Annotated in this window: 51 protein-coding genes and 3 pseudogenes; 34 read left to right on the top strand and 20 right to left on the bottom strand. The window is 69.6% G+C overall.

Annotated features, from left to right (window positions below; all coding sequences use genetic code 11):
- Positions 1 to 235 precede the first annotated feature (235 nt).
- Positions 236 to 688, bottom strand: coding sequence for an Lrp/AsnC family transcriptional regulator (locus ACFV0T_RS35840; protein WP_385788725.1), 453 nt, complete (start codon positions 686 to 688; stop codon positions 236 to 238).
- Between the two features lie 114 nt (positions 689 to 802).
- On the opposite strand from ACFV0T_RS35840, the gene ACFV0T_RS35835 reads away from it, so the two are divergent.
- The 4 genes from ACFV0T_RS35835 (at position 803) to ACFV0T_RS35820 (ending at position 2,943) form a co-directional block, all read left to right on the top strand.
- Complete coding sequence (locus ACFV0T_RS35835) at positions 803 to 967, top strand: hypothetical protein (protein WP_385788723.1); 165 nt, start codon at positions 803 to 805, stop codon at positions 965 to 967.
- A 125-nt stretch (positions 968 to 1,092) separates the two neighbouring features.
- On the top strand, positions 1,093 to 1,446 hold the full coding sequence (locus tag ACFV0T_RS35830) for a LysE family translocator (RefSeq protein WP_385788721.1): 354 nt from the start codon (positions 1,093 to 1,095) through the stop codon (positions 1,444 to 1,446).
- Positions 1,447 to 1,498: 52 nt separating this feature from the next.
- Positions 1,499 to 1,954, top strand: coding sequence for a PaaI family thioesterase (locus ACFV0T_RS35825; protein WP_385788719.1), 456 nt, complete (start codon positions 1,499 to 1,501; stop codon positions 1,952 to 1,954).
- Entirely contained in the window at positions 1,951 to 2,943 is a 993-nt protein-coding gene (locus tag ACFV0T_RS35820; RefSeq protein ID WP_385788717.1) for an MBL fold metallo-hydrolase, read from the top strand. Before ACFV0T_RS35825 ends, ACFV0T_RS35820 begins: the two co-directional genes overlap by 4 nt.
- 243 nt (positions 2,944 to 3,186) lie before the next feature.
- Here ACFV0T_RS35820 and ACFV0T_RS35815 read toward each other — a convergent pair whose 3' ends face one another.
- Positions 3,187 to 4,032, bottom strand: a complete 846-nt coding sequence (locus ACFV0T_RS35815) for an MIP/aquaporin family protein (protein WP_385788715.1) — start codon at positions 4,030 to 4,032, stop codon at positions 3,187 to 3,189.
- Between the two features lie 472 nt (positions 4,033 to 4,504).
- On the opposite strand from ACFV0T_RS35815, the gene ACFV0T_RS35810 reads away from it, so the two are divergent.
- A complete protein-coding gene (locus tag ACFV0T_RS35810; protein WP_385788714.1) occupies positions 4,505 to 5,638 on the top strand; it encodes a hypothetical protein in 1,134 nt (377 codons plus the stop codon).
- 816 nt (positions 5,639 to 6,454) lie between these two features.
- Here ACFV0T_RS35810 and ACFV0T_RS35805 read toward each other — a convergent pair.
- Positions 6,455 to 7,078 (bottom strand): ArsR/SmtB family transcription factor, encoded by a 624-nt coding sequence (locus ACFV0T_RS35805; protein WP_385788712.1) that lies wholly within the window; start codon positions 7,076 to 7,078, stop codon positions 6,455 to 6,457.
- 89 nt (positions 7,079 to 7,167) lie between these two features.
- On the opposite strand from ACFV0T_RS35805, the gene ACFV0T_RS35800 reads away from it, so the two are divergent.
- Together ACFV0T_RS35800 and ACFV0T_RS35795 are read left to right on the top strand one after the other, a co-directional pair.
- Positions 7,168 to 9,426 (top strand): FUSC family protein, encoded by a 2,259-nt coding sequence (locus ACFV0T_RS35800; protein WP_385788710.1) that lies wholly within the window; start codon positions 7,168 to 7,170, stop codon positions 9,424 to 9,426.
- 351 nt (positions 9,427 to 9,777) lie between these two features.
- A complete protein-coding gene (locus ACFV0T_RS35795; protein WP_385788708.1) occupies positions 9,778 to 10,806 on the top strand; it encodes a GlxA family transcriptional regulator in 1,029 nt (342 codons plus the stop codon).
- A 179-nt stretch (positions 10,807 to 10,985) separates the two neighbouring features.
- Here the strand turns inward: ACFV0T_RS35795 and ACFV0T_RS35790 are convergent.
- Positions 10,986 to 13,625, bottom strand: a pseudogene (locus tag ACFV0T_RS35790) (multifunctional oxoglutarate decarboxylase/oxoglutarate dehydrogenase thiamine pyrophosphate-binding subunit/dihydrolipoyllysine-residue succinyltransferase subunit); the annotation flags it as partial.
- Between the two features lie 9 nt (positions 13,626 to 13,634).
- Positions 13,635 to 13,700 (bottom strand): annotated as a pseudogene (locus tag ACFV0T_RS35785) (hypothetical protein); the annotation flags it as partial.
- A 549-nt stretch (positions 13,701 to 14,249) separates the two neighbouring features.
- On the opposite strand from ACFV0T_RS35785, the gene ACFV0T_RS35780 reads away from it, so the two are divergent.
- Complete coding sequence (locus ACFV0T_RS35780) at positions 14,250 to 14,705, top strand: DUF6884 domain-containing protein (protein WP_385788706.1); 456 nt, start codon at positions 14,250 to 14,252, stop codon at positions 14,703 to 14,705.
- A gap of 91 nt (positions 14,706 to 14,796) precedes the next feature.
- On the opposite strand, the gene ACFV0T_RS35775 is transcribed toward ACFV0T_RS35780, so the two are convergent.
- Positions 14,797 to 15,933 carry a TDT family transporter gene (locus ACFV0T_RS35775; RefSeq protein ID WP_385788704.1) on the bottom strand — a complete coding sequence of 379 codons (1,137 nt, stop codon included), beginning with the start codon at positions 15,931 to 15,933 and terminating at the stop codon, positions 14,797 to 14,799.
- A 406-nt stretch (positions 15,934 to 16,339) separates the two neighbouring features.
- On the opposite strand from ACFV0T_RS35775, the gene ACFV0T_RS35770 reads away from it, so the two are divergent.
- Positions 16,340 to 16,726, top strand: a complete 387-nt coding sequence (locus ACFV0T_RS35770; protein ID WP_385788702.1) for a nuclear transport factor 2 family protein — start codon at positions 16,340 to 16,342, stop codon at positions 16,724 to 16,726.
- A gap of 99 nt (positions 16,727 to 16,825) precedes the next feature.
- Entirely contained in the window at positions 16,826 to 17,368 is a 543-nt protein-coding gene (locus ACFV0T_RS35765; protein ID WP_385788700.1) for a GNAT family N-acetyltransferase, read from the top strand.
- Positions 17,369 to 17,420: 52 nt separating this feature from the next.
- Here ACFV0T_RS35765 and ACFV0T_RS35760 read toward each other — a convergent pair whose 3' ends face one another.
- The 3 genes from ACFV0T_RS35760 to ACFV0T_RS35750 form a co-directional block, all read right to left on the bottom strand.
- Entirely contained in the window at positions 17,421 to 17,870 is a 450-nt protein-coding gene (locus tag ACFV0T_RS35760) for a DoxX family protein (RefSeq protein ID WP_385788698.1), read from the bottom strand.
- Positions 17,871 to 18,130: 260 nt separating this feature from the next.
- A complete protein-coding gene (locus tag ACFV0T_RS35755; protein ID WP_385788696.1) occupies positions 18,131 to 20,437 on the bottom strand; it encodes a discoidin domain-containing protein in 2,307 nt (768 codons plus the stop codon).
- A 454-nt stretch (positions 20,438 to 20,891) separates the two neighbouring features.
- Entirely contained in the window at positions 20,892 to 21,341 is a 450-nt protein-coding gene (locus ACFV0T_RS35750) for a MarR family transcriptional regulator (protein WP_385788694.1), read from the bottom strand.
- A gap of 78 nt (positions 21,342 to 21,419) precedes the next feature.
- Here ACFV0T_RS35750 and ACFV0T_RS35745 point away from each other — a divergent pair, with 78 nt between their 5' ends.
- The gene (locus ACFV0T_RS35745; protein ID WP_385788693.1) at positions 21,420 to 22,478 is read left to right on the top strand and encodes an ABC transporter permease; all 1,059 of its coding nucleotides are present in this window, start codon (positions 21,420 to 21,422) and stop codon (positions 22,476 to 22,478) included.
- A gap of 160 nt (positions 22,479 to 22,638) precedes the next feature.
- Here the strand turns inward: ACFV0T_RS35745 and ACFV0T_RS35740 are convergent, their stop codons facing one another.
- Together ACFV0T_RS35740 and ACFV0T_RS35735 are read right to left on the bottom strand one after the other, a co-directional pair.
- Entirely contained in the window at positions 22,639 to 24,501 is a 1,863-nt protein-coding gene (locus tag ACFV0T_RS35740) for a glycoside hydrolase family 76 protein (RefSeq protein ID WP_385788691.1), read from the bottom strand.
- Positions 24,502 to 24,883: 382 nt separating this feature from the next.
- Positions 24,884 to 26,266 (bottom strand): HEAT repeat domain-containing protein, encoded by a 1,383-nt coding sequence (locus ACFV0T_RS35735; protein WP_385788689.1) that lies wholly within the window; start codon positions 26,264 to 26,266, stop codon positions 24,884 to 24,886.
- A 517-nt stretch (positions 26,267 to 26,783) separates the two neighbouring features.
- Here ACFV0T_RS35735 and ACFV0T_RS35730 point away from each other — a divergent pair.
- A complete protein-coding gene (locus ACFV0T_RS35730; RefSeq protein ID WP_385788687.1) occupies positions 26,784 to 30,212 on the top strand; it encodes a phosphodiester glycosidase family protein in 3,429 nt (1,142 codons plus the stop codon).
- Positions 30,213 to 30,394: 182 nt separating this feature from the next.
- Here ACFV0T_RS35730 and ACFV0T_RS35725 read toward each other — a convergent pair whose 3' ends face one another.
- A complete protein-coding gene (locus ACFV0T_RS35725; protein WP_385788685.1) occupies positions 30,395 to 30,820 on the bottom strand; it encodes a pyridoxamine 5'-phosphate oxidase family protein in 426 nt (141 codons plus the stop codon).
- Between the two features lie 532 nt (positions 30,821 to 31,352).
- On the opposite strand from ACFV0T_RS35725, the gene ACFV0T_RS35720 reads away from it, so the two are divergent.
- The 4 genes from ACFV0T_RS35720 (at position 31,353) to ACFV0T_RS35705 (ending at position 35,347) form a co-directional block, all read left to right on the top strand.
- Complete coding sequence (locus ACFV0T_RS35720) at positions 31,353 to 32,363, top strand: aldo/keto reductase (RefSeq protein ID WP_385788683.1); 1,011 nt, start codon at positions 31,353 to 31,355, stop codon at positions 32,361 to 32,363.
- Between the two features lie 64 nt (positions 32,364 to 32,427).
- Positions 32,428 to 32,844, top strand: coding sequence for an SRPBCC family protein (locus ACFV0T_RS35715; protein WP_385788681.1), 417 nt, complete (start codon positions 32,428 to 32,430; stop codon positions 32,842 to 32,844).
- A gap of 161 nt (positions 32,845 to 33,005) precedes the next feature.
- Positions 33,006 to 33,920 (top strand): DMT family transporter, encoded by a 915-nt coding sequence (locus ACFV0T_RS35710; protein WP_385788679.1) that lies wholly within the window; start codon positions 33,006 to 33,008, stop codon positions 33,918 to 33,920.
- A gap of 329 nt (positions 33,921 to 34,249) precedes the next feature.
- Entirely contained in the window at positions 34,250 to 35,347 is a 1,098-nt protein-coding gene (locus ACFV0T_RS35705; protein WP_385788678.1) for an NADH:flavin oxidoreductase/NADH oxidase, read from the top strand.
- Positions 35,348 to 35,434: 87 nt separating this feature from the next.
- Here the strand turns inward: ACFV0T_RS35705 and ACFV0T_RS35700 are convergent, their stop codons facing one another.
- Positions 35,435 to 35,797 (bottom strand): PRC-barrel domain-containing protein, encoded by a 363-nt coding sequence (locus ACFV0T_RS35700; RefSeq protein ID WP_385788676.1) that lies wholly within the window; start codon positions 35,795 to 35,797, stop codon positions 35,435 to 35,437.
- Between the two features lie 685 nt (positions 35,798 to 36,482).
- On the opposite strand from ACFV0T_RS35700, the gene ACFV0T_RS35695 reads away from it, so the two are divergent.
- Positions 36,483 to 36,926, top strand: a complete 444-nt coding sequence (locus ACFV0T_RS35695) for a hypothetical protein (protein WP_385788728.1) — start codon at positions 36,483 to 36,485, stop codon at positions 36,924 to 36,926.
- A gap of 249 nt (positions 36,927 to 37,175) precedes the next feature.
- Here ACFV0T_RS35695 and ACFV0T_RS35690 read toward each other — a convergent pair whose 3' ends face one another.
- On the bottom strand, positions 37,176 to 37,751 hold the full coding sequence (locus ACFV0T_RS35690; protein ID WP_385788675.1) for a DUF2231 domain-containing protein: 576 nt from the start codon (positions 37,749 to 37,751) through the stop codon (positions 37,176 to 37,178).
- A gap of 257 nt (positions 37,752 to 38,008) precedes the next feature.
- Here ACFV0T_RS35690 and ACFV0T_RS35685 point away from each other — a divergent pair, with 257 nt between their 5' ends.
- The 7 genes from ACFV0T_RS35685 (at position 38,009) to ACFV0T_RS35655 (ending at position 42,861) form a co-directional block, all read left to right on the top strand.
- A complete protein-coding gene (locus ACFV0T_RS35685; protein WP_385788673.1) occupies positions 38,009 to 39,055 on the top strand; it encodes a YihY/virulence factor BrkB family protein in 1,047 nt (348 codons plus the stop codon).
- A 393-nt stretch (positions 39,056 to 39,448) separates the two neighbouring features.
- A complete protein-coding gene (locus ACFV0T_RS35680; protein WP_385788672.1) occupies positions 39,449 to 39,862 on the top strand; it encodes a phage holin family protein in 414 nt (137 codons plus the stop codon).
- Complete coding sequence (locus ACFV0T_RS35675) at positions 39,859 to 40,326, top strand: DUF3618 domain-containing protein (RefSeq protein WP_385788670.1); 468 nt, start codon at positions 39,859 to 39,861, stop codon at positions 40,324 to 40,326. Before ACFV0T_RS35680 ends, ACFV0T_RS35675 begins: the two co-directional genes overlap by 4 nt.
- 122 nt (positions 40,327 to 40,448) lie before the next feature.
- On the top strand, positions 40,449 to 40,679 hold the full coding sequence (locus tag ACFV0T_RS35670) for a DUF6479 family protein (protein ID WP_385788668.1): 231 nt from the start codon (positions 40,449 to 40,451) through the stop codon (positions 40,677 to 40,679).
- A 244-nt stretch (positions 40,680 to 40,923) separates the two neighbouring features.
- Positions 40,924 to 41,565: a HemK2/MTQ2 family protein methyltransferase gene (locus tag ACFV0T_RS35665; RefSeq protein ID WP_385788727.1), complete on the top strand. Its 642-nt coding sequence runs from the start codon at positions 40,924 to 40,926 to the stop codon at positions 41,563 to 41,565.
- A complete protein-coding gene (locus ACFV0T_RS35660; RefSeq protein ID WP_385788666.1) occupies positions 41,549 to 41,821 on the top strand; it encodes a CDGSH iron-sulfur domain-containing protein in 273 nt (90 codons plus the stop codon). The genes ACFV0T_RS35665 and ACFV0T_RS35660 overlap by 17 nt, the downstream gene beginning before the upstream one ends.
- On the top strand, positions 41,818 to 42,861 hold the full coding sequence (locus ACFV0T_RS35655; RefSeq protein WP_385788665.1) for an iron-containing redox enzyme family protein: 1,044 nt from the start codon (positions 41,818 to 41,820) through the stop codon (positions 42,859 to 42,861). The genes ACFV0T_RS35660 and ACFV0T_RS35655 overlap by 4 nt, the downstream gene beginning before the upstream one ends.
- 79 nt (positions 42,862 to 42,940) lie before the next feature.
- Here the strand turns inward: ACFV0T_RS35655 and ACFV0T_RS35650 are convergent, their stop codons facing one another.
- Entirely contained in the window at positions 42,941 to 43,369 is a 429-nt protein-coding gene (locus tag ACFV0T_RS35650; protein ID WP_385788663.1) for a hypothetical protein, read from the bottom strand.
- Between the two features lie 92 nt (positions 43,370 to 43,461).
- Here ACFV0T_RS35650 and ACFV0T_RS35645 point away from each other — a divergent pair, with 92 nt between their 5' ends.
- The 3 genes from ACFV0T_RS35645 to ACFV0T_RS35635 all read left to right on the top strand — a co-directional run bounded on the left by ACFV0T_RS35645 (position 43,462) and on the right by ACFV0T_RS35635 (position 45,093).
- Positions 43,462 to 43,617: a DUF6131 family protein gene (locus tag ACFV0T_RS35645; RefSeq protein ID WP_385788662.1), complete on the top strand. Its 156-nt coding sequence runs from the start codon at positions 43,462 to 43,464 to the stop codon at positions 43,615 to 43,617.
- A 559-nt stretch (positions 43,618 to 44,176) separates the two neighbouring features.
- Entirely contained in the window at positions 44,177 to 44,593 is a 417-nt protein-coding gene (locus ACFV0T_RS35640) for an ATP-binding protein (protein ID WP_385788661.1), read from the top strand.
- Positions 44,594 to 44,727: 134 nt separating this feature from the next.
- Positions 44,728 to 45,093: a hypothetical protein gene (locus ACFV0T_RS35635; protein ID WP_385788660.1), complete on the top strand. Its 366-nt coding sequence runs from the start codon at positions 44,728 to 44,730 to the stop codon at positions 45,091 to 45,093.
- A gap of 147 nt (positions 45,094 to 45,240) precedes the next feature.
- Here ACFV0T_RS35635 and ACFV0T_RS35630 read toward each other — a convergent pair whose 3' ends face one another.
- Positions 45,241 to 45,732 (bottom strand): FBP domain-containing protein, encoded by a 492-nt coding sequence (locus ACFV0T_RS35630; protein ID WP_385788658.1) that lies wholly within the window; start codon positions 45,730 to 45,732, stop codon positions 45,241 to 45,243.
- 76 nt (positions 45,733 to 45,808) lie between these two features.
- Here ACFV0T_RS35630 and ACFV0T_RS35625 point away from each other — a divergent pair, with 76 nt between their 5' ends.
- The 3 genes and pseudogenes from ACFV0T_RS35625 to ACFV0T_RS35615 all read left to right on the top strand — a co-directional run bounded on the left by ACFV0T_RS35625 (position 45,809) and on the right by ACFV0T_RS35615 (position 48,097).
- A complete protein-coding gene (locus ACFV0T_RS35625; protein WP_385788656.1) occupies positions 45,809 to 46,378 on the top strand; it encodes a TetR/AcrR family transcriptional regulator in 570 nt (189 codons plus the stop codon).
- 92 nt (positions 46,379 to 46,470) lie between these two features.
- Positions 46,471 to 47,647: pseudogene (locus ACFV0T_RS35620) on the top strand (GDSL-type esterase/lipase family protein).
- A 96-nt stretch (positions 47,648 to 47,743) separates the two neighbouring features.
- The gene (locus tag ACFV0T_RS35615; protein WP_385788654.1) at positions 47,744 to 48,097 is read left to right on the top strand and encodes a VOC family protein; all 354 of its coding nucleotides are present in this window, start codon (positions 47,744 to 47,746) and stop codon (positions 48,095 to 48,097) included.
- A gap of 8 nt (positions 48,098 to 48,105) precedes the next feature.
- Here ACFV0T_RS35615 and ACFV0T_RS35610 read toward each other — a convergent pair whose 3' ends face one another.
- Both ACFV0T_RS35610 and ACFV0T_RS35605 read right to left on the bottom strand, forming a co-directional pair.
- A complete protein-coding gene (locus ACFV0T_RS35610; protein WP_385788652.1) occupies positions 48,106 to 48,297 on the bottom strand; it encodes a transposase in 192 nt (63 codons plus the stop codon).
- 111 nt (positions 48,298 to 48,408) lie between these two features.
- Positions 48,409 to 49,470 (bottom strand): alpha/beta fold hydrolase, encoded by a 1,062-nt coding sequence (locus tag ACFV0T_RS35605; protein ID WP_385788650.1) that lies wholly within the window; start codon positions 49,468 to 49,470, stop codon positions 48,409 to 48,411.
- 397 nt (positions 49,471 to 49,867) lie between these two features.
- Between ACFV0T_RS35605 and ACFV0T_RS35600 the strand changes: the two genes are divergently transcribed.
- From ACFV0T_RS35600 to ACFV0T_RS35585, 4 genes are all read left to right on the top strand, one after another.
- Positions 49,868 to 50,719, top strand: a complete 852-nt coding sequence (locus ACFV0T_RS35600) for an alpha/beta fold hydrolase (protein WP_385788649.1) — start codon at positions 49,868 to 49,870, stop codon at positions 50,717 to 50,719.
- A gap of 104 nt (positions 50,720 to 50,823) precedes the next feature.
- Positions 50,824 to 51,270: a VOC family protein gene (locus ACFV0T_RS35595; RefSeq protein WP_385788647.1), complete on the top strand. Its 447-nt coding sequence runs from the start codon at positions 50,824 to 50,826 to the stop codon at positions 51,268 to 51,270.
- A 196-nt stretch (positions 51,271 to 51,466) separates the two neighbouring features.
- On the top strand, positions 51,467 to 51,661 hold the full coding sequence (locus ACFV0T_RS35590) for a hypothetical protein (protein WP_385788645.1): 195 nt from the start codon (positions 51,467 to 51,469) through the stop codon (positions 51,659 to 51,661).
- Between the two features lie 162 nt (positions 51,662 to 51,823).
- Positions 51,824 to 52,372, top strand: a complete 549-nt coding sequence (locus ACFV0T_RS35585) for a CGNR zinc finger domain-containing protein (protein WP_385788643.1) — start codon at positions 51,824 to 51,826, stop codon at positions 52,370 to 52,372.
- An 18-nt stretch (positions 52,373 to 52,390) separates the two neighbouring features.
- On the opposite strand, the gene ACFV0T_RS35580 is transcribed toward ACFV0T_RS35585, so the two are convergent.
- Both ACFV0T_RS35580 and ACFV0T_RS35575 read right to left on the bottom strand, forming a co-directional pair.
- Positions 52,391 to 53,236, bottom strand: coding sequence for a prephenate dehydratase (locus ACFV0T_RS35580; protein WP_385788642.1), 846 nt, complete (start codon positions 53,234 to 53,236; stop codon positions 52,391 to 52,393).
- 537 nt (positions 53,237 to 53,773) lie between these two features.
- Complete coding sequence (locus ACFV0T_RS35575) at positions 53,774 to 54,181, bottom strand: hypothetical protein (RefSeq protein WP_385788640.1); 408 nt, start codon at positions 54,179 to 54,181, stop codon at positions 53,774 to 53,776.
- Positions 54,182 to 54,317 lie beyond the last annotated feature (136 nt).

Genomic DNA, 54,317 nt, shown 5'->3' with positions numbered 1-54,317 from the left:
CTGCGGGGAAATGCAGGTGCAAGGCCGGCCCGGCGCTCCATCACAGGGCCCGTTCCGCACGGTGTGCGGAACGGGCCCTGTCCGCTGTCGCATTCCATCAGGATCCGGACGGCGGCCGACCATGTCGGCACGGCGCGCAGGACCGAACTCTCCTCGCGCGACGAGGACTTCCGCCGCCGGTGGGCTTGGCAGGCCATGTCGGCGTCCGGTCGTGCGGTGGAGCCGCTGGCGGTGACTACTCGGGCAGTGGGCGGTCCTGGACGACGTTCTTCATGACGAGAGTCGACGTCAGACGCTGGACGCCGGGGAGCTTGGCCAACTGCTCGTCGTAGAGGCGCTGGTAGGCCGTGAGGTCGGCGGTGGCGACCCGTAGGAGATAGTCGGGCTCGCCGAACAGGCGCTGGGCCTGGATGACGTGGGGGATGGCGGTCACGGCCTTCTCGAAGGCGTCGACGGTGTCGCAGTCCTCCCAGCGCAGGGTGGCGAAGACGAGGGCCTCGAAGTCCAGGCCGACGGCGCTGGGGTCGACGATCGCGCGGTAGCCGCGGATCGCCTTCTCTCGTTCGAGGTCACGCACGCGGCGGTGGCAGGGCGAGACACTCAGCCCCACGCGGGCGGCGAGTTCGGTCACCGTGAGACGGCCGTCCATCTGTAGCTCGGTGAGAATCTTCCGGTCCATGGCATCCATGGAGGAGATTCTCCCCCGCTAGGCGTGATCATGGGGTAAGAACGCAAACACTTTCGAGCATATCGCACCTAATCTTCCCTCCAGGGTAGGAATACTGGGAAGAGGGGTCGGTCCATGGATTCCACGACGGTGGCGGCGTTCCTGGCAGTGGACCTGCTGCTGGTGCTCACCCCCGGCGCGGACTGGGCCTACGCGATCGCTGCGGGCCTGCGGGCCTGCGGGCCTGCGAGCCTGCGAGCCTGCGGGACCGGTCGGTCCTCCCCGCGGTCGCCGGGCTGATCGCCGGTTATGCCGGATACGCGCTGCTCGCCGCGGCGGGTCTCGTGGTGATCGTGCGAGCTCGACGGGCCTGCTGACCGCGCTGACCGTCGCCGGGGCCGCGTACCTGGTGTGGCTCGGCTGGGGTGTGCTCGTGCGGCCGACGGCCCTGGGGGCGACACCGCAGTGCATGGCCTCACCGGCGGATCCTGCTCGAGGGAGCCGGGATCAGCGGCCTGAACCCGAAAGCGCTGCTGCTGTACTTCGCGCTGTTCCCGCAGTTCATCGACCCGGCGGCCGGCTGGCCCACCGCCGCGCAGACCGGGCTGCTCGGCCTGCTCCACATGACGGCCTGCGCCGTCGTCCATCTCGCCGTGGGTGTCCTGGCCCGGACGGTGCTGAGGACCAGGCCCGCGGCGGCCAGAACGGCCACGCGCGTCTCCGGTGCCATGATGATCGCCATCGGCGGGTTCCTGCTCGTGCAGCGTCTGGCCGGCTGACGACTCGGCCCCGTCGATTGCGTACTCCGTGATGCCTGTCGAGGGAGAACACATGGAAGACCGGACGCAGCAGGAACAGGCGAGCCCCGAGGTGCTCCGACGCGTCCGCGCGAGCTTCGGCAGCCAGGGGCTGATGAGCCACCTCGGTGCGCGCCTCTCACACATCGCGCCCGGTCGCGTGCACATCGTGCTGCCCAGCAGGCCCGAAGTCACCCAGCAGCACGGCTACTTCCACGCGGGCGCCACCAGTGCCATCGCGGACAGCGCCGGTGGTTACGCTGCCTACACGCTGTTCCCCGAGGACGCCGAGGTCCTCACCGTCGAGTACAAGATCAACCTCCTCGCGCCCGCCGTCGGCGACCACATCGAGGCAGTCGGAACCGTCCTGAAGTACGGCCGCACCCTCACCGTTTGCCGACTCGAGGTGTTCGCCGTCCAGGACGGACGGCGACAACTCGTCGCCGCCGGGCAGCAGACCCTGATCCGCGTGAACAGGCCCGCACAGTGACCGCACAGCCGCTGCCGACCTGGGTGACCTGGCGGCAAAGGCCTTTTCCCGACGCCAACTTGCTCCTCCTGCACGGGCCGCAGCCGGCCCTGGTCGACAGCGGGTTCGTCGGCCACGCCGAACAGACCGCCGCCTGGGCACACGCACACGCCGGACACATCGACCTGGTCGTGAACACCCACTGGCACTCCGACCACGTCGGCGGCAACGCGCTGCTGCAGGCGAGCGGTTCGGGCATCGCGGCCCAGGCCCTGGAGGCCGATGCGATCACCCGCAGGGACCCGGGCTGCTGTGCGGCCGAGTATCTCGACCAGCCGGTTGCCCCGTACACGGTGGACATGCCGCTTGAGGACGGGCAGGTCCTCCGCCTCGGGGAAGCCGACTGGGAGGTCGTTCACACTCCCGGACACACCCCTGGACACCTGGCGCTGTGGCAGCCGGACGAGCGCCTGCTCGTAGTCGGTGACGCGCTGTCGGACTACGACGTCGGCTGGGTCAACCTCGCCCTCGACGGCCCCGAGGCGGCCACCACGGCACTCGACTCGCTGAAACGACTGGCCGGCCTCGCTCCGCGCGTGATCCTTCCTTCCCACGGTCCGATTCCCACCGACACCGCCGCGGCGTTCACCGCCGCTCTGCGCCGCGCCCAGCGCCTCGTCGACGACCCGGACGGCGCCGTCTGGTACGGCGCGCGGCGCGTCTTCGCCTTCGCTCTGATGATCCGTGACGGGATCGCGGTCACCGAGGCCGAACCGTACGTGCACGCGCGGGCCTGGCTGACGGACGCGGCAGGGCTTCTGGGCCGCACGCGGGAGGCGCTCGCCGCCGAACTGATCGACACGATGCTGCGCGGCGGCGCCGTCGTCCTGCGCGACGGCCGCCTCCACGCGGCAGCCGAACACGCGGCGCTCGCACCGGAATCCCTGGGCGTGCCCTTCCCACGGGCATGGCCGGGCGCGCATGGAACAGGTGCCCCCGCGGGACGTTGATCAAGCCTTGCTCCGAGATGCCGGCCCGTGCACCGCCTTCGGCGCGGTCGACATCCGCGTGCGCCTCGCGAACTACCGCTGGTTCCTTGACCAGGGTGGGGAAGACTTCTGCCGGGGGCTCGCCGACAACACCTGTTGGGCCGCTCATCGGGCCGAGAAATGGCCGACTCGGCCCGCTGTCCCAAGGCCCCTTGGTCCGCCGTGGCGGCGATACTCGCCATGAGTCCGCCATGTTCGTAGGTGTCAGCGCTCGGGAGCCGGGGTACGTCCGGGGGGCTCGGGTTCCGCAGAGGGCAGGAACCGGCTGATCACAGTCTTGTACAGGGCCCCGCCGATGAGACCGCCGACCAGCGGGCCGAGGATCGGCACCCAGAAGTAGAGGTTCCCGTACTGATCCCGCCATGCCCCCCTGTAGCCGGTGATGAAGCTGGCGAGCCGGGGGCCGAAGTCACGCGCAGGGTTGATCGCGTAGCCCGCGTTCGTGCCCCAGGCCATGCCGATGCCCACCACGATCAGACCGGTGATGAACGGGCCCAGGTTGGCACCGGGCGGTGTGTTGAGCAGGTCCGTGATGGCCAGGATGAGGAGCAGCAGGAGGGCGGTGCCGATGACCTGGTCGCGGAACGCGCCCCACTCGTGGACCGGCAGGTTCGGGTTGCCGTTGGCGGGCAGCGTGGAGAACACGCTCTGCGTCTTGATGGTGTGGCCGGGGTCGGCCTTCGCCAGTGCCTCGGTGTAGTTCCAGCGCACGAGCAGCGCCGCCACGAACGCGCCGACCGTCTGGGCGACCACGTACGGCGCCACCTTGCGCCACGAGAATCCCTTGAACACGGCCAGCGTCACTGTCACCGCGGGGTTGAGGTGTGCGCCGCTGAGACGTGCCGCGACGTAGACACCCATGGTGACGCCGATTCCCCACGCCCAGGAGATGCTGTCGTGGTTTCCGAGACCGCCCGGTGGAGTGGTGAGCGCACCGCCTGCGGCCACCTGGGCCACCACGCCGGCACCGAACAGGATCAGCACCATGGTGCCGAGGAATTCGGCGGCCATCTCACCGACCAGTCCCAGCTGTTTGAACCGCTCCGTCATGGGAGCCCGCTTCCCGCCGGCTCAGGGCCGGCCGTCGACTGACCGAGTCTTCCCGACCTCAATATAGGTCGATCATGAGATACTCGCATTTACAGCCAGATAACGGGCGTCACAGCTGGTCACACCTCGCGGCGACGGGACCCCCCGAGAAGCGGGCAGGGCCCAGGAAGGGGGGAGGGCCGCACGTCGTGGCCCTTGGTGATGCCGCGCAGCGCCGCCGAGGTCATAGGCGGTGGTCCTGGTCGGGCCCGGGTCCCCCCCGCCAGGTGCTGTTCCGGGCCCGACGGGTCGCCACCGTGCTCCGAGGCGCCGTGAGGCACCGGCCCCAAGGACCCCATGCGGGGCCGATCGACAGCGGGCTGCACTCGGAACGGTCCGCCGTGCGGCCGGCACATGCGCAGGCGATCAGCACCTCCTACTCTTTGGCTGATCGAAACACGCACGAGTGCGGGACCAAGGCGGGGGAGAGCACATGACCTATCGGCGCGCCGTGATACCGGCGTTGGTCGGAGGCCTGACGATCACGTTGTTGCTGTGGTGGGCGGGGGCGAGTACCCAGGCACTGGAACTGCGCGGCACCACGAGCGTGTTCGACATCCAGTCCGTCAGCGAACTGCGGCGATGGCTCGCACCATGGTCGTACGACCCCCCGGTGGATCTGCTGTCCGACGGGTCCGCGGACGCTGGCACGGGTGGGGCCCTGAGCGGAGGCGGCGAGTACGCCGGTCTGTACAGCACCGCGATGCAGATCAGATTCGTGGCGGTCTTCGTGTTCTTCCTGGCGGGCGCTCTGCTCCTGATACGCAGGATTCCACCGACGCAGGGCCGCACGCCGGCCACCCTGCTCGCGCTGTGGGCTTGGGGCCCGGTAGCCGGAATGCTGGCGGTGACGGTCTCCGCGCCATGGCTCATCGCATCCCGGGGACGCGGCAGCTACCGGGTCCTGCCGCAGCTCGCGGGGGTGATCGCGTCGAGTGGGCCGGTCACGGTGTTCACGGCGCTGCTGACCGCTGTGATCACGCTGCTCGTGGCGCGTATCACCGCCAAGGGGGCGGAACCGGTGCCCCGGAAGAGTGTGTCGCCACGCGCCGCCCGCCTGGCGGCGAGCGCGGGAACCGCGGTGATCGCGCTGTCGCTGGTGGTCCTCTCGTACGAATCGGTGGCGGCCCGGATCCAGACGTCGTTCGGCGGCGGAGGGCTGCTGTCCGAGCCAGGCGACCTGCTGCGTCAGTGGCTGTTGCTCGGCGGTTGGTCGGGCCCGGCGACCACACCGCTCGGCGACTGGCTGCTGTACCGAGCCGCCGACGTGGTCATGCTGGCCGTGGTGTGGTGGGCACTGCGGTTGTTGCCCGGCCTGCTCACCCGGACCACGGTGCCGGCGATGGCGATCGGCGCGGTCTGCGCGACCGTGCTGGGACTGCTGGCGAGCCAAGTGCTGCACATGGCGCTCGACGACACCGTCAGCGTGTGGGGTCCTGTGTACCTGTTCTCGAAGCTCGGTCAGGGTGTGCCCGCCGCCCTCACCTTCGGCATCATCGCCGGGATGGCGGCCCTTGTGACGCTGTGGCTGGCCGGGGAGCGTGACACGGGCGAGGATCCCCGATGAGGGGACGGGCCGCACGACACGTGGCGTTCTCATGGGGCGCACCTGTCGTGGCGGCAGGCCCTCCAGGCGGCCGCGCCTTTGAGCCGGGCCCGGATGGGATGGGTGGTTCGTCAGCCGCCGGCAGCCGCATCGCCGCTCTCCGAACAGTGGCATGTCGCCAGGAGTGAGATCCAGTCGAACGCGCGCGGAGAGAAGTTCCGCCCGCGCCAAGGGGGTTACCTTCCTGCGGCGGTCAGCTGGCGACCGCTCCGCGGAAGCATTTTCCTGGGGATGAGTCGTCGCCATGACTGATGCAGGGTCGTCGACCACGCGGGGCAACTGCCGTCGATCAGCCAGGAGTTGGTTCATCCGCGGCGCGGGGCTTGCACTGCCTGGTGCTCTTCGACGGCTCGGTCGACGGGCTCGGCTCGTACGCGTCGAAGTCCGGCGGCACCGAGCAGGCAGGCGCGGTCGTCGTCGTTCAGCGGAGCGCCTGCCGGGCGCTGATGCGCATCGGTCCTGACATCCCAGCCAGTCCAGTGCCCGTTCGGACGCCTCGGACGTGTCGGGGCCGAGCAGGCCGCGCAGCACGAGCGGGACGTCTTTCGGGCAGCCGGGGATGGCCGACCAGGCCGCGTCCTCGCACCCTGCCGGCGCGGGGTGCGCGGAAGGCCCCTGCGCCAGGTGCGGGTTGCCCGGCGGTGCGGGCGGCGGTCCAGGACAGGGCGAGGTAGTACACGAGGTCGCCGGTGACCGAGGCGGTGTAAGCGGTGAGCCAGCGCGGGACGTTGACATCCCGGTACGCGGGCCGGGCGGACGAGGTGATGTCGTGTGCGGTCATGCGTCACCGGAGCGCAGCTCGACCGTGCCGGGCACCGGGAACGCCTGCACTTGCAGCGCTACCGGTGAGGAGCCTTCGGGCGCTTCGCCTTCTCCGTGCCGGTAGCGGGAGATCACCTCGAAGATCTCGGCTCTCATACGGTCGACATCACCGGGGGTCAGACAGAGGAGGAAGTCGCTGTAGGTGGTGACGTCGAGCCATTCCTGGGGGAGCAGTGGCACCTCCTGCGCGGCTCTGCGCAGCCGATCGACAGCGGTGAGGGCGACCGCGTGCGTGTACGCGCGTCCGGCCTCGCGCTGGTCCGGGGGTGCGGCCGCGGGGTCGTGGACCGACTGGCGATGGGCGGACTTCCACCACCGCTCACGCCCGGTGCCACGATCCGGCTCCTCCACGATGAGCCCGCCGGACGCGAGGCGACGCAGGTGGTAGCTCGCGGCGCCAGGGTTGATGCCGAGTTCGTCGGCGATCCGGGTGGCGGTGGACGGACCACGTTCGCGCAGCAGGTTGAGAACGCTCAGGCGCAACGGGTGAGCGAGTACGCGAAGGGCCGCGGTGTCGAGCTCGATGTCCCGTCCCGAGGACGCGGCGGACGCGCTGGATGCGGTGGACGAAGCGGCCATGCGCCGAGCGTAGACCTGCAACAGTTGTTTCGAAAGATATGTTGTGACAGCTCGCGGGCCGACTCGACGATCAATGTGCCGGGCGCCGGGTGCTGCGTGATCCTGTAGAGGTGTGGGGTGCCGCGGCCGGTCGGATCCGGGCGGCCTACGCGGCTTCGGGCCGCCGGGCCGTGCGCGTGACCCTGGTCGCCGCGACGGGCTTCTACTTCTTCCGTTACGGCCTCGACCGCCCCGTCGCGGCCACCTACGCCCTGTTCGCCGCTGTGGCGCTGGGCGGACTCGCCAAGCTCCCCGGCACCGGGCGTCAGTGCGCCGTGCTGACGTTGCGCCTGGTGCCGGTGTGCTGGGTGCTGGTGGTCGTCGGGACCTATCTGTCGGCACGGACCTGGAGCGCCGTCGTCGGCATGCTCGTCGTCGGCTTCACGCTGGCCTTCGCCGCTGTGGGCGGGCCACGCCCGGCGGGGGCGGCACCGGGCCTGCAGCTCCTCTACATCCTGCCGTCCTTTCCCCCGTACGATCCCGGCTCGCTCGGCGACCGGCTGGTCGGGACGACCACAGGGCTGGCCCTCTTCATCGCCGCCGAGGCGCTGATCCTTCCCGAGCCCACCCCGCCGCCCTACCGCGAGCGCGCCGCCCGGGCCGCACAGGCCGCCGCGCACTGCGCGACGCTGCTGGCCGCGCCTCCGTACGCCCTGAACGAGGCAGACCGCAGAGCGGCCCGTGACATCGGGCGGGCGCTGCGGTCCCTGACCGTGCCGGAGGCGGATCGTCCCGCGGGACCGGGAGTGCGCGACCGTGCTCTCGCCCACACGGGGCTGGCGACCCGCACCCTGCTCAGCAGACTGGCACAACTGTCCGGCGCGCCGGGCGGCGATCCGGGCCCCGACGTGACCGCCGTACTGCACGCGGTCACGTGCGTGTCCACAGCGACCGCGAGCTGTCTGAGGCAGGGACCGTCGCCCGTGACCGCGTACGAGGACCTGGTCGCGGCACGCGCGCACCTGTGGCGTCTGTCCGGTGGTGCCGCTCCCGCGCCCACGACGGCAGCCGCCATCCCGCTCGCGGACGGGACCGTTCCCGCGCAGGAGTTCCCGCCTGCCGTCCTGTGTCGGCATGCCGCCGTGCTGGAGATCGCCGACGCGGCGCTTGCCATGGGAACGGCGGCAGATCTTGCGATGCGCGGTCGGCGGGCGGCGGTGGAGGTCTCGCCGGGTCGCTTCTGGTACGCCAGGGCCTGGGCGCCGAGCCTGTGGTGGCACCGGCTGCGCGGCCACGCCGGGCGCCGGTCGGTGTTCTTCCAGAACGCCGCTCGTCTCGCTGTCGCCTTGACGGCGGCCAGGCTCGTGGCCGGGGTGGACACGCTGCCGCACGGGTTCTGGGCCATGCTGGCGACCCTCACCCTCACCCGGACCACCATGGACGAAACCTGGAGGACCATCCGGCTGGCGCTCGCGGGAACCCTGGCCGGGGCGTTGGTGAGCGCGGGGCTGCTGAATCTGGTGGGTGCCGACACCGCGGTGTACGCCGCCGTACTGCCGGTGTGGATGCTGTTCGCCTTCACGGTGGGGCCGGTCAGAGGGGTCGGCTGGGCGCAGGGCTTCTTCACCGTGCTCGTCGCCCTGGTCTTCGCCCAGTTGGCGCCGCCGACGTGGCGGCTGGCGGAGGTCCGGTTGCTGGACGTCCTGATCGGCAGCGCGATCGGCGCCGTCTTCGGCCTGCTGGCGTGGCCGCGCGGTGCTCACGACGAGCTGCGCAACGCGGCGGCGGAACTCCTTCGCAGGGCAGCCGAGATCGTGGTGGCGACCAGTGCCTCGGTGGCGGCCGGGGGGACGGCGGCCACGACGTTCGGGGTGCCCAGCCATCGTTCGCTGGGGCAGGCGGTGATCCTCGCGGAGTCCGCGTACGCCCAGTTCCAGAGCGAACCGGCACCTTTCGGAGGGTGGGGGAGGGGGCGCGGGGAGGCCCTGCCCGGAGTGGACTGGCAGGCGACGCTGATGGCCGGTCACCACACGCTGTGGGGGTCGCAACGTCTGTTGGAACCACCGCTCGCCCGGCTGGTCCCAGCGGCCGCCGAGTCCGTCGGCGGGCTGGGGGACCGGGTGTGCGGGCGTATGTTGCTCGTCTCGGCCGCGCTGGATCCCGGTGGCGACACCCCGACCGCGCCGGTGCCGCGGATCGCCCCTGCCGTCGAGGGGTTCGCCTCGGGACCGCCCGGCGCACCGCGGCTGTACTACGCGACCGTGTCGTGGCTGGACTCGTTGATGACCGATCTGGCGCGGATCGCACGCGGTGGGCCCGAACCGAACGGAACGACCCCTGGCCAACAGGGCGGCCACCGGCCGGAGTAGCCGGTCCGAGCCACGAAGGCCAAGGCGTCCGTCGCCTCGCAGACCCCTGTCCGGCCGGGATGCTCCGATTCCGACGCGGGACCTGGGAGGCGTCTCCTCCTAGCTGGGAGGCAGCCTGTCGTGGCGTCGGTGCCGGTCACGGGCGCATGATGGGCGTGCAGAGATGTGATGACGGCGGTTCGGCGCCGCCTGGGATCCGGTCCCTGAGCCGTCCCGGAGCACTCACCGACCGGCGCTTCGCCAGGTTGGACACGGTGCGACCGGCCGACAGACCCATGAGGACACTCCGTTCCGCGTCCCCCAGGGCACGTGCGACGGTGCGCACCACGACGCACGGCCCGGAGGCACCCGATGAACCGCAAGCACACTGGAGCGGGCCCGCTCACGGTGACGGTTTTCGTCTTCCCCGGGGTGCGACTGCTGGATGTGACCGGTCCCGTCGAGGTGTTCACCTCGGCGAACGATTTCGGCGGGCACTACCGGGTGCAGATCGCGTCCGAGGACGGGGCAGCGGTGATCACTTCCGCCGGCCTCCGTCTCAGCGCGGACCTTTCCGTAGCCGACGTACGTGAGCCGTACGACGTTCTGCTCGTCCCGGGCGGCCCGGAATGGGAAACGCTGATCAAGGACGACGCGCTCTTGGACGTCGTCCGGCAACTGAACGAGAAGGCCCACCGTACGGCGTCGGTCTGCACGGGGGCGTTCCTGCTGGCCGCGGCCGGACTTCTGGACGGCCGTCGCGCCGCGACCCACTGGCGGCACGCGCGGCAACTGGCCCTGCGTTTCCCGTCCGTGCGGGTCGAACCGGACGCCATTTTCGTGCGCGACGGACGGATGCTGACCTCGGCAGGTGTCAGCGCCGGTATCGACCTGTCCTTGGCACTCGTCGAGGATCACTACGGTGCGCAGGTCGCCCGGGCGGTTGCCAAGGACATGGTCGTCTTCATGCAGCGACCGGGTGGCCAGTCCCAGTTCAGCGTCCGCGCCCGGGCTCCGCACACCCGCCAGGAGACTCTCCGCCGGGTCCTGGACGAGGTGGCCGAGAACCCCGGGGCCAACCACACCCTGTCAGCCATGGCCCGCAGGGCAGGCGTCAGTGTCCGTCACGTGACCCGCCTCTTCCACGAAGAGGCGGGAACCACTCCCGCGCGGTATGTGGAGCAGGTCAGGCTGGAAGCTGCCCAGGTGATGCTGGAGACGGGCGACGAGCCCATGGCGGCGGTGGCGCGGCACACGGGGTTCGGCTCGCCCGAGTCGCTCCGCAGGGCGTTCGTGCGACATCTCGGGGTGACGCCTGGCGCCTTCCGGGCCGGCTTCCGAACGACCGGCGTGGGAACGCGGGATGCGGTGTCCGAGGCACAACACCCTGATGGTCGGTGACCTGACGGCTCCGCCGCCCGAGGGGTGGCCCCCTTGAGGCCCGTCGGACGCCCCGCACCGCGCTGAGGTGTCGGCCCGCTGCGAGCGGTACTCCTCGGATCTGGTCGAGGGGTACCGCTCCCGAAGGGCCCGCGCCGCGCTGCACGGTCCGTCCTGCGCGCCGTAGGAGGTGGCACCTGTCAGCGGAAGGCCGATTCCACGAGGTCCCTCTGCTCGCCGGCATGACGCCGGGCGGAGCCGACGGCGGGGGCCGAGGACCGCGCCCGGCTCACGCGTCCGACGGGCCGGCCCGTCAGCCGGTGCAGATGTGGCCCCATGAACGACCACGCTCCTTGGTTCTCCGGCTCCTCCTGCACCCATCGCACCTCGGCGTCGGCGGGGAAGCGGCCGAGTTCGCCGCTCAACTCCTCCTCCGGGAACGGGTACAGACGCTCCAGACGGACGATCGCGGTGTCCGACAGGCCGGAACTTCGCCGGTGGGCGTCCAGGTCGTAGAAGACCTTGCCCGCGCAGATCAACACCCGCTTGATCCGGGCCGCTTCGGCCGTCCGGTCCGGTAGCACCGTACGGAACGCGCCCGTGGTGAGTTCGGTCAGCGGAGAGGTCGCGGCCTTCGACCGCAGCATCGACTTCGGAGTGAAGACGACCAGTGGTCTTCTGCGGCTGCCGAGCGCTTGCTGCCGGAGCAGATGGAAGTAGTTGCCCGGCAGGGAGGGCATGGCGACGGTCATGTTCCCCTGCGCGCACAGTTGGAGGAAACGCTCGACCCTGCCGGAGGAGTGGTCGGGTCCCTGGCCCTCCAGACCGTGCGGCAGCAACAGCGTCACCCCGGAGCGCTGCCCCCACTTCTGTTCGGAGGAGGAGATGTACTCGTCGATGACGGCTTGGGCGCCGTTGGCGAAGTCGCCGAACTGGGCTTCCCACAGCACCAGAGCGTCGGGCCGGGCCAGTGAGTAGCCGTACTCGAAGGCCAGCGCCGCCAGTTCGGACAGCGTCGAGTCGTACGGTGCGAAGCCGGCGGCCTGTGAGCCGAGGGAGCCCAGTGGCGTGTGCTCCACGCCGGTGTGCCGGTCGATGAGGACGGCGTGGCGTTGTCCGAACGTGCCGCGGCGGGAGTCCTGTCCCGCCAGCCGCACCGGAACCCCGTCCAGCAGCAGGGAGCCGATGGCCAGTGTCTCCGCGGTGGCCCAGTCGATCGTTCCCTCGTCCAGCATCGTGCTACGCCTCTGGAGCTGCGGCAGTACGCGTGCGTGCACGGTGAAGTCCCGTGGCAGAGCCGTCTGGGAAGCGGTGATGTGCCGTGCGGTCGCCTCCGTGATCGCGGTCGCCGCCGTACGGCCGGCCCCGACCCCGGCGCGCAGGGAATCGACGGGCGCCGGGGAGTCGGGCACCGACGGTGCCCGGGTCTCGACGAAGGCCTGCTCGAGGTGCCCCCGGTAGTTCCGCAGCGCGCCTTCCACCTGCCGCTCGTCGAGGTCGCCGCGGCGGACCAGTGCCTCGGCGTACAGCTTGCGCACCGAAGCGCCGGCGCCGATACGGTCGTACATCGCCGGCTGCGTGATGGATGGATCGTCGACCTCGCTGTGCCCGTGGCGCCGGTAGCAGACCAGATCGACGACGACGTCCTTGTGGAACGTCTGGCGGTAGTCGAAGGCCAGCCGTGCGACCCGGGCGACGGCCTCGGGGTCGTCGGCGTTGACGTGGAAGATCGGGGCGTCGACCGTCCTGGCCACATCGGTGGCGTAGGTGCTCGAACGGGCGCCGGCGGGCGAGGTCGTGAAGCCGAGCTGGTTGTTGATGACGAGGTGAACCGTCCCGCCGGTGCGGTAGCCGGGCAGCTGTGACATGTTCAGCGTCTCGGAGACGACACCTTGACCCGCGAACGCGGCATCGCCGTGGACGACGATCGGCAATATGGGGAAGGTCTCGCCCGCGTCCGCGGCCCCGTCCTGCTTGGCGCGCACGACGCCCTGGGCCACCGGCCCCACGATCTCCAGATGCGAGGGTTTCGCCACGACGGACACGGCGATCGTGCCGCCGTCCAGGGCGCGGTACGTTCCTTCCGCACCGAGGTGGTACTTCACATCGCCGGATCCCTGGACCGACCGGATGTCCGCCGCGTCCTCGAACTCATCGAAGATCTCCGCGTAGGACTTGCCGATGATGTTGGCCAGCACGTTGAGCCGGCCTCGGTGGGCCATACCGATGACGGCTTCCTTCACTCCGTTCCTGATGGAGCGGAGCAGCAGGGCATCGAGCAGGACGATCGCCGACTCGCCGCCTTCGAGCGAGTACCTTTTCTGGCCCACGTACTTCGTCTGCAGGAACGTCTCGAAGGCCTCCGCCGCGCCCAACCGGTAGAGGATCTGCAGTTGTTCGCCGCGGTCCGGCCGGGGCTGAGGGGATTCGATCCGCTGCTGGATCCAGCGACGCTCCCGGGAGGCCTGGATGTGCATGTACTCGGTGCCGACGGTGCGGCAATAGGATTCCTGGAGGAGATTCAGCACGTTCCGCAGTGTCATGGTGACCTGCCCGGCGAACCCGTCCACGACGAACTCCTTCTCCAGTTCGTCGTTCCGGAGTCCGAATGCCGTGAGGCCGAGGTCCGGGTGTGCGGCCGCCGGCTTCATCTTGAGCGGGTCGGTGTCGGACATCAGGTGTCCGCGTACTCGGTACGCCTGGATGAGTGCCGCGACGCGGACCGCCTTGATCGCCGCCTCGTCCGTGCCGTCACGCGCCGTCGTCGTGCCGTTGCGCGCCCGCTGACCGGGTACGGACGCCGGAGAGGCGAAGAAGTCTCGCCATGTCTCGTCGACCGAGTCGGGGTCGTGCCGGTATCGCTCGTACTGTTCGTCGACGAGCCATTCGTTGAGGCCGAACTCCAGCCCACGCATCACCGGATCCCCGGCATGTGATTGCGACGCCACTGTGTGGATCGCCTTCTTTCCTCATTGAGGTCGAACTGTGCCGGACGCAGCCGAACTGCCTGGTCGTCCCCCGTGGTGTCCAGGCGAGTCGCTTCCCCTTCGTTCCTGTAGGAGGCGATATGCCCGTCTGTGTCGCATCGCCGACGTTATGGCATCGAGGGGTCCGAGAAGGACACGTGAAAAGGCCATGGCGGCATCACATCGGGACATCGCACCGGGCAGGCCGCCTGCGCGTGGCACGCCGCGATCGCACATCCGAGGTGTCCGGACCGGATACGGCACGTCCTGATCCGAGGGCTTGGCGTCCCTGCGGACGGGGGTCGCCGCAGTCCAGAACCTGGTTGTCGATGTCATGGAAACGAGCTCACTCCCGACGAGCGGTCCCAGCGCCGGGTCGACACGTCACCTACGTCGGCCTCGGACGTGACGCACACCAGGCGCGTACACCGTCACGACCACTGGCGTCTCACGCGAACGGGCAGGACGACCGATATGACGACAGGCAGGAACACAGACATGACCGCGAACGACCACCTCGACTGCAACAGACCCGAACTCGTCGTCATCCCGTGCGGTAGCCGCAAACTGGACCGGCCGGCACCGGCGGCCGACATGTACGTCGGCTCATACCACCGTGCGTGCCGCAAGGGGGCCGAAGCGCTGCGGCCCGACCGACTGCTCATCCTCTCCGCACGCCACGGCCTGCTCGACCTCGACGACGTGATCGAGCCGTACGACACACCCCATGGCGCGGTCGGCTCCGTGACGGCCCGACTTCTGCGGGAGCAGGCAACTCTGCGCGGAATCATGGGCCTTGATCCGGTCGTTGCCCTCGGCGGCGCCCGACACGTCGGGCTCGTCCGGGCCATCTGGCCGCACGCTCGCACTCCGTTGGCCGGAACACGCGGCATGGGGGAGCAAATGGCTCGGCTCGCCGCGATGCGCAAGGCGCTGGAGTCCCACCTGCCGTGAGGCCCCTGTGCGTGGCTCGGCCGGATGCCCGCGGCTCCGCCGGTCCTGCCACGTGCTTGACCCGTGAGGGTCTACCAGCGGCTACGACGGTCTAGCGGTCGCCTTCGAGAGGGGTCAAGGCGTACGAGCCGTCCTCCTCGACGGGCCGGCGGCGTGTGTGCCCGGCAGCGTGGCGCAGGGAGTGGCCGGACACCACCACCCAGGCGATGACGAGCAGCGCGTAGAACGCCACTGCCGTCCAGATGAACGGCTCCGAACCGGTCCGTGCCGCGAGGGCGCTGGTGGCCGTCACACAGGCGCCGACGGGGAAGATGAACGACCACCACGTAGGTGCGAAGGGCAGTCCGGTCCGGATCGTCCGTGCGGTCAACCCGGTCGCGAGCGCCAGCCACAGCATGGCGAAACCCCACACCACGATGCCTCCCAGCAGCGCGAAGACCGCGCAGCCCCGCGCGTAGGGCGCGGGCAGCGCGCTCGGCGCCACCGCGGCCAGCGCGCCGAGCGCCGTCACCGCCTGGCCCAACGCCCCCAGGCCGATCCACACCGTGGGCACCACCGTTCCGGTGGGGGCATCGTGGTGCACCAGGCGGGCGTAGACCATCGCCAGCACCAGCAGTGCCGCGACGAGGCCGAGTCCGAGCATCGCGTAGCAGCCCAGCAGCAGGGCGAGCCGCGGCTGACCGGCCGGTGCGTGGGGGACGAGCAGGGCGCCCGTCGCGGCGGAGACCATCGGCGGCACCACCGGCATCAGCCAGCCGCCGAACGCGGCGTCCGGCTCGAAGCGGTGCCGAGTGATCATCAGATAGGGCACCGCGCAGGCTGTGGCAAGGCCGAGCACGGTACCCAGCGACCAGAGCACCCAGTCGACGGCCAGCGCGGCCTCGGCCCCGATCAGCTGTCGGCCGAGCAGCAGCGACCCGGCACCCACGGTGAGCAACGCCATCGGCGGCGCACCGAAGAACTGGGCCGTCACCGGATCGGTGGCGTGCGACCGCAGAGTCCGCTGCCGCAGGTAACCGACGGCCAGCACGACCAGCAGCAGCGCGGCGCCCAGCCAGACCACCGTGGCGGCGGCGCGCAGCCCGTGGAAACTCCGCGGCAAGGTGGCCGCCGCATCGGCGACGATGCCGGTACCCATCACGGCCGCGAACCAACTGGGGCCGAGCAGTGGACGCGCGATCCTGCTTTCCGGAGGCGGCAAAGGACGGGCAGGCAAGGAGAAATTCATGACCCGAACCGTATGTGGGGGTTGAGGCACCGCAGTCGATCATGTCCTGATGCAAGCGGCTCATGGCACAGATCGAGGGGCGGTCATTGTGCCGAAGGGCAGTTGTTGTGCGGCCGACATATTCGTATGCGTTCGTATGCGCCGTGAGCGGCGCCGGGGCCGCCACTGCTCGCGCTCGAACGGCTCCCGAATGCCAGCGTCGCGGACCACTCCCCCCAGGCCGCATGCAACGGGTCGTTGCGGTGACCGCATGACGACGAGAGACGGGGCGCCCGTCCCGGACGGCCCCTGAGCAGGCACGACAGGGCACGCGCCGGCCGCCATCGCCAGGGTTACGCTGGTGGGCAGGAGGCTGGGACACCGGAAATGGATCTCGTCCGACATCCCTGTGATCGGAGGGAACGCGATGGGGGACCAGGAGACCCGCGCGGCGCTGGACCGGCACTGGGCCGCGTCCGCTGCCGGGGACCAGGACACCGAGCACGAGATCTATCACGATGACGTCATCACCGACTATCCCCAGTCGGGTGAGCGCATCCAGGGCCGAGGCAATCTACAGGCGCTGCGCTCCAGCCACCCGGCCAGGCTGGACTTCACCGTTCGCCGGATTCTCGGTGGCGGGGATCTCTGGATCACCGAATACGTGATCAACTACGACGGGAATCCCACACCCACCATCAGCATCATGGAATTCCGCGAGGGCAAGGTCGCCCACGAGACCCAGTACTTCGCGGAACCGTTCACCGCACCCGCCTGGCGCGCCCGATGGGTGGAGTCGATGCCCAGCTCCTGATCGCGTGGGCCCGCGCTGCGTCGCCTGCCTGCGCTGTGAGCCGATGACTGTCCCCGGATATCCTGTCTCGTCCTGAACAGGCCAGGGAGGTCCCTCACCATGAGCAGCGCCGCGTTGCCCTTTCCCGATCGGATCGAGCTCAAGGGGGCAGGTCTTGTCCTGCGCGACTGGACGGAAGCGGACCTCGTCGCGATGCCGGACCTGTTCGACCACACCGACATCGCGTACTGGACGCCGATCGTCTCGCCCTTCGACGAGGCGGCCGCTCGCGCACGGCTGGCCCGGGACCGGCAGCTGCGGGCGGAGGGTACGGCCATCCTGCTCGCCATCACCGTGGACGGCCGCGCGCCGCTCGGTGAGGTGATGCTGCGCCGTGCCCCGGAGGGCACGGAGCTCGGCTACGCGGTCGGGCCGGCGCACCGCGGTCAGGGGCTGGCGGCGCGGGCGGTGGGGGTGATGGCTGCGTATGCCTTCGAGCAGCTGGGCGCGGAGCAAGTGATTCTGGAGCTGGAGGCCGAGAACGCCGCCAGTGTCGCCGTAGCCACACGGACGGGCTTCAGCCTGCTCGATGTGCCGCTGATCAAGGGGGAGGAGAAGGGGCGGCCCTTTGCCCTGCAGACGTGGGGCCTGAATCGCCCCTGACCGGCGCGGGGCGGCGCCGGTCAGTCCCCCGATCGACCTCGACCGCCGCGCGTCACGAGGCTCGTTCGCGCGCGAGCCGGGTGGAGCCGGGAGTGGTGTCGGCGCGGCGGACGAGACCAGCTACGGACAGGTCGCCGGACCCGAAGAAGACCAACAGGAGAAAGCCCCAGCAGAACAGCGCCGGCGACAGGCCGCCGTTCTGGAGCGGGAAGAGCCCGTCCGGCTGGTGCTCGGTGAAATAGGCGAACGCCATGATCCCCGAGCTGAGGAATGCCGCGCTGCGCGTCGCGAGACCCAGGACGACGAGCGCACCGCAGACCAGCTCGATCACTCCGGCGTACCAGAACGGCCAGTCACCGACCGGGCTGGCCCGCCTGTCCAGCACTCCGAAGACCGTGGCGGCGCCTTCGCTGGCGAACAGCAAGCCCAGGACGATACGGAACAAGCCCAGAACGAGGGGCTGGTGGCTCGACAGACGGTCGCTCAGGCGCTCAGCGCTCATCGGTGCATACTCCTTGGGTCAGCAGCCGCGACGTCGGGTGACGGCCACGGCGGGGAAGTCCTCTGCTCTGTCAAACGTTCGCGCACCGCCGACGGTTCAACAGAGCTCCTCGGTGCGGTAATGAATCGCTAAAGCGGGCCCGGTCGAGGGTGGGGCGCTGTTTCCGCCGCGTGCTCACGTGACGGAGCCGCCGACTCCGTGGAGGCGGCGGCTCCTCAGCGCGGTACGGTCGACCGGTCGGTCCGGGCCCGGGGACATCACTAGCCGGTGTAGGCCTCCAGTTCTGAGAGCTGGCCGGCCGGCCAGCCGGTGTTCCCCGTGACGACGACGCGCAGGTACCGGGTGGAGGTGCCGGGCAGGGTGATGGTCGTGCTGTTTCCGCTCGACGGGTTGAACGTGTAGCCCGCCGACGCCTTGAGGGTGCTGTACGTGCCGTTGTCGGTGCTGCCCTGGATGCTCAGGGTCTGGGTACGGGTGGCCCAGGCGGCGGCGGGAGGAAGTTTGAGAACGACGCGCTTGACCGCCTTGGCGGCACCGAGGTCGACGGTGACCGACTGAGGGAAGGCGTTGTTCGCGCTTTCCCAGTAGGTGTCGGCGTTACCGTCCACGGCGTTGGCCGCACGGTAGACGTCGGTGTGGCTCGTCTCCGTCACCGGCCGGCTCTTGGCGAGATTCAGGGTCGCGGGGTCGGTGGGCGGGTCGGTCGGGGGATCGGTCGGCGGGTCGGTGGGCGGCGGGGTGCCGTCGCCGGGTACGCCGTTGTTGGTCCACTTCGGGTCGGGCCAGGTGCCGGTGCAGACCGGCGGGTCGGCGTACCAGCCGCTGTTGCCCGTCCCGCGGGTGATCTGGAACCCGGAACCGATGCAGTTGTGGATCGGGTTGGACTGGCCGATGTTGGTGGCCGTCACGTTGGTGAACGACGCGGTGCCGGGTGCCTGGATCTGGAGCGCGTAGGTGCCGGCGCCGTCGATCCGTACGTTGTCGAAGTGCAGACCTCGCGTCGCGCCCTCGATGTTCATGATCGCCGCGTATGAACTGTCGAGAATCTCGCTGTCGGAGATGTTGATGGTGGCGTCGAGCGGCTCGTTGAGGCCGCTGAACCAGACGGCACCGACCCCGAACTGCCAGTTGAAGTCGTTGTTCCCCGCCCGGATCAAGGTGTTGCGGCTGGCCGTGGTGGTACCGGAGACGGCCGTGCCCCTACCGGAGTTGACGCCGGGATACCGGTTGGCGATGTGCAGACCGCCGCCGTTGGTGATGGTGTCCGCCATGACGTTGTCGGAGAGGGTGATGTCCTTGCCGCCGTACGTCACGATGTTGTTCGCGAGGATCGGCAGGATCACCGTGTTGAAGGTGAACTTGTTCTTGACGTTCGGGACGTTCTCCGCCCACATCGCCAGACCGTCGTCCCCCGTGTTGCGCACGAAGGTGTTGGTGACGGTGGAGTTGGTCACGCCCATGTGGAAGTTCACGCCGTCGGCGGTCTGATCCAGAATGCGGCTGTTCTTGATGGTGAAGTTGTTCATGGGCCCGTCCATCCAGGCCCCGCACTTGGTGTGCTGCATCCACACGTTGTCGACCGTCGAGTCGGACAACGCGCCGCCGATGGCGTTGACTTGGTCGTTGTCCTCACGTTCGCGGATGTCTCCGACGATGGCGAAGTCCTTCAGCACGACGTTCTTGCTGCCGCCCTGCGCGGAGTACTTTCCGTAGACCCCGACAGCCTTCGCCCGGTTCGAGGGGTCACGGCCGGTCAGCACGCTGTACCAGGGTCCCGCCCCCGCCAGCGTGACCTGGTCCACGACGATGTGATCGCGCACATTGAAGGTTCCCTGCGGGATGTAGACCGTCTTTCCCTGTGTCTTGCCCGCGTCGACAGCGGCCTGGATCCTGGCGGTCGAGTCCGACGCTCCGGTCGGGTCCGCGCCGAAGTCGCTGACGACGTCCAGGGCACCGGACGGCTTGGCGATGGGCGCGCCCACCTGCTCGAAGTCGGCGAGGTCGATGGTGAACGTCGGTGAGTCACTGGTGGACGACACCTGGAGGCGCACCTTGCTGCCGGCGGGCAGCGTGGAGCCGAACATGGTGCGGGTCTCGTCGTAGAAGTGGTGCGGGTTGGTGTCGCCGGGGTTGTTGTTGAACGGGTAACCGCCGTAGTACCAGCCGTACTTGGAGGTCACCGGGACACTCTTGAGCTGGCTCCCGTTGACCTTCAGGTCGATGCCGGCATCGCGGCCGGTGCCGGCGGAGTTGTCCGGCAGCGAATAGCGGAACGACATGGCGTTCGCCGGAGCGGTCAGCGTGAACTCGACGTACTCGCCGGCCGTGTCGAGCGTTACCGCCTGTCGGCCGGAGGCTTCTGAGGCGAGATGGCCGTACAGACGGTCCGGCCCGATCAGAGTGCCGTTGGTGGAGGCGTACTCGGCCTCCTGTTCCTTGAACGGAACGGTGGCGCCCCGGCCTGGAATTCCCACGGGAGACGGGGCGGGCACCCCCGCCGCGGCGGCACGGGGAGCGGACAGTGCCACTGCGGCGACCGTGCCCGCGGCGACCAGGGTCAGCGACATCGACGCCCATATGCAGCGTCGCAGGGATCTGCGTGGGTGATGGGGGGTCACAGGCACGTCCTTCGAGGCTCATGGGGGGAGCGGACGCAAGAAGGTTAGAAGTGGCAGTAAGAGAAGTCCATGAGATGCGCAAAACTCGCATAGAAAGCTGCAAAAAAGCGATGTCGTCGATCTTGCGGGGATTCGGCGTCGGCCGGGGCGGCGGTCGGGGCCCATCCCGGAGACCGCCGCCCGTCTTCGTGGCGCGAGATTCCCGTGGGGGTGGTGGCGCGCTTCGGCTCAGCCGAGCGCGTCGGGGCCCGCGCGGTCGGTGCCCGCGACCTGGCCGGTCTCGGCCGTGACGGGCGCGCCGTGGGCGTTCACTTCGAGGATGTGTCGTATGCCGTCGTGCGGCGTCAGGCCATGCGTGCCGGTCGACCGACCACAATCCTCTTCGCCTGCGGACCCCTCACGGTCACGGTGTGCTGTCGTCCACGGCCGAGGGGTTCAGTGACGCCAACAGTTTGAGCAGCAGTGTGTGCGCCTGCTCCTGCTCCGTCGGTGTCAGCGACTGCAGGGCTTCGGCGTGGGTGGCGGCCACCGCCTTCCCGGCCTCCGCCGCGAGACGCCGACCGGCCTGCGTGGCGTGCAGCCGATGCGTGCGTCGGTCGCGCGGGGTGGTTCGACGCTCGAGGAGCCCTCGCTCGACCAGCCCGGTGACCGCCGTTCCCATGGACTGCGGGGTGATCGCGGCCCTGCGCGCGGCGGTCGCGCTGGATACACCCGGATCGAGGACGGCCTGGGTCAGGGCGCTGTTCTGGGCAAGGGTCAGCTGGAAGGGGCGCAGTGTGCGCTCGATCCGCGACGCCATGATCTGGCCGATCTGCCAGGCGACATAGCCGGTGTGCCGGTCGGGTTGGTTCACGTGGCGGATCCCATTTGTAAGGCAGCTTATTGTGATGTACACATATTATCAGTTGCCTTCTATTCTAGGACCGTATCGATGTCCCAGCGAGTCGCTGCCCGACGGCCTCACAAACACGCCCTGGACGTGGCCCACGCGCCGCCTCGTCCCGGAACCCCACGTGCCGTCCTGCTCCCCGCCGCGGTCGTCCTGCTGATCGGCACCGTGTTCGTGAGTGTCTATCTCGCCGCCTTCCACGCCCCGCGCCCTCATGAGCTCCGCGTGGGCACGACGGAGATAGGCACGCAGCAGGCGCTCATGCGCGCTGGCCTCGCCCGTGCCATCCCGGGCGGCTTCACCCTCGAGACCTACCCCGACGAATCCGCCGCCCGGCAGGCTGTCCAGGAAAGGTCCGTGTACGCGGCCTACCTCGGCAGAGGGGAGCTGCTGTACGGCAGCGCCAACGGAGCCGCTGTCACCGCGACCGTGACCAACGCCTTCAGCTCCGTCGCCCACGCTGAGCACCATGGACTCACCGTCGAGGACGTGGCCCCGGCGGCGCCGGGTGACACCCGGGGTCTGTCCGTGTTCTACGCGGCGTTCGGCCTGGTGCTGGCCGGATACCTCTTCGGCATGACGACCTATCAGCTCGCACCCCGGCTCCAGTACCGCTGGCGCATGGCGAGCCTGGCCCTGTTCGGCATCGTCGGCGGCGTCGTGGTCACCACGATCGCGGGGAGTGCGGGTTTCGATGCCCTGCCCGGACCCTTCCTGCCCCTCGCCGTCGTCGTCGCGCTGATGGGCGCCGCGGTCGCCGCCACGACCATGGTGCTGCTGCGGCTGTGCGGCTCCGCGGGTGTCAGCCTCGCCTCGATACTCCTGCTGATCCTCGGCAACAGCAGCAGCGGCGGGATCATGCCGGCGGCCTACCTTCCGGGGTGGCTGCGCCCGCTGTCCGACATCCTGCCCGTCGGGGTGGGCGTCCGCGCCATGCAGGGGCTGTCCCGGTTCCAGGACGACGGCCTGTCCCGCGCTCTGGTGATCCTGCCGGTGTGGGTGCTCGGCGCCGCGCTCGTGCTCTACCTGAAAGACGTGTTCCGGCGTGAGGCCCCGACCGGCGCGGTGCCGGAGCCCGAGGTACAGCCTGCGATGAGCTGAAGTCGGCACGGGCGAGCGGTCGAGAGCCGCTGGTCACGGTTTGCGGGAGGGCACCGCTCCGCGTCCGCACGGGAATGCGGGCGCGGCGCGGTGCCCTCCTGCCGTGACCTCTGACCGACGTCTTCGGTGCTCCGCGTGCTGCGGCTCCCCGAACCGGTCGTCAGCCCGCGGCGGCGGTGAGCGCTCCGAGGGCGCCGGCCTGGGTACGCCAGTCGGTCTGGTTGGGGAGGGCGCCGGCCCAGCGTTCACCGAGGACGTTGAGAGGGCTGCGGTCATGCGCCCACAGCGTGTCCGCCTGTTTCTGGATGTAGCCCCGGTAGGTGCTGGAACCAGTGGCCTTCGCGAGGTCGGCGAAGTTCCGCATGAAGATGCCCTTGAACTGCTTCTGATTGTCGTCGCAGGACGCCGAGCCCACGTCGCAGGATTCGGTGAGCACTCCGTCCCTGGTCAACGTCGGGCTGTTGACAGCGGCGTCGGCGAGGGCCCGCGCGGTGGTCAGCAGCGAACCGTCCCCGGTGACCCTCCACAGTTCGGTGAAGCCGCCGATGGCCAGCCCCTGGTTGTAACTCCACACGGTGCCGCCGTTGTTGGCGCAGGCGGAGGACAGTCCGTCGTTCACCAGCCCGGCGGAATTGATCATCCCGCTGGACCTGTACCAGGCGGCGGCGGTCCTGGCTCGCTGAAGCCATGCCGTGTCGCCCGGGATGCGCTGGTGCAGCGCGGTGGTCAGCCAGAGGTACTGGCCGTTCGTCACGGCGTTCTTGTAGGTGCGTTCCCGGTCCCACCACACGCCACCTCCGCAGGTGCCGGGATCCCAGTACTGCCGCACGTAGTCGGCGATGGTGACGGCCTCGGCGAGATAGCGCGAGTCGCCGGTGTAGTCGTACGCGTCGATCCAGGCGATGGCCCACCAGCCCGAGTCGTCGATGGAACGGCTGATGAAGTGGCCCTCGATCGCGTCCGAGCTGCGCACGCCGGCGGCGAAGGCGCCCTTGTTCCGTTCGTAGGTGCGCGCGACGGCCCAGTCGTAGTCGTGTGTGCCGGTGGTCCGGGCGAAGTCGACGAGGGAGGTGAGGGTGGCGGCGGAGTTCCACCAACTGCTGGGCCACCAGCCGTTGTAGGGGTCGTACGAGGCCATGAGCGCGTCAGCCGCGGCGCGTGCCCGGGTCGGCGCGGGCCTGGCCCACGCGGTGCAGCTGCCCTGCTGGTGGCCGGCCTCGCGACCGCAGGCGCGGACCGCACCGCCGTACAGGAGACCGCGTGGATCGCGGGTGGCGTACATGGCGGTGCGGGTGCCGGTGGCTGCGGACGGAATGCCGGTGCGGCCGAGGGAGGAGCCGTCCGGCCAGGTCGAGCCGCCGTCCCAGGAGCGGTCCAGCCAGATCTCGTCGCCGCCACCGCCGGATTCGATGCTCGCCCAGGCCATGGAGTTCTTCTGGTCGACGTGCAAGCGGATCGTGCGGCCGTAGAGAGTGGTGGACGGCACCGGCTGTTCGTCGCCGGCCGCCTGGCCGGCGTCGGTGCGGTCGCAGAGCGTGTCGCAGACGGTGGGGTAGGCCCAGTTCGTGCATCCGACGGCGGCGGCGTCGCCGCAGGCCCGGACCAGCCCGCGCCGGTGGTTGCGGGGATCGGTGATGTTGTACATCAGCGTCCTGGTGCCGGTCCAGGTTCCCGGGACGGCGGCCTTGCCGAGCAACCCCTCCCAGGTGGCGCCGCCGTCCCAGGAGCGGTCCAGCCACACCGAGTCGCCGGTCGCGCCGTCGTCGATGCTGGCCCACGCCATGTCGTCCGCGTCGGAGACGTGCAGTTCGAGGCGACGGCCGTTGAGGTTCTCGGTCGGTACCGGAAAGCTCTCCTGCCGGGCCAGTGAAGGGTCCAGCGTGTCGCAGGCCAGTACGCACACCTGGGTGGCGGCGGCCGCGGGCGCCGCGGCCGGGACAAGCCCCGCGCACGCGAGGACGACCGTCAACAGGAAGGTGAGGAAGCGTGGTCTGACAACGATGTCGGCTCTGCGTAGGGACACCGGAACTCGCCTCGATTTCACGATGGGGGATGCCGGTCGGCGGGCGTGGCCGGAGCCGACGGCCCTTCGGTGAGCCGGGCGGGAGCCGAGCCTGGTCCATACCTGCCTCCGACGCAGTGAACCGGCTTGGCGAGTCCCTGTCAATCCTGCCAACAGGGCTCTGCCTCAAGGGCGTTCACCGTGACTGCGACGGCGGCCCCCTGGTTCCGCGCGCCCCATTCCCGGCGAGATCCCGGTGAGATCTCGGCGAGACTTCCCCGCGTCGAACCGTCCGATCGGACACTGGATCTCGCGGTGACGCTCCTCGGCACGGCGAGGTACCGGACGTACGCGGCCGAGCCGGGTGTCGCCGGACTTCCTCAGCCCGCGGCCGCACAGCGCATCACACGGGCAGTGCCCCAGCCGGGTGACCGTGCTTCCGGCCGCACGCGGTCAGCGCGAGGACCCCTTGACCCGACACCCTGGTGTTCGCCCCCAGCGCTCCGGGATCGACCGACAGTCGCGCCGCGATGTCGTTGGCATAGCAGGTGTCGGGGATCCGGAGCTCCTCCTTCACTTGTTGGTGGCGCGCTCTGAACGCTTCGGAATCCGAGAAGTTCACACCGTCGAAAGCGTCGTCGGGGAAGCCGTCCTGGTGCGGCAGGAGGTAGCCGGCTTCGGCCGGGTGCGAGGGGACTTCGTCGCCGTCCTCCTCGGCGTCGAACGCGTCGTAGTGGCGCACCACCTCTCCGGCTTCGGCGATCGACCAGGCGGTCCAGCCGTCACCGCAGCTCATCCCGTACCACTGTGCGGCTCCGAACGTGCGGCTGAGATCGGTGCATCGCTCGCGTACGACGTCCGCCAGGGCCGTGTCACCGTCGTCCGCCTCTTTGATGCGGTGTGTGTCCTGGGAGGTGTCGCCGAAGACCAGCGTCCAGCCGTCCAGTACGGGGCTGACGTAGACGCGCGCACAAGTGTCGTGCGGGCGGTTCCGTTCCCAGTTGTGGTGGTCGTGGTTCCACGCCGCCTCGCCCGTGCGGAACGTGACCGGCTCAGGGTCGGCCAGGTCGAACGCGTCCAGCACCGCTGCCTGGTCGATGCTCGGAACCGCGTACCAGGATCCGCACAGATGCATGCCGGCCGGGACCTCGGTCCGCTTCTTGATTCTTGTCAGCCGGCGCCACGCCGCCAGGTCGCCGTCGTCGAGCACCGCCGGTCCTCCCATGGCGGCGAGTGCCTCCAGAGCGCCCGATCGGATCCTGGGCCCGGTCGCCGGCTCTCGCCGCAGGCGCCGCAGTGCGGGAACGGCCTCGGTGCCGATGGCCGTGAACGCCCAGACCGCTCGCCGCCGGACCTCGGGTTCCGGGTCTCCCAACAGCGGAGTCAACCGGTCGACGAAGGGGACGGCGGCCTCGCCCAATCTCTGGAAGGCGAAGAGGGCGTTGCTCCGGACGCGAGCGCACGGGTGGTTCAGCAGTGGTGCGTAGACCCCCTGATCGACCACATTCAGCCGTCCCAGCGCCCAACCGGCCCTTCTCGCGACCTCAGGTGAGCCGGCCGCTGCGACGGCGTCCGCCAGCGGCAGCAGGGCGGGTTCCCCGATCCTGCACAGCACGTCCGCCGAGACGGTCCAGTCGACGGGGGACTGCTCGTCGCACAGTACGTCCAGCACTGGTTCGATGACGGCCGTTCCCCGAGCCATTCCCTGTTCCACGAGGGCGTCGCGGGCCGACCGGGTGTGTTCCCAGGAACCGGTGAGCGATTCGGTGAGCAGTCTTCGGTCCATGGCGGGCACCCTAACCGGGGGTACTGACAGTGGCGTCGGCTTCCCCACCCGCGGCCCGCCCGCGGCTCACCCGCGGCTTATGACGGCCCAGCCGGGGTCGGCTCACCAGCAGAGACGGACGGTGTGAACGCACGCCGCCCGCAGGTCGATTCACCATGAATGGGGCAGGTCGCCTCGGTACCGCGTACCGGCGCCCGACTGCGCCGACTCGGCGCTCGGACGCCTGCCGACGCGTGTCTCTCCGCCGGACCACCGAGGCTGCCGTACGAGACGGGGACGCGCCGGGCGGCCCGGCCGGCTGACCCGGCCAGGACCAGGCGAACGAGGAACGTCCCCGGTGGCGCACGATCCGTCGGACCAATGTTCACTCATTGCACCGCTGACGGTCATACACTTCACGTTGCCCCAACACCCACAGTGCGTGCACTGAGCGCTGCCCACGACTTTCAGCATGAAAACCGAAAGAAGTCAGTCAGTGCCGCTCCGTCTTGACCCCGTCGTCTCACAGTCGCGTTCCATGGCACGGCGGGGTGCTGTTGTTCTCGCCCTGGCCACAGCGCTCAGCATCGGCGCCGGAATGGCGACGACCGCCCAGGCGCTCACACCCGGGAACCTGGTGTCGGCCCCCTATGGCGCGCCGCAGCCGGGCAGCCCCTCCCACGGGCTGATTCCCAGTGTCGCCGGCCAGTCCATCGTCACCGACGAGAACCGGACGCCGATCGCACCTGGCCTGAACCTCACCCGATTCGACCGGTTCGGGACCGACGGGTGGGTGCGGGGGCAGGTGCTCGTCGCGGACCTCGCCGACGACCGGCTGAGCGTGGACTACATCTCCTCCGGCACGGTCACGGGCAAGTCCCGGGTGACCGAGCAGGCCAAGCGCACCGGAGCCGTCGCCGCGATCAATGGCGACTACTTCGACATGAACGACACCGAGGCCCCGGTGGGCGGAGCGGTTTCACGCAAGGACGGCCTCGTCAACTCGCCCACCGAGGGCCGCGGTCAGACGGTCGCCATCGGGGCGGACGGCCTCGGCAGACTCGCCCAGGTCTTCCTGGAGGGCCAGGTCACGGTCGGCGGCGAGCGGAACCTGAAGCTGGCCAGCGTCAACTCCCCGGTTCTGGCGGCGGGCGGTATTGGCCTGTTCACCGACCAGTGGGGCCCCTCCCCGCGCACCAAGCCCGTGAACGGCGCCGACCGGGTCGCCGAGGTCTGGCTGCGCGACGGCAAGGTCACCGACGTACGCACCTCCGTCAGCAGCGATCCGATCCCCGCGGGCACCAGCGTGCTGCTCGGCCGGGAGGCGGGCGCCGACGCGCTGGCCGCGCTCGTGCCCGGTGAGGCCGTCGCCGTCACCTACCGCCCGCGCGCCGACTTCGGCGATGTCGCGGTCGCCGTCGGCGGCGGCCAGGTGCTGGTCTCGAACGGTGTGGTGCAGCGCTTCACCGACGGTGACACGGTCACCGCCACCTCCCGCACCAGCGTGGGCTTCTCCGCCGACGGCCGCACCATGTACCTGGTCGCGATCGACGGCAAGCAGACCAACAGCCGTGGCATGGACCTCAACGAACTCGGCGCGTTCATGAAGGGCCTGGGCGCCACCAACGCCCTGAACATGGACGGCGGCGGCTCGACCACCATGGCCGCCCGCCTGCCCGGTGAGAACACGACCGGCCTGATCAACAGCCCGTCCGACGGTTCGGAGCGGCAGGTGGCCAACGGGCTCGGGCTGTTCGCGGCCCCCGGCTCCGGCACCGTACGCGGCTTCCGCGTGCTGCCCGCCCTGTCGGCGAACGGTTCCGACAAGGTCTTCCCGGGCCTGCGCCGTACGGTGCGTGCCCTCGCCCACGACGAGACGTACGCGCCGCTGCCCGCAGGCCGCGTCCAGTGGCGCGACGAGGGCGGGCGGGTGTCGGTCGACCCCGGCAAGGACGGCACCGCCGTCGTCACAGGCCGGCGTTCCGGCAGTGCCCGCGTGGTGGCGTCGTCCGGCCACCGGGCCACCGGCACGGCCGAGCTGACCGTCCTCGCGCCCGCCGTGCGGATCGCCCCGAGCAGCAGCCTGGTGGCGCTGGACGGCGCCGGGCGCGAAGCGCGTCTGACCCTGACGGGATACGACGCCCTCGGCGACTCCGCCCCGATCGAGGCGTCCGACGTCAAGGTCACCGGCGGCGAGGGCGTGGTGTCGGTGCAGCCCACGGGCGATGCCACCTTCTCCGTGCGTGGCCTGGCCGACGGCGCCTCCACCACGCTGCATCTGACGGTCGGGAAGATGTCCACGGACGTCGCGGTCACCGTCGGCCTGGCCGAGAACTCCTTCGCGGACCTGTCCGACGCCGCGTCCTGGACGTCCGCGAACGACCGCGCCCCCGGCGGATCGGTCGCCCCGGCCCCCGGCCACGACGGCGCGCCCGGTCTCGCCCTGACCTACGACTTCACCAAGTCCACGGCCACCCGCGGTCAGTACGCCGTGCCGCCGCAGCAGATCCAGCTGACCGGCCAGCCCCAGGCCGTCACCATGTGGATCAACGGTGACGGCAACGGCGAGTGGCCGCGGCTGCAGTACCGCACCGGCTCCGGCGTGACCGCCAACCTCGACGGCCCCCTGATCACCTGGACCGGCTGGCGCAAGGTCGAGTTCCCGGTGCCCACGGGCACCGTCTACCCGCTGACCTTCCAGCGGGTGCGGCTGCTGGAGACCAGCGCCGCCCGCTCCTACACCGGCGCGGTCACGATCAGCGATCTGCGGGTCAAGGTCGCCCCCGACGTGCAACTGCCCGTCCAGCCGAAGGTCGCCGACCCGGTCGTGGTGACCGACGGAACCGTCGACGGCCGCCCGCTGCGCGTCGCCGTGATGTCCGACGCCCAGTTCGTCGCCCGTGACCCGGACAGCCCGCTGGTCGAGGCGGCCCGCCGCACCCTCGCCGAGATCGCGAAGGCCAAGCCGGACCTGCTGGTCATCAACGGCGACTTCGTCGACGAGGGCGCGCCGGCCGACTTCACGCTCGCCCGCAAACTGCTCGACGAGTTCGACGCCCGTACCGGTGGAACCATCCCGTGGCACTACGTGCCCGGCAACCACGAGGTGATGGGTCCTGGGACCACCGTCAACTTCAAGGCCGAGTTCGGCGACACCACATCGGTCTTCGACGACAAGGGCACCCGCTTCATCACCCTCGACTCCTCCAGCGGCACCCTGCGCGGCGGCGGCTTCGCCCAGCTCCAGCTGCTGCACGACCAGCTCGCGGCGGCGGCGAAGGACCGGTCCGTCAGCGGTGTCGTGCTGTTCGAGCACCACCCCACCGAGGACCCGCTGGCGGACAAGGCCAGCCAGCTCGGCGACCGCAAGGAAGCCGCCCTGGTGGAGCAGTGGCTCGCCGACTTCCGGGCCGAGAGCCACAAGTCGGCCGCGTTCGTCGGCTCCCACGTCGGCGTCTTCAACGCCACCTCGATCGACGGTGTTCCGTACCTGGTCAACGGGAACTCCGGCAAGAACCCGGCCGGCACGCCCGACGACGGCGGCTTCACCGGCTGGACGATGCTGGGCATCGATCCGAAGGAGGGCCGCGTCACCGACCCGTTCGACGTCCCGTCGGACGACTCGGAGATGTGGCTGCGGGCGGAAGTGCACGCCCGTGCCGACTCGGTGGCCCTCGACGCGCCCGGCACGCTCACGGTCGGTGACCGGGCCGAGGCGTCGGCGACGCTCACTCAGGACGGCACCCGTACCGTCCCGGTGGCCTGGCCGGTCAGCGCCGACTGGAGCGGGACCCGCGTCGACGTGGTGGGTGGCGATCGCGACCACGGTCACCACGACGGCACGCCGGTCGTCTCCTACGACCCCGCGACCGGAACGCTCACCGCGCGGCGGGCCGGCACCGCTGTACTGCGGGTGACCGTCAACGGTGTGACCGCCGAGCGGACGATCACCGTGCACCACCGCTGATACGTCCGTCGCCGGGCAGGCTGCCTGCGGCACCTGTCTGGCGGCACGGCGGGAGCCGGGCGCGCGCCGCACCTGCGAGGCGCGCCCGGCCCGCGCGAACAGGAGGCCGGCGGCGGGCCGAGGCCGAACGGTGCGTGGCAGGGGGCGACGGCCGACCAGCTGGTGCCGCAGCACTAGGAACCTCAGAGAGAACCGAGGTCCGAACTCACCCACCGACGGGGACGCATGTGCAGCACGACCTGCTCCCCGTGTTCCGCCCAGGCGGTCTCCACGTAGCCCTCGACCTTCTCCGCCGGCAGATACCGCGCGGAGATCTCGGTCAGTTGCTCGCGGGTGGCCGGTTCGGTCGACACCACCGGCCCCTCGACCGAGACATAGCGGACCGTCGGCTCGACCCGGTCGACCAGCAGGGTGAACCGCCCGGCGGCGGCGATGAGTGCGCCCTTGCGGGAGTTCCGGCCCGTCATGATCCAGACATCGCCGCCGGGCTCGTACTGGTACCAGATGGGCACGGTCAGTGGGGCACGGTCGCCCTCCCCGTTCACCGCGAGGGCGGCGACGTGGGGTTCGGCGAGGAACTGCTCACGCTCTTCCAGGGACAGCGGCACGGCGACGCTCCTTCGGTACGGGGACTGACGCTCAACGGTTGCACCGCCTGCCCCCGATTTCCCGTCGCCACGCATGAGATCCGAATCCTGGGTGCCTTTCACCGGGCCGGCGCTGCCGCTCGCGCGGTGGGTGATGTCAATCAGAAAAGGCGAGCAGCTCCATGGTCGGAGAGTTGGCGCGCGTATTCAGAATCGGCGCGCATATTCAAGAGTTTCCGCGTCGGGGTGATATTTCCTTGCCGGTTCGGGTAAGAGGCCCTATCGCCCGACCGGTTGACCCGTGAGGAGGCTGCTGTTAGCATCGTATATTGTGCAGTTTTGTATCGGTTTATACTGCAATGAATTGTGTATGGCTTTCGATATGAGACAACGATTTCGGCACGTTCCGTCCTGGGTGGCTGATATTCGGAGAATCGGGTCGGTGTGAAGTGGCCCCGCCGGTGGATGGGCTGCACGAGCGGGCCGCTTTGAGGCTGGTTGTCGGGATCCGCACTCTGTCCGGAGCGGCCTTCACGGCGCGGAGGAGCCGATCATGACCCTAGGCAAGGTTCTACCGGAACATATCGGGTTCGGCACGGCACCCATGGGCAACATGTTTCGTGCCGTCCCGGACGACGAGGCCTCCGCGACACTGAATGCCGCCTGGGACCAGGGCATCCGCTATTACGACTCCGCTCCGCTGTACGGCGCGGGCCTGGCCGAGATCCGCCTGGGCGAACTGCTGTCGCAGAAGCCCCGGGACGCATACGTGTTGTCCAGCAAAGTGGGCCGCGTCATTCTCGACGAGGTCGAGCCCGGTAGCCGCGATCTGGGCGAGAAGGGGAGTCTGTTCGCAGCGGGAAGGCCGAACAAGATCCTCCACGAATGGACCGCCGACGCCACGGAGCGTTCCATCGAGGGCAGCCTGAAGCGTCTGGGTGTGGACAGGCTGGACATCGTCTGGGTGCATGATGTGGCCCAGGACTTCCATGGCGACCTGTGGCTCGGCAAGTTCGAAGAAGCCCGGACCGGGGCGTTCCGGGTCCTGGCCAGGCTGCGCGACGAGGGTGTGATCAAAGCCTGGGGCCTGGGAGTCAACCGCACCGAGCCCGTGGAGCTCACTCTGGCGCTCGACGAGCCGAAACCCGACGGGTTCCTGCTGGCCGGCCGGTACACCCTCCTCGACCATGAGCATGCCTTGCAGCGACTGCTTCCCATGGCTCAGGAACAAGGCGTCGGCATGGTGGTGGGCGGTCCCTACAGCTCCGGAATCCTCGCAGGCGGCTCCCACTTCGAGTACCAGGACGCACCTGCGGAGATCGTCGAGCGGGTTGAGCGCATCAAGGCCATCGCCGACCGGAACCGGGTCGCCATCAAGGCGGCCGCCTTGCAGTTCTCCCTCGCGCACCCCGTGAGCGTGGCGGTCATTCCCGGGGCGACCAAGCCCAGCCGCATCACGGAGGACCTCGCCGCACTCCACGAGCAGGTCCCAAAGCGGTTCTGGCAAGAACTTCGCGAGGCGCGGCTGGTGAGTCCCATGGCCCCGCTTCCCGGCGGCGTCTGATCCCGCCTCGAATCCCCCTCGAAAAGAGAGACCGCCGTTTCCTCGACGCACTAGGAGACACGCCATGGCATCCATATCGGTGAGCCGGATCGTGCCGGCTCCCCCGGAACGCGTATGGCAGCTGATCGGGGGCTTCGATTCGCTGCCGGACTGGCTTCCCGACATTCCCTCCAGCACACTGGAGAACGGAGGGCGCCACAGAAGGCTCAGCACCTCGGACGGAGACACCGTCGTCGAGCGCCTCCTCGCGTTCAACGACGCGGAGCGTCAGTACAGTTACGCGATCGTCGAGGCGCCGTTTCCCGTGACCGACTACGTGTCCACCCTGCGGGTCCACGCCGTTTCGGGCGACGCGACCGTCAGCGAGGTCCAATGGTCGGGGAGATTCGTCCCCACGGACGCCCCGGAGGCCGACGTCGTCGCCCTTTTCAATGGAATCTACAGCGACGGTCTGAAAGCTCTGAGCGCGGCAGTGGCCTGAGTCCCGCCGACCATTCGATTCACCGGCTTCAGCCGGCCCAGACGGTTTTGAGATGGCAGAACTCACGGATGTCGTGGGACGCGTGGTGAATGCCCTGCGACGCATGGTGAACCTCCGCGACGCGCGGTGAGGGAAGCGCGTACAACGCAGAAGCCGGTGGGATGGAAATGCTCCTCGCGATCGTCTTTGCCGTCCTGGCCGCCGGCAGCAACGCACTGGGCACAGTGCTCCAACGCCGAGCGGTGGTCCACGTGCCCGCTGCCCGCGCACAGGGACTCAGTCTCGTCCGGGACCTGCTGCACAATCCGGTCTGGTTGGGCGGAGTCCTCGGCACGGTGTTCGCCGCGCTCTTCCAGGCCCTGTCCCTGATGTCGGGATCACTGGCCACCGTGCAGCCCATCTTCATCCTGGAGCTTCCGCTGGCTCTCATGATCGGCAGTGCGGTCTTCCAGGTACGGGTGTCCCGAAGGGCTTGGGGCTGCGTCGTGTGCATCTTCGCCGGTCTGGCCGTCGCCCTCTTCTCGTCCGCACCCACCGGCGGGAGATCCCAGGTTCCCGGGACATGGTGGGTACCGACCCTCGTCATCGTCGTCGGGGTCGGATCAGCACTGGTCCTGGCCGGTGTGCGACGTCCTCAAGGACCTGCGCGGGCCGCCTGCCTGGCCACCGCGGCCGCCATCGGCAACGCCCTCACGGCCACTCTGGTGAAATCGTCCATGGACATCCTGTCGCGCAAAGGAGCGACGGGGTTCTTCCTGGCCTGGCAGACCTACGGCTTCGCCGTCGCCGGCTCGGTCTCCATCTTCCTGCTGGGCTACGCGATGCAGGGAGGGCCGCTGATCGCGTCACAGCCCGCACTGACGCTGGGGGACGCCGTGGTGAGCTTCTGTCTCGGAGTGACGCTCTACGCCGAGACACCGCGCACGGGCCTGTGGCTCGTGCCGGCTCTCCTCGGCACCGCCCTCGTGGGCTACGGCGTCTTCGGGCTGTCGCGCACCCAATGCCTGGTCAAATGCGTCGCCCCGGAGAAGGAACATGCCGAGCGGGCCGGTCAGCCGGCCGCGGAGTCCATGTGACGCGGCCGCTCCGCGAGGACGAGTGCCGACGCCACCGCCACGGCGTGGGGGCCGGCGGCCCGGACACCCGTCATGACGACGCACTGTTGTCAGGCGATGACCGGTCAAGTGTGGTCAGGCGATGACGGTCAAGTGTCGTCAGGCGATGACAGTCAAGTGTCGCACCGCAGCGGTCCCGCACTTCGCTGCCCGCACGGGAATGCGCGCGCGCATAGTCGGCGTTTGCAAACATGACGTTCCGCAAGAAGGAGATGCGGCCGGGGGAGAAGACCGGCCGTTGGCCGCCCGAGAACAGCAGGCCGCCTCTCGTACTACAGGAGACACGATTCGTGAGTACGCTCTTCGACCCCTACACCGTTCGTTCGCTGACCATTCCCAACCGCATCTGGATGGCCGCGATGTGTCAGTACAGTGCGGCGCCGGGCGGGGAACTCGCGGGGGTGCCGAACGACTGGCACTTCGCCCACCTCGCCGCCCGGGCCACCGGTGGTACCGGCCTGATCATCACCGAGGCCACGGCGGTGAGCCCGGAGGGCCGCATCAGCCCGTATGACCTCGGCATCTGGAACGACGCGCAGGTGGAGGGGTTCCGCCGGATCACCGGATTCCTGAAGTCCCAGGGCACCGTTCCGGGCATCCAGCTCGGTCACGCCGGCCGCAAGGCCTCGACCGAGCGGACCTGGGTCGACCGCGGAGCGCCCATCGCGCCCGAGGCGCAGTACGGGTGGAAGCCGGTCGCCCCGAGCGCGGTCCCGATGCGGTCCGACGCGACGACTCCGGACGAGCTGACGGTGCAGCAGATCGGCACCCTCGTAAAGGAGTTCGCGGACGCCGCCCGGCGCGCTCTGGCCGCCGGCTTCCAGGTGGTCGAGATCCACGGTGCACACGGGTACCTGATCCACCAGTTCCTCTCGCCCCTGAGCAACCGACGCACCGACGCGTACGGCGGCTCATTCGAGGGGCGTACCCGGTTCGCCGTCGAGGTCGTCGAAGCGGTGCGCGCGGTCTGGCCGGAGGACCTGCCGGTGTTCTTCCGCGTCTCCGCCACCGACTGGCTTCAGGAGAACGGCGACGCGCGTGAGGGTTGGACCGCGGACGAGACGGTGCGCCTGGCGAAGGAGCTTCGCGCCCGGGGCGTCGACCTCTTCGACGTGTCGACCGGCGGCAACGTGATGGACGTGACGATCCCCGTGGCGCCGGACTATCAGCTGCCCTTCGCCGAGCGTGTCCGCCAGGAGGCCGACATGCCGGTGGCGACCGTCGGCCTGATCACCGAACCGGCCCAGGCCCAGGCCGTCGTCACCTCGGGCAAGGCGGACGCGGTGCTGCTCGGCCGTGAACTGCTGCGCAACCCGTACTGGGCACGCCACGCCGCCGAGGAACTCGGCGGGGAAGTCACTACGCCGGACCAGTACCACCGCGCGTGATCCGCGACAGCACCGGAAGAAGGCCGCACGACGAGTCTGGCCTCGGCACCCCGAGGGGCACCGAGACCAGAGTCATGCGGGGCGGGATCAGACGGGGCGGTTGCCGTACGGGTTGCTGTAGTACGTGCCCAGCTCGTCCCGGTAGCCGGCGTCGCCGAGGTGCTTGTCCCGGTGGAACTCGGGGGCGTTCTTGATCTGCTCCTTGGTGAGGTCGACCAGGACCTTCCGGTCTTCCGGGTCGATGCTCATGACCGTGCTCGCCGGCAGCAGGACCTCCTTGCCGAAGATCCACACACCGGTGTCGACGACCAGGTAGGCGTCACCGACCTCGTCGGAGTGCTTGTCGACCTTGCCGATGCTCCCGTCGGTCGCCTCGACCTTGTAGCCGGTCAGGTCCGTACCGGCCAGGTGGCCTGCGGTCGGCTGGTAGCTCCACACATGCTCAGTCACGCGAGAAACAACTCCTCCGGTCTCTGAGGGGACGGCAGAAAAAAAATTTCCCGCCGATCCCCCTTGGTTCGTACGGCGTACGTCGTACGTTGTGCGTTGTACGTTGCGCGTCGTACGTTGTGCGCGGCGGGTCTTGCGTCCAGCGGATTGCATCCCACTGGACTTCGCCCGCCTCGCATTTACCGCTTCACGAACTCGGATCGAATCCGGGTCCGGGACAAGTCGTCGATCGTCGAGGTGAGATCCCCTCCTGTGTCACGGCGACCATCCCGACCGTTCTCGGGTACCCCCGATTTTTTCTCTACACCGGTTGCCGGAGAATCAGGCCCACACACGACGGCGTGCGTCGTTTGAACTGCGCTGTTGTCAACCGGGGAACCACGGTTATCAATCAGCTTCTGACGCACCATCCGCCCAGCCGTCCTCAGGAGAGTGCGTTCCAGCCATAATTGTTTTTCCATTTCGGCTGGAGGGCACAAGGCACAGGGCACAGGGCACAGGGCACAGGGCGCGACGTCCCATGAGGCAGTGCATGACTGACGGTGCCTCACGCCTGGCCGCGCGGACCGTGTGCCTGGCGGGCGTGTCGGCGACGTGCCGGGCAGCGGACGTCCGTGGGGGACTGCTGTACGCCACCCGGCTCAACCGACCGCTCGGCGGCGTGCCTTCCGGGCAGAGGATCACCATGGACAGCAACCACGAGTTGGACCCAGCGCACCAGGTGCCCGATGGAGTCGACGAGAAGACGGTGCGCGCCCTGGGCGCGCTCTCCAAAGCGCTGGAGACCACAGAGCGGGCTCGCGGCCATCTGTACGGGTTCCACCAGCTGACCGGAACGGCGGACTTCGAGCTCGGCGACGCGGTCCGGCTGCTGCGCGAGGCGGGTCACGACGAGCAGGCCGCACGGGTCGAGCGCGAACTCGTCGGCCGGAACGTCATGCCGGGACACTGGACCTTCCAGATCATCGAGGCCTACAACTCCACCTACTACCGGCCCTTCGCCGCGATGGAACGCGACATCGTCGACGATCTGGCCGAGGGACGCGAGCACCTGCTGGAAGCCCGCCTCAAGACGATCCGCCGCACTCACCACCACCCGGACCACACCGCGACACCGCCTGTCGCCTGAGGTGAAAGCCCAGTTGAGTCAGCTCGGCTGGGCGCGATTCGGTGGGCTGGGTCCCGGCCCCTAGAGGCGGCTCCCGCGGAGCCGTCGGCTTCGACAGGGAAGCCCGGCACGAAGGTCGTCGGTCGCCCGGCCGTATTCGACGTCGTGGGTCACCGCGACGAGTGCGCGTACGCCCTTGCCCGCGGCGTCCTGCCACAGTTCGCGTTCGGCATGCCGGCGACCAGGGGGGAGTGGCGGGGGTCGCCCAAGTCAGGCGAGTGGCGCCGACGTCTGCCGGTAGGCCACGTGCCCGCCGAGCGCCCCACTGAGGGCGACCGCCGTCAGACCGCCCAACGCCCACAGCCTCCCCTTCGCGGAGCGACCGCGCAGGCGTGCCGTGAGAGCCGCGGTGTAGCAGGCCACTGCGGCCACGTTGGTGACCGCGTGGACCAGGCCGACCCTGGCCTGCGCGGGCGGCAGATCCGCCCAGTCCGCCCAGCCGGCGACCGCCGCCGGGGTGACCCCGGCCAGTCCGACGGCGGTGAGCGTCGTCGCCGCACGCTGCGCTCCCGGTACGACATCCACCACCGTGGCCGACAGCCAGCAGCCGATCGGCACCTGCACCAGGACCGGGTGCACAGGGTGTCCCAGCGGTCTGCCACGCAACAGATCACGCATTCCGCCCAAGGGGAGTGAGCTGATCCCCCGCTGGAGAACCCTGATCACCGGATCGGCCACCGTCGTCCGCTCCAGTCGGTCCAGGGTCGTCAGCCACCAGGCCGAGGCGGTGTCGAGTGCCGCGGTCGGTCCGGCCGTCGTCGAGGTACTGAGGACACGTGAGTTCATACACGACGACTACCCGGCGTGGGACTCCCGTCCCACCCGGGCCTCGACTGCACCCGAACGGCGCGCCTGCCCAGTGGGACACGAGCGCTACTTCCCGGGCGGTCGGCACGGCACGGCCACGGGGCAGTCGGCGCGTCTGCAGGAGGGCACCTCGAGGCTCGCCAGGTTGTCTTTCGGCAGCCGCACTCCGCGCGAAGGACCCTGTTTCCGAGCGCCGTGCTGAGCATGCGCGGCACAGCTATGGAAAGTCGGGGGGTATGAAGCCCCTGCCGAACCTGGGTCATGGCAGTGACCCTGAGCGTCCCGACGCCAAGGGCGACGCCGGCGTGGGCCCGAGCGAGCTGGTCGAGGAGCAGGCCCCGGATCAGCCCACGGAGCTGCCCGCGCGCTCCTGGACCGCGGTACTGCGCGGCACGGTCAAGGAGTTCCAGAACGACGAGCTGGCCGACCGCGCAGCGGCCCTGACCTACTACGGAGTCCTGGCGGTGTTCCCCGCCCTCCTCGTCCTGGTGTCCCTGTTGGGCCTGGCCGGCAGGTCGACGACCCAGCGGCTGACGGACAGCCTCCAGCAGCTGGCTCCCGGCTCCGCCCGGAACGTGATCAGCGACGCGGTCGAGCAACTGCAGGGCCGAAGCGGCGTCGGGTCGCTGATGGCGATCGTCGGTGTCGTCGTGGCGCTGTGGTCCGCCTCCGGATACGTGGCCGCGTTCATCCGCTCCGCGAACGCCGTCTACGACATGCCCGAGGGCCGCCCGGTGTGGAAGGTGCTGCCGCTGCGCCTGGCGCTGACTGTCACGTTGATGGTCCTCGCCTGCGCCGGCGCCCTGATCGTCGTCTTCACCGGCGGCCTGGCACGGCAGGCGGGCACCGCCCTGGGATTGGGCGACAGTGCCCTGACGGTCTGGTCGATCGCGAAATGGCCGGTCCTGGTGCTCCTCGTCACGATCATGATCGGCCTCCTGTACCGGGCCGCGCCGAACGCCAGGAGCCGAGGATTCAGGTGGGTGACCCCAGGCAGCCTTCTGGCCCTGGTCATCTGGATGATCGCCTCGGGCGGCTTCGCGTTCTACGTCGCGAACTTCGCTTCCTACAACAAGACCTACGGAACGGTCGCGGGGGTGATCGTCTTCCTGGTCTGGCTGTGGATCACCAATCTGGCGATCCACCTCGGCCTGGAGTTCGACGCGGAGCCGGCCCGCCAGCGGGCGATCGTCGGAGGGCTGCCCAAGGACGCGGAACCCTATGTCCGGCCCCGCGACACTCGCGCCTGGAGCGACAAGGAACGTCGCCGCATGGAGCAGTGACCGCGCGGGCGATCGCGGTCGGCAGGGCGGCGCGGCGAGAGAATCCCGTCGGGCGCGGGCGGCCGACGGACGTCCTGGCATGCGCCGGTGTCGGCCTGATCGGCGTCCTGGTCCGGGCGCTCCGAGAGGAAGCACCTGCGTGCGGGTGGGTGGCAGGTCGATAGCTGGGTAGTCGCGCTGTGAGAACGGCGTGAGCATCGCAGGAGACGCGGCTCTGCCACACGGCAGCACGCTGCCAGGCGTACCTGCCTGTCGGCGGTGTCGCATCGCGCTCAGCGCCTCACCACTCTCACGGGCCGCACCAGGCATAACGGCCGACGGACACGGTGGCAGCCACCGGGCACCGTGCCGCGAGGCCGATCAGGCACAAGACGAGGGCAGGGTGACTACGCCATGACGACGCTAGAGCGGCAGAACCACAGCACCGACGAATCCGTGAGCGTGCTGGTGTCGCGAGCCTCTCAGCAGATTTCGGACCTGGTCCGCGAGGAGCTGCAGCTGGCGCGGGCAGAGATGACCAGGAAGGGCAAACGCTTCGGGAAGGGCGGCGGCCTCTTCGGCGCGGCGGGACTCTTCGGATTCCTGGCCGCTCAGGCCCTGACAGCGACCTGCATCGCGGCCCTCGCGTTGGTGCTGCCGGTGTGGGCGTCGGCCCTGATCTTCACGGCCGTGCTGGCCGTGGTGGCCGCGGTTGCCGCGCTGGTCGGGAAGAAGCAGATCGCCAGGGCCGGCACCCCCGTCCCCGTGCAGACCATCGACAGCGTCAAGGCGGACGTGGCCGAGATCAAGGAGAGGGCGCACCGATGAGCGACGCATCCCGGACCCATGTCGGCACGCCCACCCCTGAGGAGCTGCGCGCGCAGGTCGAGCGCACGCGTGAGGAACTCGGGCAGACCGTCGAGGCGCTGGCGCACAAGGCCGACATCAAGGCTCAGGCACAGGAGAAGACAGCCGCGGTCAGGAAGCGGGCCGCGGAGGAGACCGCGGTGGTCGCCGGCCATGTTCGCGCGAACGCTCACCACGCCGTGCAGTTGGTCAAGGACAGGACACCCGACCGCGTCCGTGACCAGGCCGCTCAGGCATCCGGACTGGTCGGCCACGCCACGGCTCGTGCCGGTCGGCTGGTGGCGGAGCACACCCCCGACTCGGTCCACGACAGGGCCGGTCAGGCCGCGACGACGGCACGTGCCAACCGCAAGCCGTTGTTCGTCGCCGGCGCCGCTCTGGTTGTCGCCCTCCTGCTGGTGCGGCACAGGCACGGATGCCGATGAGGAAGCGTCCGATACCGTCCGCGACCTGCCAGAGCCAAGAGACCGCTCCGGCGGCGCCGCGCCGTGTCCCCGTAAGGGCGACCGCCGCCCGTAAGCCCGCCGATCGCGGGTAGAGGGCGGTCATGATTGCTAGCGAAAGTCTTGCGGTTGAAGGGCAAGGAGCGCTTTTCCTCATCCTCGCCGGAGTGGTGGTGGTCGCCCTTTTGATCGGCGCGTTCTGGTACGGCAGCCGACGTAGCGCGCGCCGCAGGGCCCCTGTCGGGCCGGCTGAGCAGAATCCCGTGGCGCGGCGGCGCGAGAACTCCTGGCAGACGCCGGACGGTGACGTCGGCGGCCCGGAACCTCGTGTGTGAACATGCCCGGGGCGGTGCCGATCGACGAGCTGATCGACGAGCAGATTGACGAGCCGATCGCGGAGAGTGGCCCAGGTACTCGTCTGTTCCTCTGAAGATCGACGAAATTCGGGTGGGGAGCTTGCCCGAGGGCAGTCGGGACATATCGGTCATCAGTCGCGACCCGACCGCGGGTCGCATGCGACCTCGGAGGTGCGCAGTGCCCAGCTCGGGTCTCTCCTCGGTCGCGCCGCCCGTCGGTCTGATGGCACTCCCGGGCGCCTACCAGCCGCAGGCGGACACCCGGCTGCTCGCGGAGGCGCTCGCCCGCGAGGACCTCCGTCCCGGTACGGACGTCCTGGAGATCGGTACGGGTACCGGAGCCCTCGCCCTGCGTGCCGCGGCCAGGGGAGCCCGGGTGACGGCGGTCGACGTCTCCTGGCCCGCCGTGGCCACGGCCCGCCTGAACGCCTGGCGCCACCGGCTCCCGCTGCGCGTCCTGCACGGCGACTTCGCGGCACGCACCGCAGGGTGCCGTTTCGGCTTGGTCATGGCGAACCCGCCGTACGTTCCCGCCCCGGGCGACCGGCTTCCGGCGCGTGGACCGGAGCGAGCTTGGGACGCCGGACCCGACGGACGCGAGGTCATCGACCGCATCTGTGCGGGTGCCCAAGCCCTGTTGTGTCCCCGCGGCGTCCTGCTCATGGTGCATTCGGGGATGTGCGGGACCGGGGAGACGCTCGATCTCCTGGCCGGGGTGGGGCTGGCCGCGGAGGTCACGGCGAGTGCGTCCGTGCCATGGGGCCCGGTCCTGCGTTCGCGACGGTTCTGGCTGGAGCAGCAGGGTCTGGCCGACGAGGCCGAGGAATGGGAAGAGCTGGTGATCATCCGTGCCCGGCGCCTCTGACCGCGGCCCGTGCCCGGACACCGCGGCGCTCACCGCGGCGGATCCCGCACGTCGGGTGTCGGTGGACCCGCAGGGTCCGGTCCTGGTCGAGGGTCCGGTCGAAATCGTCCTGGCCGACGGCACGGTCGCCCGGTCCGACCGCTTCATGGTCGCGGTCTGCACCTGCCGCCGCAGCCGTACGTACCCCTGGTGCGACACAAGCCACCGCCGTCGCGAGCGGGACGGCTCGCCCCGCGAGGACAGGAACCAGCGATGACCCCTCCTCCCAGCCCGGCCACGCCAGTGACCGCGACCGCCGTCGGCCCCCGCCTCGTCGAAGGGCGGGGCGAGCTGTCCGGGGCCGTGACGCATGCCCTGCGTTCGGGCATCGCTCCGGTCTACGCTCCCGGATCCGTACCGCGGGCCGACCCGTGGGGGGAAGACCTCCAACTCGCCCTCTACCTGCTCTACGAACTGCACTACCGAGGCTTCGACCAGGTGGACGACACACGGGAGTGGGACCCCGACCTGCTGCGGCTGCGCCGGGACATGGAGGACCGCTTCCTGCGGGCTCTGCGTACCGAGCTGCCCGACGCCCCCCGTTCGGTCGAGGATGCCTTCGCCCCGCTGCTCGTCGAGCCCGTCGACCTCTCCGGCAGCCTCAGCCATCACCTCGAAACCGAGGGGGAGCTCTGGCAGTTGCGTGAGTACGCGGCGCTGCGCTCCCTCTACCACCTCAAAGAGGCCGACCCGCACATCTGGGTCATCCCACGGCTCACCGGCAGAGCCAAGGCCGCCATGGTCGCCATCGAGTACGACGAGTTCGGCGCCGGCCACCCCGAACGCATCCACGCGCGACTCTTCGCGGACCTGATGACCGACCTCGACCTGGACTCCGCGTACGGCTGTTACCTGGACCGGGCCCCGGCGCCGTTGCTCGCGACAGTGAACCTGATGTCGCTCTTCGGCCTGCGCCGGGCACTGCGTGGCGCGCTCGTCGGCCACTTCGCCTGCGTCGAGGTCACCTCGTCGCCCGGGTCCAGGCGCCTCGCCAAGGCCATGCGACGCTGCGGAGCCGGCCCCGCCGCCGAGCACTTCTACGCCGAGCACGTCGAGGCCGACGCCGTCCACGAGCAGGTCGTACGCCACGAGGTCATCGGCGGCCTCCTCGCCGACGAGCCGGACCTGGAAGAGGACATCGCGTTCGGCTGCGCGGCGACCGTTCTGCTCGAGGACCGACTCGCGACCTACATTCGCGAGGCCTGGGACCACGGGCGCAGCGCGTTGCGCACGGGCTCGCCCGAGCACCGGCGCTGAGCGGCGAACTACGCTCCGGGCCCCGCGGAACACGACGGAGCCGCTGGGCCCGAGGGCGTCGGTTCACCTGCTGGAGGCGTCAGCGAGGTGCGGCCGAGTGACCGAACCAGTGACCTCGGCCACGGGAGGCGCTGGTCTTCGGAGGACTGACGTCCGAACGGACGTCGTCGGAGCGGACGTCGTCGCGTGGCTCGACCAGGTCGCCGCTCTCACGGTCGTCGACGGCGGTCTGACGTCGTGACGCACTGAGTCCGCGCCGAGTCCGCGCGGACCTACGGGCCGAATGGCGGGCGCCGATCAGGACCAGGGCGAGTCCCAGGAGCGCCACAGCTCCCACGATGATTCCGCTCAGAAAGAGGGCCCCGGTGGAGGCGGTGGCGTGGTAGCCGAAAACCGAGAAGTCGCCGCCGGTGCCGAGACTGTGTCCTGCACCGGTGTTGCCGAATATTCCGGCCAGGCCGACGATGGCTGCGACGATCAGAATGATGAGTCCGAGGATGAGAATCATGGAATCGCTCCTTGAATCTGTGTCCGGACAAGCCGCGGGACACCATTGACGCCTACCCTTGTAGTGGAACGTCAAGCGGAACGGAGGGCACCATGCTCGTCCTCGGCGTCATTCTGCTCGTCATCGGTTTTGTGACGGGAATTTCGATCCTGTGGACCATCGGGATCATTCTGGTCGTCGTGGGGGCCATTCTCTGGATTCTGGGAGCGGTCGGTCACGCAGTCGGCGGCCGCCGACATTATTGGTAGCCCCTGTCGGGAAACGCGCAGGGCCGGTACGACGACGTCGGCCGCGGGAACCGGGTCCGCCACCCTTGAGCCCGTCGGTGTCGAGCAACAGCGTTGAGCCTGAAGGAAAGTCGCGCCGGTGATCGGGTCCGGCGGAACGGTCCGAGGGCTGTCGTGCTCCACAGTTCGCGGCGACTGTCACGCTGCGAGCGGATTGCAGAATTCCACGAGTGTCTGTCCGTACGGGCGACGCGTTCTCCGGGATCGCGCGCGCCGGCGGGTGCGGACGGGCAGTCGGAGGCGTTGCCGAGGCGGCGCTCGGACGCGGTGCGTTCGAGCGCCGCACGGTTGTCTCCACCACTTCCACCACTTCCATCACTTCCACGACTGCTCCAGGGCGGCTGCGCGGACCACCCCTTACCCCGATCCGGACGGTCGTCGCCGTGCTGCCGCGTGCGCTCGGCCCGTGTGTCGAGCGCGCTCCGGAGGGTCTGGGAACCGACCGGAGGCCTGCCGAGGCGGGTGCCGGGTAGACGCGTAGGTACGAGGGGGAGTCGACGGCGGGACGGGAGTGAGATCGGTGGCGGTCAAGGCGATGGGCTGGGCACACTCGTTCCCGCTGTCGGGAGGTGTGCGCGCCGGGCGGGTGTGGACGCGCAGGCGTCTGGAGTCTCTGCCATGGACCGCCGCTGAGCCGGACACGGTGGACGCTGTCGTCCTGAGCGTGTCGGAGCTGCTCACCAATGCTCACTTCCACGCGCACAGCGACGCGCAGCTCGTCCTCACCTGGGACGGTGAGTGCCTCCACGTGAGCGTCCATGACGAGGACCCGACGCTGCCGCGCCAGCGTGACCCGGAGGCGGGCGAGGAGTCCGGCCGGGGGATGGGAATCGTGCGGACGCTCGCCGACGAGTGGGAGATGACGTGTCAGCGGCACGGCAAGACGGTGGCGGCGTGCTTCCGCCCGGTCGGCGCGGACCGGCAGGGCGACGGCTGAAACTCTGTTGCGGGCCGGCCGAGGCAATTGCGCTCCGCGCTGGGTTTCGTGTGTACCGGCGGCCTGTTCCTGACAGGCGGTTCGGAAACGGGGTTCGGGGGCATCCGGACGGCGGTGGGAAGGGATGAGGCGTCGTGTTTCTGGCACGTGGATCGAGTGACGACCCCGAGGGCTGGCTCTGGACTCTGGGCGCTGTCGCGCTGTACGCAGTGATCAGTTACGGGCTGGAGTACCGGGCACGCGCTCGGCGCGGATCCAGGCACCCGGCCAGGGACGCCCTGCATGATCTGAAGGACCGCGAGGATCCGCAGTCTCCACAGCACCGCTTCGTCAGCCGCGTGATCATGTTGTGCGGAGCTGCGGCGACCGGCCTGGTCGCGTTCGCGACGGCGACCACGGGAGCCGCACGGATCCCGGCGGTCGGGTTCACCGCTGTGCTGGCGGTGTCCGTGTGGGCCTACTACGACCATCGCACGGAGATGCGCGACTCCGGGAAGTGACGACCGGGGGACGCGTCGACGGTGATTCCGCGCGGACGCGGGGCACGGTCCTGGCCCGGATCCTGGGCCCTGCGTGCGGCCCGAACCGGCGGACAGACGCTGCTGCTCGCAGTGGACGAAGCCATGTCGTCCCGAGACCGGCCCGGCTCATGCGGTCACCCTGGTGATGAAGGCCGTGAGGTTCGCGACGGTCCGCTGGATCTTCTCCTCCAGGGTGAGTGACTCGGGGAGCCGTGCCCCGATGCCCGCGTCCTTCTTGCCCCGTACGTACAGCGGGCAGGCGAGGTCGCTGCAGATGTAGGCGCCCACGCTGTTCCCCTGCTGCCCGGCCTTTCCTGCCTTCGCGGCGACCAGGAGCGAGACGCCTCCGGTGTGGGTGGTCAGGCATATCGAGCACATGCTGCGCCGTGTCTGCCAGGAGGGGGCATGGGAGCCGCGCAGGGTGAGCGCCACCGGGCGGCCGTCCAACTCGGTGGCGAGGTAGGCCCGGTCGGGGGCCTGGGGGTCGCGCCAGCCGAGGAAGTCCAGGTCGTCCCAGGGCCGCTCGGCCAGGTCGTGGGGGACGGACAGACGCTTGGCCTCGCCCTTGGAGCAGTTCACGAAGGCGGTGCGGATCTCCCGCTCGGTCAGTGACTTCATGAGCGGCAGGCTAGTTTGCCTAAAAGTGTTAGGCAAATGCATAATGGTTGTCGCCGGACGGGAGGAAGGTCAGGTCATGGTGCGAGCAGGGTTGACCCCGGAGCGTCTGACCCGGGCGGGGGCGGAACTGTCCGACGAGGTCGGGTTCGACCAGGTGACCGTCTCGGCGCTCGCCCGGCGGTTCGACGTCAAGGTCGCGAGTCTGTACTCGCACCTGAAGGGCTCCCAGGACCTCAAGACCAGGATCGCCCTGTTCGCGCTGGAGGAACTCGCCGACCGGGTAGCCGACGCGGTGGCCGGACGGGCCGGCAAGGATGCCCTGTCCGCCGTCGCGAACGCCTACCGCGACTACGCCCGGGAACACCCCGGTCGCTACGCGGCCGCCCGGCTCCGGCTCGACCCCGAGACGGCGGCCGCCAGCGCCGGGGTGCGGCACGCGCAGATGGCGCGAGCGATCCTGCGCGGCTACGACCTGACGGAGCCGGACGAGACACACGCCGTCCGGCTGCTGGGCAGCGTCTTCCACGGCTACGTCAGCCTGGAGCTGGCCGGAGGCTTCGAGCACAGCGCCCCCGACGCGCAGGAATCCTGGGTCTGGGTCGTGGACTCCCTCGACGCCCTGCTGCGCAACCGCGCCACACCCTGACCAGACGTGGGCCGCACACCGAAAGGCGGTCAGCCGCGCCACGCACCTGCGTGGATGAGCAGTCCGGACATCTTGAGCAACAGGGTGAGGCGATGAGCACCGAGCCCGACCGGATCACCACACCTGTCACCGCGGACATCCTGCGCGGTCACCTCGACGTGGAAGCGACCGCGCACGGCCTACTGCCGCATCGGCTGCCCGCCCGGGCGCGCCGGCAGGTCCCTGACGAGCAACTGACCTTGGCCGAGGCCCAACCCTCCGGCGTGCGGCCGGCGTTCCGCACCCGGGCCACCACGATCGAACTGGACACGCTGCCCACCAAGCGGGTCTACCGGGGCTTCCCGCCCCCGGCGGACGGTGTGTACGACCTGCTGGTCGACGGCCGTCTCGCCGCCCAGGCCACGGTGGCCGGCGGTAACGTCCGCACGATCATCGACTTGGTCACCCAGTCCGCGGAACTGTCGGAGGGGCCGGCCGGCACCGCCCGGTTCACCGATCTGCCGGCGGGTGACAAGGACGTCGAGCTCTGGCTCCCGCGCACGGAGGTCACCGAACTGATCGCCTTGCGCACCGACGCGCCCATCGAGCACGCGCCGGACGCTGGGCACAGGGTGTGGCTGCACCACGGCAGTTCCATCAGCCACGGCTCGAACGCCGCCCACCCGACCGCCATCTGGCCGGCCCTGGCGGCTGCCCAGGGCGAAGTGGAACTGGTCAACATGGGGTTCGGCGGCAGCGCGCTGCTCGACCCGTTCACCGCCCGCGCGATGCGGGACACCGCAGCGGACCTGATCAGCCTCAAGATCGGCATCAATATCGTCAACGCCGACGTCATGCGCCTGCGCGCCTTCAGCCCCGCGGTCCACGGCTTCCTCCACACCGTCCGCGAGGGGCATCCGACCACGCCGCTGCTGGTCGTGTCCCCCCTCCTGTGCCCGGTCCAGGAGGACAAGCCCGGGCCCTCTCGCGCCCGACTTGGACGGCGGCACCCTGCGGTTCAAGGCGACAGGCGATCCGGCCGAACGCGCCGCCGGGCGCCTGACCTTGAACGTCATCCGTGACGAACTCGCCCGGATCGTCCACCAGCGGGCGACCGACGACCCCAACCTGCACTACCTCGACGGACGCGACCTGTACGGCGAGAGGGACTACGCCGAACTCCCGCTGCCCGACGAGGTCCACCCTGATCCCGCGGGACACCGCCGCATCGGCGACAACTTCGCGCGGCTCGCGTTCGGCTCCGGCCCCTTCGCCCCGCATGCCGGCTGACCACAGCGCGGTCACATGGACCGCGATCGCCGCATGGCCGCGGTGCTGTGGCGTGGTGCGAACCCGCCCCGATCGACGTCCTGGCAAGATAGCGGCATGGAACGTGTGCTTGGAATCGGTGGATACTTCCTGCGGGCCTCCGACCCGTCGGCCCTGAACGCGTGGTACCGCGATTGCCTGGGCCTGGACGCCGACGAGAACGGCCTGTGGCGCCAGGGAACCGGACCGACGGTCTTCGCGACGTTCGAGTCCGAGACCGACTACTTCGGGTCCCGCGCCCAGCAGACCATGCTCAACTTCCGGGTCAGTGACCTGGAAGCGATGCTCGCGCAACTGCGCGCCAAGGGAGCGGACGTGGCCGAGGAGACGCAGGAGATGGAGGGCGTCGGTCGATTCGGCTGGGTCACCGATCCTGAGGGCAACCGGATCGAGCTGTGGCAGCCCGCCTGACCACGTCTTCACGCAGCGGCGACGTGCGCAGGTGGACGTGGTCGGATCGCCGTTGAACTCGACCAGTTCGGCTTCGAAGTCCTTCGAAGTCCTTCGAGGCCCCCGCACACGGCCCGCATGACCTCCTCGCACCGCGTCAGATGCCGGTCGGCGAAGACGGAGTGCCGGTTCTTCGTCACGAAAACCAAGTGAACATGCATGCGGTGACGCAGTGACGGCCTGTACGAACATTCTCATCGAGAGGCGCCGGGGCCGGCCGGTCCGGCCCGGCCCCCTGATCCGTCAGCAGGTCCGGCCGGCCCCCTGATCCGTCAGAAGTGGTCCACGTCGACCACGGCCTGGGCGAACGCCGTCGGCGCCTCCTGCGGCAGGTTGTGGCCGATGCCCGAGAGCGTCCGGTGCTCGTACTTCCCGGTGAACTTGCTCCGGTACGCGGACCCGTTACCCGGCGCCGTGAACGGATCCCGCGCGGGGTCGAGGGTGATGGTCGGCACCGTGATGGCCGGCGCGAGAGCCAACTTGTCCTCGTAGCGGTCGTAGCGGCGTTCGCCCTCTGCCAGGCTCAGCCGCCATCGGTAGTTGTGGACGACGATCGCCGGGTAGTCGGGGTTCTCGAAGGCGGCCGCGGTGCGTTCGAAAGTGGCGTCGTCGAAATTCCAGGTCGGCGAGACGATGTTCCAGACGAGCCGGGTCAGTTCATGGCGGTGGGCCTTGTCCTCCATGGCCTTCTTGCCGCGCTCGGTGGCGAAGTAGTACTGGTACCACCAGGTGTGCTCGGCGGCCGCGGGGATCGGGTCCAGCTGGGCCTTGCGGTTGGTGATGAGATAGCCGCTCACCGAGACCAGTGCCTTGACACGCCCGGGCCACAGGGCCGCCAGGATGTCGCCTGTTCGCGAGCCCCAGTCGAAGCCGGCGATCACGGCCTCGGGGATCTTGAGAGCGTCCATCAGCGCGATGATGTCCAGGGCGATCACCGACTGCTGGGCGTTGCGGAAGCTGCGTGCGGACAGGAAACGTGTCGTGCCGTGGCCGCGGAGATAGGGCACGACCACGCGATAGCCCTCGGCGGCGAGCAGGGGAGCGACATCGACGTAGCTGTGGATGTCGTAGGGCCAGCCGTGCAGGCAGATGACCACGGGGCCGTGAGCGGGGCCCAGCTCGGCGTAGCCGACGTTCAGTACACCGGCCTTCACCTGCTTCAGCGTGGGAAAGGAGGTGTGCGTGCCCGGAACGACCGTCGGCACGACGGGAGCCTTGCCGGACCGGCTCGGAGCGGTGGACGCGTCGGCGACACCCTGAAGACCGGCCAGGGAGACGGCGGCCGCTCCTGTGCCCAGACCCATCGCCTTGTTGAAGGTACGCCTGTTGATCATGTGAAGCCTCCGTGCGTCTTTCCGATGCGTTCCGCCGTCGCGAGGCAGGGGCCCCGGGTGCGACACGTACCTGCGTGATCGCCGTGGGCTGCTCGCGGCGATGACTCTGACACGGCCATTCGTCACCGGTCAAGATGGTGACGCAGTCCCTGTGGCGTCCACTGTCGCCGGTCGCCGGTCGCCGGTCGCCGGTCGCCGCGATCTCGACCGTCGGCCGATTGCAGGTGCGTCGATCGATTCACCCGTCACCGGCTTGACAGGTGACGTAATGCAGGGCAGGTTTGTCACCAGTTAGAGCGGTGATGCCGAGCGGCGGCCAGACAGCTGTGCCGCGGCCGGCGTCATCCGGCGACGGACGGTCTCCGTGTCGCCCCGCGTACTTCTGGAGGATCCACTCGTGTTCAACATCAAGGCCGTAGGCAAGCGACGGGCTCTCACCGGTGTCGGCGTGGCCGTCACGGCGGGCGCGGCACTCGGGGCCTTCGCGCTCGCCGGCACCGCCACTGCCGACGGCGCCACGGCGGTCGGCAAGGAGCACGGCAAGCCCACCATCGTCCTGGAGCACGGCGCGTTCGTGGACGCTTCCAGCTGGAACGGCGTGATCTCCCGGCTGCGCGCCGACGGCTATCCCGTCGTCGCCGCCGCGAACCCCCTGCGGGGCCCGCGCAACGACGCGGCCGAGCTGCGCAGCCTCCTCGACCACGTCAAGGGTCCCAAGATCCTCGTCGGCCACTCCTACGGCGGCTCCGTGATCAGCCAGGCCGCCGCGAAGGCCCCCGACGTCAAGGCCCTCGTCTACGTGGCCGCGTTCCTGCCCGCCCCCGGCGAGAGCGCCTTGGCGCTGACCGGCAAATACCCCGGCTCCACCCTCGCCGATGCCCTTGACCCCGTCACGGTCACCCATGCCGACGGCACCACCGGCACCGACCTCTACGTCCAGCAGGGCAAGTTCCGCCACCAGTTCGCCGCGGACGTTCCGCGCGACGAAGCCGCCCTCGCCGCCGTCGCCCAGCGCCCCGTCGCCCAGGCCGCCCTGGAGGAGAAGGCCACGGTCGCCGCCTGGAAGACCATCCCCAGCTGGGACGTCATCACCACCCAGGACCTGAACATCCCGGCTTCCGTCCAGCGCTTCATGGCCAGGCGGGCCCACGCCCACACCACCGAGGTCGCCTCCTCCCACGCCGTAGCCGTCTCCCACCCCGGCGTCATCAGCCGCGTCATCGAAGAGGCCGCGCGCACCACCCGATAGCGGTCCCGACGCCTGTACTCCGGCACCGGCAACACGAACGTCTGCACCCCCGATACCCGCACCCCGATACCCGCACCCCGACACCTGAAAGCGAGAGCGCTGCCATGGACATGAAGCTCGAAGTCGTCGTCATCCCCGTCTCCGACGTCGACAAGGCGAAGGACTTCTACGTAGAGAAGCTCGGGTTCCGTCTCGACGCGGACTTCCCGATCGACGACGGCTACCGGATCGTGCAGGTGACGCCGCCCGGCTCGGCGTGTTCGGTCATCTTCGGCGACGGCGTGACGCATGCCCCGGCGGGTTCGGCTCGGGGACTCCATCTCATCGTCTCCGACGTCGAGCAGGCCGGCGCGGAGCTGGCCGGCCGGGGCGTCGATGTCTCCGGCCCGTTCCACGATGTCACCGGGGCCTTCCATCACGCCGGCGAGGCGGGCAGGGTGCCCGGACTCCACCCGGAGCGTGCCAGCTACGGCTCCTTCGCCTCGTTCGCGGACCCCGACGGCAACGACTGGATCCTCCAGGAGATCACCGAACGCGCGCCGGGCCGCTGACGGTCGCACGCCGACATCCGAGGGCGGCCCTCAGCTGCAGCCGAGCGAGCCGCCAGTCCGGTGTCAGCCTTGCCCGCGTCGCCTTGCGTCACCTGCTTGACAGGTTATGCGAGAGAGCGCAGGGTTGTTGTCGTCCCGCGGTGAGCGGGGCGCGATCCACGATCGACGAAGACGATCGACGAAGAGGGGAACGGTCATGAGCGAGGACGTCACGACGGATGCCGCCGCGGCGGCACGGCACGTTCGCTACGGCAGCCTTCCCGAGCGGATCCGCTTCGAGGACATGACCGAGGTGGCGGACGCCGGGGCCGACGGTGGGGGTGCCGTCTCGTACAACCCTGAAGGCTCGTGGAACTACTTCTCGTGCCTGGCCCTCGATCTGGGGCTGTAGTCCTGGCCGTGCTTCTGGCCTGGTTCTGGCAGTAATTCTTTGAGTGGAGGACCGGTTCGCGGCGCGCAAGGGTCCGAAGGTGGTCGGGAGAGTGGGTGAGTGAGGGAAGTGGAACACGGCAAGGGCGTTGCGTATTCGCCAGTCACCGGTCAATATGGTTACGTGAAACATGCATTTCCCTGCGGCAGTCTCCCCCTCGACTTCGTCGGCACTCTGCGCGCGCGACGCAATGACGCGCCGATGGAGAAGCTCGCCTCTCCCGAGCTCCTCGACGACTGGTTCGTCGAGTCGAAAATGCTCGACCTGGCCCCCGGTGGTACCGGGGCCGACCTCGGCCTCGCCCTGGAACTGCGCGAGGCGATCTACTCGCTGGTAGCGGCCCGCCTCGCCGGTCGGCCGCTGCCCACCGGGGCGGTCGCCGTGCTGAATCTGCATGCGGCGGGCCTGCCGGTGACGCTGCGACTCGGACCGGCCGGCACGGCCCGTACCGGCTCCGTCTCCCAGGGGCTCGCGGCTCTCGCGCGCGAGACGGTCGAGATCCTCGGAGGGGACGAGGAGGCGCTGCTGCGCGAGTGTGCCCGTCCCGAGTGCACCCAGGTCTACCTCGACCGGTCGCGGGGGCACCGGCGTGAGTGGTGCGCCATGAGGACCTGCGGCAACCGGGTCAAGGCTGCCGCCTACCGGGCACGCCAGAGCGGTGTGACGAGCTGACCGATCGGGGTGCGAGGTTCACCCGATGCGTTCCAGCAGGCGGTGCGGGTGTGCCGGGTACACGCCGAGGATCCGTACCTCGGACGAGAAGAAGCGCAGTTCCTGCAGGGCGAGCGCAACATGGGGCTGGTCGGGATGGCCCTCGATCTCGACGTAGAAACAGCTGGGATTGACGCCCGCGCCCAACTGATAGCTCTCGATCTTGGTGAGGTTCACCGAGCTGCTGGCGAAGCCGCCGAGCGCCTTGTAGAGGGCGCTGGGGATGTTCCGTACGGCGAAGAAGAGGCTCGTCATCGTCGGGTCGTCCGTGACGGGCGCGACGGTGGACTCGCGGGAGAGGACGACGAACCGCGTGGTGTTGTCGGGGTCGTCCTCGACTCCTGCTCGCAGCACCTCCAGGCCGTAGTGCTGGGCCGCGGCGGGCGGGGCGAGCGCCGCGTGCCGCGGGTCACCGAGCTCCGCCACTTCACGGGCGGCCCCGGCCGTGTCGTCGCTGACGAGTGTGCGCCAGCCGCCCTCGCGCAGTACCTTCCGGCACTGCCCCAGCGCGTGCACGTGGCTGCGGACGCACTCGACATCAGCTGGTGACGTCCCGGGTACGCCCATGAGGTCGAAGCGGATGGCGAGGAAGTACTCGCCGATGACGAACAGGCCCGACTCCGGGAGCAGGTGATGTACGTCGGCCACCCGTCCGGCGGCGGAGTTGTCCACCGGGATGACAGCCAGGTCGGCGGTCCCGAGCGTGACGGCGTCGAGGGCCTGCTCGAAGCTCGTGCAGGGCAGTTCCGTGCTGCCGGGAAAGAGATTCTGGGTGGCGGTCGCCGAATTGGAGCCGAATTCGCCCTGATATGCGACGATCGTCACTTTGTGTCACCCTTCGATACGGAGCCGGCGTCCTCGGCCGGCCGGAGACCTACGGTAGATCGCCGAGGTCGAGCACCACGATGCTGTCCACAACGAGAGACTCCGCGTGGTGGCCCACCCGATCGCGGTTCGACGGAGGGCGGACCTCAGCAGCAGACTGCGCACCAGGGCAGGTCCACCACCGAGGCTCCCGACCCCCGCATGACCGTCGTCGCTAGTGCCGCAGCAGGCAACGTTGGCCCCGTCGCGACGCCCGGCACGCACTCCCGCCGCACCGGCCGAAAGCCCACGTACGACCAGTACGAGGACTTCCGGCCGGCACGCCGGGAGCACGCACCGGACGCCGCTCCTTCACGGGCCAACGTTGCCCGCCACGGCACTAGCCATGGGACGAACGCCTGGCAGCGAACGCGCTCCGGCGGTTCGGCGTGTACCGCTCATCGGGAAGGCGAGCACCGCTTCCGGCGGCCTTTCCGATGGTCAAGCCCGCGCCGGCGGCGTTCGCGTGCACACACCCGGTAGGCCTGACAACGGGCCTCAAGCAGCCGCGAAAACCTTCCGGCACTCGGCCGGGACGATGACGCCGGACTCGCTGACAGTGGTCGAATCCTCGGCGGTCAGCTCACTCGGCGCCGGGGTGGCATGGGCATAGCGCTGCGCGATGGAAGCGACGTCGCCGAGAGCGTCGGCGAGCCGGTTCCACCGAGGATCTGTGACAGCGGCTGAAGCGGCCTGGTTGGCCACATTGTTTTGCAGACGGGCCATGCCTGCCCAACCGGCGCTGGAGCCGTCGTTCCAGGTACCCGTACCGTCCGGCTGGACTCCGAGGTCCTCGCAGACGCCCAGCACCTTCTCGGTGGCGGCGTTGCTGCTGTCGCTCGTCGAGCATCTGGTGAGCAGTGTGGCGGCGAGTACCGCGGCGATACCGGCGGTCGCGTTGCGCATCGCGGCGAGATCCTTGTCGGCCGATCCAGTGGTGGTTGTCCTAAGACGTCGTTTCAGTTGGTGAGTCGGCGGTGGCAGATGAGGGCTGCGGCTATGCCGACGAAGGCAAGGAAGTGTTCGGATTTCCGCTCGTAGC

The sequence above is a fragment of the Streptomyces sp. NPDC059582 genome, assembly GCF_042735715.1.
Lineage (GTDB): Bacteria > Actinomycetota > Actinomycetes > Streptomycetales > Streptomycetaceae > Streptomyces.
This window is presented reverse-complemented; position numbering and strand designations above follow the sequence as displayed.

Bases quoted from the DNA above. Each gene is read 5' to 3' on its own strand.
- ACFV0T_RS35690 (WP_385788675.1), bottom strand. From the start codon at position 37,751: ATGAACTCACGTGTCCTCAGTACCTCGACGACGGCCGGACCGACCGCG.
- ACFV0T_RS35595 (WP_385788647.1), top strand. From the start codon at position 50,824: ATGGACATGAAGCTCGAAGTCGTCGTCATCCCCGTCTCCGACGTCGAC.
- ACFV0T_RS35650 (WP_385788663.1), bottom strand. From the start codon at position 43,369: ATGATTCTCATCCTCGGACTCATCATTCTGATCGTCGCAGCCATCGTC.
- ACFV0T_RS35645 (WP_385788662.1), top strand. From the start codon at position 43,462: ATGCTCGTCCTCGGCGTCATTCTGCTCGTCATCGGTTTTGTGACGGGA.
- ACFV0T_RS35795 (WP_385788708.1), top strand. From the start codon at position 9,778: ATGAACCGCAAGCACACTGGAGCGGGCCCGCTCACGGTGACGGTTTTC.
- ACFV0T_RS35630 (WP_385788658.1), bottom strand. From the start codon at position 45,732: ATGAAGTCACTGACCGAGCGGGAGATCCGCACCGCCTTCGTGAACTGC.
- ACFV0T_RS35825 (WP_385788719.1), top strand. From the start codon at position 1,499: ATGGAAGACCGGACGCAGCAGGAACAGGCGAGCCCCGAGGTGCTCCGA.
- ACFV0T_RS35720 (WP_385788683.1), top strand. From the start codon at position 31,353: ATGACCCTAGGCAAGGTTCTACCGGAACATATCGGGTTCGGCACGGCA.
- ACFV0T_RS35665 (WP_385788727.1), top strand. From the start codon at position 40,924: ATGGCACTCCCGGGCGCCTACCAGCCGCAGGCGGACACCCGGCTGCTC.
- ACFV0T_RS35575 (WP_385788640.1), bottom strand. From the start codon at position 54,181: ATGCGCAACGCGACCGCCGGTATCGCCGCGGTACTCGCCGCCACACTG.
- ACFV0T_RS35715 (WP_385788681.1), top strand. From the start codon at position 32,428: ATGGCATCCATATCGGTGAGCCGGATCGTGCCGGCTCCCCCGGAACGC.
- ACFV0T_RS35840 (WP_385788725.1), bottom strand. From the start codon at position 688: ATGGATGCCATGGACCGGAAGATTCTCACCGAGCTACAGATGGACGGC.
- ACFV0T_RS35815 (WP_385788715.1), bottom strand. From the start codon at position 4,032: ATGACGGAGCGGTTCAAACAGCTGGGACTGGTCGGTGAGATGGCCGCC.
- ACFV0T_RS35770 (WP_385788702.1), top strand. From the start codon at position 16,340: ATGGGGGACCAGGAGACCCGCGCGGCGCTGGACCGGCACTGGGCCGCG.
- ACFV0T_RS35760 (WP_385788698.1), bottom strand. From the start codon at position 17,870: ATGAGCGCTGAGCGCCTGAGCGACCGTCTGTCGAGCCACCAGCCCCTC.
- ACFV0T_RS35775 (WP_385788704.1), bottom strand. From the start codon at position 15,933: ATGAATTTCTCCTTGCCTGCCCGTCCTTTGCCGCCTCCGGAAAGCAGG.
- ACFV0T_RS35810 (WP_385788714.1), top strand. From the start codon at position 4,505: ATGACCTATCGGCGCGCCGTGATACCGGCGTTGGTCGGAGGCCTGACG.
- ACFV0T_RS35675 (WP_385788670.1), top strand. From the start codon at position 39,859: ATGAGCGACGCATCCCGGACCCATGTCGGCACGCCCACCCCTGAGGAG.
- ACFV0T_RS35805 (WP_385788712.1), bottom strand. From the start codon at position 7,078: ATGGCCGCTTCGTCCACCGCATCCAGCGCGTCCGCCGCGTCCTCGGGA.
- ACFV0T_RS35780 (WP_385788706.1), top strand. From the start codon at position 14,250: ATGACCGCGAACGACCACCTCGACTGCAACAGACCCGAACTCGTCGTC.
- ACFV0T_RS35735 (WP_385788689.1), bottom strand. From the start codon at position 26,266: ATGGACCGAAGACTGCTCACCGAATCGCTCACCGGTTCCTGGGAACAC.
- ACFV0T_RS35745 (WP_385788693.1), top strand. From the start codon at position 21,420: ATGTCCCAGCGAGTCGCTGCCCGACGGCCTCACAAACACGCCCTGGAC.
- ACFV0T_RS35605 (WP_385788650.1), bottom strand. From the start codon at position 49,470: ATGATCAACAGGCGTACCTTCAACAAGGCGATGGGTCTGGGCACAGGA.
- ACFV0T_RS35835 (WP_385788723.1), top strand. From the start codon at position 803: ATGGATTCCACGACGGTGGCGGCGTTCCTGGCAGTGGACCTGCTGCTG.
- ACFV0T_RS35670 (WP_385788668.1), top strand. From the start codon at position 40,449: ATGATTGCTAGCGAAAGTCTTGCGGTTGAAGGGCAAGGAGCGCTTTTC.
- ACFV0T_RS35730 (WP_385788687.1), top strand. From the start codon at position 26,784: ATGGCACGGCGGGGTGCTGTTGTTCTCGCCCTGGCCACAGCGCTCAGC.
- ACFV0T_RS35680 (WP_385788672.1), top strand. From the start codon at position 39,449: ATGACGACGCTAGAGCGGCAGAACCACAGCACCGACGAATCCGTGAGC.
- ACFV0T_RS35655 (WP_385788665.1), top strand. From the start codon at position 41,818: ATGACCCCTCCTCCCAGCCCGGCCACGCCAGTGACCGCGACCGCCGTC.
- ACFV0T_RS35610 (WP_385788652.1), bottom strand. From the start codon at position 48,297: ATGCATGTTCACTTGGTTTTCGTGACGAAGAACCGGCACTCCGTCTTC.
- ACFV0T_RS35695 (WP_385788728.1), top strand. From the start codon at position 36,483: ATGGACAGCAACCACGAGTTGGACCCAGCGCACCAGGTGCCCGATGGA.
- ACFV0T_RS35755 (WP_385788696.1), bottom strand. From the start codon at position 20,437: ATGTCGCTGACCCTGGTCGCCGCGGGCACGGTCGCCGCAGTGGCACTG.
- ACFV0T_RS35765 (WP_385788700.1), top strand. From the start codon at position 16,826: ATGAGCAGCGCCGCGTTGCCCTTTCCCGATCGGATCGAGCTCAAGGGG.
- ACFV0T_RS35590 (WP_385788645.1), top strand. From the start codon at position 51,467: ATGAGCGAGGACGTCACGACGGATGCCGCCGCGGCGGCACGGCACGTT.
- ACFV0T_RS35625 (WP_385788656.1), top strand. From the start codon at position 45,809: ATGGTGCGAGCAGGGTTGACCCCGGAGCGTCTGACCCGGGCGGGGGCG.
- ACFV0T_RS35710 (WP_385788679.1), top strand. From the start codon at position 33,006: ATGGAAATGCTCCTCGCGATCGTCTTTGCCGTCCTGGCCGCCGGCAGC.
- ACFV0T_RS35615 (WP_385788654.1), top strand. From the start codon at position 47,744: ATGGAACGTGTGCTTGGAATCGGTGGATACTTCCTGCGGGCCTCCGAC.
- ACFV0T_RS35685 (WP_385788673.1), top strand. From the start codon at position 38,009: ATGAAGCCCCTGCCGAACCTGGGTCATGGCAGTGACCCTGAGCGTCCC.